The organism is Mucilaginibacter flavus (genome assembly GCF_030409315.1).
GTDB lineage: Bacteria > Bacteroidota > Bacteroidia > Sphingobacteriales > Sphingobacteriaceae > Mucilaginibacter > Mucilaginibacter flavus.
This window is the reverse complement of sequence record NZ_JAUFPS010000021.1, coordinates 57672-106955: the sequence shown is the minus strand read 5'-3', so window position 1 is coordinate 106955 and position 49284 is coordinate 57672. Positions and strand designations below refer to the sequence as shown.

At 43.2% G+C, this 49284-nt stretch carries 31 protein-coding genes (1 of these 31 cut by a window edge); 13 read left to right on the top strand and 18 right to left on the bottom strand.

Annotated elements, in window-relative coordinates; genetic code table 11:
- Window positions 1-466: 466 nt before the first annotated feature.
- The 6 genes from QWZ17_RS07720 to QWZ17_RS07695 form a co-directional block, all read right to left on the bottom strand.
- Window positions 467-1726: a glycoside hydrolase family 99 protein gene (locus QWZ17_RS07720; protein WP_290304527.1), complete on the bottom strand. Its 1260-nt coding sequence runs from the start codon at window positions 1724-1726 to the stop codon at window positions 467-469.
- A 37-nt stretch (window positions 1727-1763) separates the two neighbouring features.
- Window positions 1764-4013, bottom strand: a complete 2250-nt coding sequence (locus QWZ17_RS07715) for a GH92 family glycosyl hydrolase (protein ID WP_290304526.1) — start codon at window positions 4011-4013, stop codon at window positions 1764-1766.
- Window positions 4014-4291: 278 nt separating this feature from the next.
- Entirely contained in the window at window positions 4292-6853 is a 2562-nt protein-coding gene (locus QWZ17_RS07710; protein ID WP_290304525.1) for a Kelch repeat-containing protein, read from the bottom strand.
- A 301-nt stretch (window positions 6854-7154) separates the two neighbouring features.
- Entirely contained in the window at window positions 7155-9296 is a 2142-nt protein-coding gene (locus tag QWZ17_RS07705; RefSeq protein ID WP_290304523.1) for a DUF5703 domain-containing protein, read from the bottom strand.
- 192 nt (window positions 9297-9488) lie between these two features.
- A complete protein-coding gene (locus tag QWZ17_RS07700) occupies window positions 9489-11828 on the bottom strand; it encodes a GH92 family glycosyl hydrolase (RefSeq protein WP_290304522.1) in 2340 nt (779 codons plus the stop codon).
- Window positions 11829-11934: 106 nt separating this feature from the next.
- Complete coding sequence (locus QWZ17_RS07695; protein WP_290304521.1) at window positions 11935-13875, bottom strand: sialate O-acetylesterase; 1941 nt, start codon at window positions 13873-13875, stop codon at window positions 11935-11937.
- A gap of 153 nt (window positions 13876-14028) precedes the next feature.
- Between QWZ17_RS07695 and QWZ17_RS07690 the strand changes: the two genes are divergently transcribed.
- Both QWZ17_RS07690 and QWZ17_RS07685 read left to right on the top strand, forming a co-directional pair.
- A complete protein-coding gene (locus QWZ17_RS07690; RefSeq protein ID WP_290304520.1) occupies window positions 14029-15066 on the top strand; it encodes a LacI family DNA-binding transcriptional regulator in 1038 nt (345 codons plus the stop codon).
- An 11-nt stretch (window positions 15067-15077) separates the two neighbouring features.
- A complete protein-coding gene (locus QWZ17_RS07685; protein ID WP_290304519.1) occupies window positions 15078-15824 on the top strand; it encodes an SDR family NAD(P)-dependent oxidoreductase in 747 nt (248 codons plus the stop codon).
- 150 nt (window positions 15825-15974) lie between these two features.
- On the opposite strand, the gene QWZ17_RS07680 is transcribed toward QWZ17_RS07685, so the two are convergent.
- The 10 genes from QWZ17_RS07680 to QWZ17_RS07635 form a co-directional block, all read right to left on the bottom strand.
- Window positions 15975-18830 carry a glycosyl hydrolase 115 family protein gene (locus QWZ17_RS07680; RefSeq protein ID WP_290304518.1) on the bottom strand — a complete coding sequence of 952 codons (2856 nt, stop codon included), beginning with the start codon at window positions 18828-18830 and terminating at the stop codon, window positions 15975-15977.
- A gap of 17 nt (window positions 18831-18847) precedes the next feature.
- The gene (locus QWZ17_RS07675; RefSeq protein WP_290304517.1) at window positions 18848-19945 is read right to left on the bottom strand and encodes an endo-1,4-beta-xylanase; all 1098 of its coding nucleotides are present in this window, start codon (window positions 19943-19945) and stop codon (window positions 18848-18850) included.
- A gap of 28 nt (window positions 19946-19973) precedes the next feature.
- The gene (locus QWZ17_RS07670) at window positions 19974-21083 is read right to left on the bottom strand and encodes a glycoside hydrolase family 43 protein (protein WP_290304516.1); all 1110 of its coding nucleotides are present in this window, start codon (window positions 21081-21083) and stop codon (window positions 19974-19976) included.
- Between the two features lie 344 nt (window positions 21084-21427).
- Window positions 21428-22231: a polysaccharide deacetylase family protein gene (locus QWZ17_RS07665; RefSeq protein WP_290304515.1), complete on the bottom strand. Its 804-nt coding sequence runs from the start codon at window positions 22229-22231 to the stop codon at window positions 21428-21430.
- A gap of 17 nt (window positions 22232-22248) precedes the next feature.
- Window positions 22249-23763, bottom strand: coding sequence for a glucuronyl esterase domain-containing protein (locus QWZ17_RS07660; RefSeq protein ID WP_290304514.1), 1515 nt, complete (start codon window positions 23761-23763; stop codon window positions 22249-22251).
- Between the two features lie 12 nt (window positions 23764-23775).
- Window positions 23776-24381 (bottom strand): GNAT family N-acetyltransferase, encoded by a 606-nt coding sequence (locus QWZ17_RS07655; RefSeq protein WP_290304512.1) that lies wholly within the window; start codon window positions 24379-24381, stop codon window positions 23776-23778.
- Window positions 24382-24412: 31 nt separating this feature from the next.
- On the bottom strand, window positions 24413-26086 hold the full coding sequence (locus QWZ17_RS07650; protein ID WP_290304511.1) for an endo-1,4-beta-xylanase: 1674 nt from the start codon (window positions 26084-26086) through the stop codon (window positions 24413-24415).
- A 121-nt stretch (window positions 26087-26207) separates the two neighbouring features.
- Window positions 26208-27365 carry an IPT/TIG domain-containing protein gene (locus QWZ17_RS07645; protein WP_290304510.1) on the bottom strand — a complete coding sequence of 386 codons (1158 nt, stop codon included), beginning with the start codon at window positions 27363-27365 and terminating at the stop codon, window positions 26208-26210.
- A gap of 13 nt (window positions 27366-27378) precedes the next feature.
- Complete coding sequence (locus tag QWZ17_RS07640; RefSeq protein ID WP_290304509.1) at window positions 27379-29046, bottom strand: RagB/SusD family nutrient uptake outer membrane protein; 1668 nt, start codon at window positions 29044-29046, stop codon at window positions 27379-27381.
- Between the two features lie 13 nt (window positions 29047-29059).
- Complete coding sequence (locus tag QWZ17_RS07635) at window positions 29060-32218, bottom strand: SusC/RagA family TonB-linked outer membrane protein (protein ID WP_290304508.1); 3159 nt, start codon at window positions 32216-32218, stop codon at window positions 29060-29062.
- Between the two features lie 2281 nt (window positions 32219-34499).
- Between QWZ17_RS07635 and QWZ17_RS07630 the strand changes: the two genes are divergently transcribed.
- The 3 genes from QWZ17_RS07630 to QWZ17_RS07620 all read left to right on the top strand — a co-directional run bounded on the left by QWZ17_RS07630 (window position 34500) and on the right by QWZ17_RS07620 (window position 36703).
- Window positions 34500-34970 (top strand): sensor histidine kinase, encoded by a 471-nt coding sequence (locus tag QWZ17_RS07630; RefSeq protein ID WP_290304507.1) that lies wholly within the window; start codon window positions 34500-34502, stop codon window positions 34968-34970.
- A 276-nt stretch (window positions 34971-35246) separates the two neighbouring features.
- On the top strand, window positions 35247-36002 hold the full coding sequence (locus tag QWZ17_RS07625) for an SDR family oxidoreductase (RefSeq protein WP_290304506.1): 756 nt from the start codon (window positions 35247-35249) through the stop codon (window positions 36000-36002).
- A gap of 116 nt (window positions 36003-36118) precedes the next feature.
- Window positions 36119-36703: a TetR/AcrR family transcriptional regulator gene (locus tag QWZ17_RS07620; protein WP_290304505.1), complete on the top strand. Its 585-nt coding sequence runs from the start codon at window positions 36119-36121 to the stop codon at window positions 36701-36703.
- A gap of 4 nt (window positions 36704-36707) precedes the next feature.
- On the opposite strand, the gene QWZ17_RS07615 is transcribed toward QWZ17_RS07620, so the two are convergent.
- Entirely contained in the window at window positions 36708-37253 is a 546-nt protein-coding gene (locus QWZ17_RS07615) for a hypothetical protein (RefSeq protein ID WP_290304504.1), read from the bottom strand.
- 303 nt (window positions 37254-37556) lie between these two features.
- Between QWZ17_RS07615 and QWZ17_RS07610 the strand changes: the two genes are divergently transcribed.
- Together QWZ17_RS07610 and QWZ17_RS07605 are read left to right on the top strand one after the other, a co-directional pair.
- On the top strand, window positions 37557-39056 hold the full coding sequence (locus QWZ17_RS07610) for a malate:quinone oxidoreductase (RefSeq protein WP_290304503.1): 1500 nt from the start codon (window positions 37557-37559) through the stop codon (window positions 39054-39056).
- A 126-nt stretch (window positions 39057-39182) separates the two neighbouring features.
- On the top strand, window positions 39183-39728 hold the full coding sequence (locus QWZ17_RS07605) for an REP-associated tyrosine transposase (RefSeq protein WP_290304502.1): 546 nt from the start codon (window positions 39183-39185) through the stop codon (window positions 39726-39728).
- A 212-nt stretch (window positions 39729-39940) separates the two neighbouring features.
- On the opposite strand, the gene QWZ17_RS07600 is transcribed toward QWZ17_RS07605, so the two are convergent.
- A complete protein-coding gene (locus tag QWZ17_RS07600) occupies window positions 39941-42544 on the bottom strand; it encodes a M1 family metallopeptidase (protein ID WP_290304501.1) in 2604 nt (867 codons plus the stop codon).
- A 272-nt stretch (window positions 42545-42816) separates the two neighbouring features.
- Between QWZ17_RS07600 and QWZ17_RS07595 the strand changes: the two genes are divergently transcribed.
- The 6 genes from QWZ17_RS07595 to rseP form a co-directional block, all read left to right on the top strand.
- Window positions 42817-43767 carry a glycosyltransferase family 2 protein gene (locus QWZ17_RS07595; RefSeq protein WP_290304500.1) on the top strand — a complete coding sequence of 317 codons (951 nt, stop codon included), beginning with the start codon at window positions 42817-42819 and terminating at the stop codon, window positions 43765-43767.
- Window positions 43768-43914: 147 nt separating this feature from the next.
- Window positions 43915-44883: a glycosyltransferase family 2 protein gene (locus tag QWZ17_RS07590; RefSeq protein WP_290304499.1), complete on the top strand. Its 969-nt coding sequence runs from the start codon at window positions 43915-43917 to the stop codon at window positions 44881-44883.
- Between the two features lie 6 nt (window positions 44884-44889).
- Window positions 44890-45663: a glycerophosphoryl diester phosphodiesterase membrane domain-containing protein gene (locus QWZ17_RS07585; RefSeq protein WP_290304498.1), complete on the top strand. Its 774-nt coding sequence runs from the start codon at window positions 44890-44892 to the stop codon at window positions 45661-45663.
- 3 nt (window positions 45664-45666) lie between these two features.
- Window positions 45667-47166, top strand: coding sequence for a GH3 auxin-responsive promoter family protein (locus tag QWZ17_RS07580; protein WP_290304497.1), 1500 nt, complete (start codon window positions 45667-45669; stop codon window positions 47164-47166).
- Between the two features lie 118 nt (window positions 47167-47284).
- A complete protein-coding gene (locus QWZ17_RS07575) occupies window positions 47285-48472 on the top strand; it encodes a 1-deoxy-D-xylulose-5-phosphate reductoisomerase (RefSeq protein ID WP_290304496.1) in 1188 nt (395 codons plus the stop codon).
- Between the two features lie 16 nt (window positions 48473-48488).
- On the top strand, window positions 48489-49284 hold the 5' portion of the coding sequence (gene rseP / locus QWZ17_RS07570; RefSeq protein ID WP_290304495.1) for an RIP metalloprotease RseP. It continues 536 nt past the right edge of the window; only the first 796 of its 1332 coding nucleotides appear in the window; its start codon is at window positions 48489-48491; its stop codon lies beyond the right edge, outside the window.

Genomic DNA, 49284 nt, shown 5'->3' with positions numbered 1-49284 from the left:
ACCTGTGAAGCTAAACGCTCCTTCCTTGTCTTTTGTCCTTTCATTTTTGTTTACTTAGTGTAAACCTATTTCAGGACAAGACAATCTGCTATGCCTGTAGTCTCCGACTACAGTATTTTTTAAGCAAGGGCAATAATCCTGTAGTCGGAGACTACAGGCATAGTAGTACGAAGTCAGAGACTTCGTACAGCGGGCGGGACCTCACAGCTATTCGACTTCCACTGTTGATCGAAGTCTCCAGACTTCGATCTGCTATGCTTATAGTCTCTGACTACAGCAGCTTTTTAATCAAGCGTATACAAACCTGTAGCAGAGACTACGGGCATAGTAGTCCAAAGTCCGAGACTTCGCACAGCGTCGTTCTTAAAATAAATGTGCCCGTATCTCACCCCGGGCACACGGTTATCAATATTTTGATAACATCAACTAAACCTCTTAGAGAGGGTATTTTAAAAATCTTCAGTTTTTATTTATGATTTACCGGCAAAGGCACATCCTCAGTAAAAGGTACCTGCTTCCTGAGCATTTTGGTGGCGTACCCTGTTAGGTATAAATAATAATCATTAGGAATACCAACTTCATAACTTACAAAGGTGCTTAAGCCTACCGGCGGGTTTTTGGAAGCTTTCAGGATGGCGGTGCCTTCATCAACCTCATCAAACATGGCTACATAGAGCATGCCTGCACCACTTTTAATGGCTCCTGTAATCTGTTTCCAGTAAAAATGACCTCTGTTACGAGGGATCTGGTTTTGCGGCGCACGTGGGTTCATGTTATGCCAGCTAAAACCGGGGAACACGGTGGGCACATAATCCACCTTATTAGCTTTACACCAGGCAATGTCATCAACTATCCGCGGCTGGAATTTGGGGTAACTGTCTTCATTAAACCGCCCTACAAACCATGGGTGAACAATATCTACCTTGCGGAGCAAGTCATGCAAACGCGGGTCTTTTTCGGTGTCGTTACCAAAATCACGCCAGTAGGTTGGCACGCCTAATAAAACAGCGCAACCGCCATATATGGGGTCATTTTTAAAAAAGTTGATGATCCGTTCAGCTTCGCCAAGGCCGTATTTGCGTCCATCGTTAAAGCCCACACCCCAAACGGCCACCAGGGGTTTACCATAATGATAAAGCCAGGTCTGGTTGTTGCCCCTATTGGTCAATTTCAGGCTATCTATCAAATGTTTCCAATCCTTAATCACCAACGAATCACCACCGGCCTGCATGCCCGAAAGATCATACATTACCGAAATTGCCCGGTGATATTTTTCAGAATATTTAAGCGCGTTACCCAGTACCACATCGTTATGATTACGTCCCCTGCCCCGTTGTACATCGCCAATAAAACGCTGTACAAATACACCATCAATACCGTACTGCTGCATCCACTTAAAATGCGTTTCAACTGATGAAGAATCATAGGAGCTGTACAGGTAGGCATCCGTACCATCGGCATGTTTAAATGGCGATACGTAGTTTTTTTTATACTCGCTTACATCCGGCCAGATATCTATATTAGTATAACCCGGCTCAAATTTACCGTGCGATACATAATGGTTCCACCCGCGACCGGCACCATCCCCCGGGGCATTAAACCAGCCCTGGTAACCGGCCATTACCAACCCTTTATAACTTTTAAAAGCCGATGTTTTGCTATGCTTTTGAGCGTACCCAACGGCGCATACCAATAGCAGCAAGATGCTAAAAACTTGTTTTTTCATCAGGATATATCTTTTATGTTTTAATTATTGGATTAACTCAAATGCCCCAGCTTTTATTAGGTTTAGGTCCCATTTGTAACTCAAGCAAGCCACCTGCAACAAGCTGTTCATGCGTAAACCAAGGCTTGTTTAATACCTTACCGTTAAACTTAGCGCTTTGGATATATTTATTAACTACCGAACAATTATTGGCCAATAGTTTAAACTGTTTACCGTTTGGCAAATTGATAGTCACTTTACTAAATACCGGACTGCCTATGGTGTAAACCGGCTTGCCTGGTGTTATTGGATAAAAACCCATAGAGGAGAACACCACAAAAGCCGACATACCGCCGCCGTCTTCATCGCCCGGTATACCGAAAATGCTATCCTTGTACCATACATCTAATAAAAACCTCACCCGCTTCTGGGTTTTCCATGGCGCGCCAGCGTAGTTATACAGGTACGGGATATGGAAGCTTGGCTCGTTACCCATGGAGTACTGCCCCACAAGCCCGGTTGCATCGGGGAACTTAGCCCAAAACTGGTATTTGCTTCTATCTAAACCTTCACGAAATAACTGATCAAGCTTAGCCTGGAAAGCATCATTACCGCCCATTAAACCAATGAGGCCGGGAATATCGTGCTGCACCTGCCATAGATAGGTCCAACCGTTATTTTCGTCGTAATAATCGCGCCCGCCAAGTCCGCCATCAAATTTAGGATCGATATTGATCCAGTTACCATCCTTGTCTTTGGGGATAAACATCTTTTTATCATTGTTCCACAGGTTTTTATAGTTAAGGGCGCGTTTGGCAAATAAGGTCTGATCGTCGGTTTTCTTCAACTCGGCAGCCAGCTGCCCCACAGCCCAATCGTCATAACTACCGCCGAGGGTAACGGCTACGGCCTGCCTTTTTTCAAAAGAGTGTACCAGGCTTACGGTTTCCTTTTCGCCTTTTGGCAGGGCTGGGAAATAACCCTTATCATAGTAAAAATCGTCCAATTCGCATTTAGGTCCGTTTTCCCATGGCAACATGGTGGCCTGGGTGGCATTTTTATGAATACCCTCGTAGGCTTTTTGAATATCAAAACCGCGGATGCCTTTACGGTAATCATCCAAAAACATTACGGTGGAGTGAAAACCGTTCATACAAGGATTATCGCCAAACAAAACCGGGAAGGTTGGCATCCAACCACTTTGCTGATACATGGTTACATAGGAGTTCAACATATCTGATTCCATAGTAGGGTTCAATATCGACCGCAACGGGTGAAGGGCCAGGTAAGTATCCCAAACCCAATCATCTACATAAAAGGGGCGGTTGCTGTCATGAACCTTTTTATCGTAACCGCTATAATAATGCCCATCCTCATTGATGTTCACCATCCGCTCGTTACAGCGGTACAAAGCAGTATAAAACGACCGGCGTTGCGCTTCGGTACCGCCGGCTATTTCAATTTGGTTAACTACTTTGGCCCACGCGGCTTTTGCAGTTGTTGTTAATGTATTAAAATCAACGCCCGTAAATTCGTCTTTAAAGTTTTGTTTGGCTTGTTGCTCGCTTACGTATGATATGGCATATTTAAACTCAACCACATCGGGCGTACCGGCGCCAAAGGTTATATATGATTTTGCTTCCTTACCCGTTATGGCTGCATCTTTGATCAGCTTGTCATCTTTTACAATACCAGCAGTTCCTTTGGCGTTGAAACGACCGTAAACATAAATTTTGATATCGCCATTGTAGGTTTCCATGCCACTGAGTTCATTGCCATTGGTAAAGCTAAAACTGGCATCGCCATCGTTATAAACATCAAACAAAATGCTTTTAGCAACACTTTTAGCCGGGAAAGTAAATTTAAAAATCCCCACCTTTTTGCCGGGCGCAAACTCCACGGTGATATCCTTATCAATTAAATAAGTAGAATAATACCATGGACGGGTAACTTCCAGGTCATGATCGTAAGGCATCTTCTCATCCCACGATGCAGGGCTTAGCGTTTTAGTATCAGGCTTTATGGCAAAAACCTCACCCAGGCGGTGGGATACCATATTGAGCGGAAAGCTGGAAATCTGGTCGTCAATATAATCGGCCCGCTTGGGGTACATCCTAATCATTTGGTTGGGCAGGTGCATGGTTGGCCGGGTTGGTTCCAGCAATTGCCCCACGTTACCAATACGTGGATCAATGTATTTTAAATTGCCATCGGTTTGGGTTTGCGCGTTGCACAGGGTAATTGTGGTAACGCTTAACAAAGCACCAAAAACAACCGGTTTTAATAGCCGGGTAAATAAGATATCCATTTGTTGAATTTATAATCGGTTTATAGGTTCAAATTTGCCGCTAAACCTTAATGAACTATTAATATTTTATTAATTGCACCGGAAAATTAAAGATTGTATGGGATTAATTGAGATTTAAATGAAATAGACGCTCAAATAAGCGCGCCTTTTGTCCCTTAGGATCTCTCGATCAGAGGACTCTGAGGGAGTCGATTATCGAAATCATCATACACCCCCGTTAAACAAACGCGCACAGGGTCCTTTTTCAAAGAGACCCTGTGTGGACGGGAAAGGTAGATTTATTCAAGAATCGAATGAAAATCGCGCTCAAAAGCTTCACCGTAAATGGCTTTATACTCTTTATTAAAGCTTTCGAAAGTATTTTTGGCCAGCGAATGTTTGCCGATGTGGGCAAGGGCTTTGCATTTTAAAATCATGGCTTCCTCATTTACCGGGTCGAAATAGAAGATATCATTGGCCAGTTTGATTAAAAATTCAGGATCATCGGCAATGGGCACCGACGCTGCGAATTGAATATAGGAATCGATGATCTCGTTGGATACTTCGGATTTAAATGTATCCAGCCATTCGTATTCAATGTTTGATAAAAAGTTGCCCCGCTGCGTGATGCGCGTAAGCTGAACGATTTTTTGTTTATTAAGCTTGGTTTTGTTAGATACAATATTGAGGTAGTTATGGTAATCAACCATGATATGGCTATAATCAATCTCAATTTTCCAATAGCCCGTATCTTTTGATAACTGGCAGTGCCCTATTTTATCTAAAAGCGTTTTAAGCTTGGCAATATTTACAGACCGGTTGTTGCGGGCACTTTTTTCCGATTTATCAAACCAAAGTATTTCATTCAGTTTTTCGGAGCTTACCCCCCTATCCAATTTTACCGAATACAGCAAAATCACCAAAAACAGCTCTTTTAACAAGGGCGTAAAATACCTGGTGATCTCGTTGCCCTCGGGCGTAAACAGCTGCAGATCGCCAAATAAAAATATGGAGTTTTTGCAGTGGCTTTTGGTATAGTCATCTTCAAATACCAGAGCTTCATCCTCTGGCAATTGTTCTGTTGTTGGCAATGGCCTAACGGGTTTGAGTTGATGTTGTGGTTCGTTGATAACTACTTGTTTTTTACGCTTAACCACTATAATATAACCTATTGCAATCAGCCCCAATACGCAACCTACAACAAACCACCAAAAAAAACCAGCGTGACTTACTTCTATAACCCGCTCGTCTAACGGTTCGGGCGGACTTAACAGCGAATATATTTTTATCCGCGTCCTGTCTTCCTCCCTAAATAAAGTAACGGCCAAAAATTTGCCGCTGTGGGGTAAAAAGTACAGATCAGAAAAGGAATGAATATCATGAAACAAAAACGGAATGGTATCGCCTACCAGCTGATATTTTGCTTTATCCAGTGAACCACGGATCAGTTGCAGGTTAGAGTTAAATTTATGCTGAGGAAATATCAACCCATAATAGGAGCGTTCTTTTTCATTGATAACCAACGAATTTGAGAACACAAAATCTTCGTTCTTTACATCGATAGTGAACAGCTTTTTAAAGGATTTATCCTTAACCGAGAACCGCATCATATCATACAAATTACGCGGATTTACAATTTGCTGGCCCGATGCGCTGCCATAACCACCAATTACATAAGCAGTATCACCGGCGGCGCTTGTACCCAAACCGGCCAGGTAACGCGGCGTAAAAGTATCGCCCTTAACTTTTACCTTTTGCCAGGTATTGGTAACTACGTTGTAGCGTTTAACACTGTCTTTATAAATTAACTGCCCATAGCCGCCAATGGTATAAACCGAACTATCGGCCTTGCTGAAAAACTTATTGAGGTGACCATTATTGGTAGCCAGGTTTTTAAAGCCCTTGTTCCATCGGTTGGTTTTAAAATCATAGGTACCGATGGCCATCTGGTCGATATACAGGTAGTACAGTTTATCGGCATTATAAACCATCTGATCGCCGGGCACCATCATTTGCTTACCCGAGCTGTAAGCAGTACTCGTAATTTGCGGTGTTTTATTAACAGCGTAGGTATATAGCGAATCCTGGTTTATAATTAAAACCCGCTCATTAGCGGCATCAAAAGCAATGCTGGCATCACCCGGAATGGTAAACTCTTTTTCCATTTGCCAGTTGCGGTGGCGCGATTTGATCCATAGCGGATTGGTGATGGTGCCGTTGTTTTGGTTAACGGTTTCATTGGCTATGTTGCCCTCCCACTCGTTAAGCGGCCAGTTGCCAAGCAGTGTTCCGTTTTGAGATACATTTACCTCCCGAAGTTTCAAAGGCGGCAAATCGGTAGTTTGAAACTGCCGGTAAGCGTTTGCACCAAAAAGCAGTTTATAATTGCTGCATGGCTTTAGGGCAAGTCCCGTTTCGCTATAAGCATCCTTCCCCGAAAAAACGGTGAGCTTATCATTCTTATAGTCGATAAGCAGCCTTAGTTTGTTCCAATGATCAAACAATAGCTTATCATCAATATTAAAGCATATTTTTGAAAGGCGTTCGCCGATAATGATTTTAAAGTGTTTGGTATTGGCCTGGTTATCATAAACAAGGTCGATATTTTGTTTATCGTCGCCAACAAGCCGCAATATGTAACCAAAATAAATAACATGATTGGGCATAAAAGAAAGATCGAAGGATACATCGAGGTTATCTTTTGGCCTTACGTTGTTTACGCTTAAATCAAGCGTGGTGCGTTTATCCTGCACCACCTCATGACTATAAAACCCTAACCCGTACGACTGCGCATTTGCAGGCAACAGGAAAAGGATATTTAATAAAATAACCGTTATTATACCCGATAAAAAAAATCTCATGTTGATAAGTACCTGCTAAGCATTGCAACTTAAGTACCCGCGCTGTAATTTATAATTGGTACCGGCGTGTTTAGCCACCGACAGGCTAAAATACAATAAATACAGTACACATTTAAAAGATTTGCAGCATAATGTCTTTAACAACGCGATTAAATAGCGTCAAATTAGCAGATACTAATTTAACAACTGGTAATATTAATTTATCATCAATATTTACCAATTGTTAATCATTATTGGAGGCAATAGGCATAAAAACGCCAATTGAGTTTGTAAAAAGCTACCCTATGATTAATTGCGACGGTTATTTACTCAATACAACTACATCGGCCATGCGGGTTGCAGGTGTAACTTTTATATCAGTAAGTTTTCCATTTACCACCTTGCCTTGCACGGTGGTGTTAAAAGGCGAGTTGAGTTTAAAATCGGCATTCCACCCGGTTGGCCAGGCGGGTAGCAGCATAATTTTTTTACCGTCAACCTGTATCAGCATTTGCTGCAGACCGTTTTCACCATTGCCGCCGTTATCTTCATCGGGCATATAGTCATTGCCCTTATCCCAAAAAGCAGGGAATTTAAGAGTGGGGTCTTTACGGGTAAACGCAAAACTTACGTATTCTTTTGCTACATCAGCATCCCCTATCATAGCTGCCTGTATAGGATCTTGCACCCAACAGCCTTTTGCGCGTTGCTTGCGGCTATTGAAGGTATTAACAGCTACATCCAAATCAGGTTTACCCAAACCATAAAGCCTGAACGGATATATGGAATACAATTCGGGGTTTTCGCTATTGTTTGATTGGATGGTTTGCGGACCGGTATAGGGCAGTAATATGGTTTTGTTTTTATCCGTTACCGTGGGCAACGGAGGTAATTCATTGTAAAAACGTTGCCATTGAGAGCGGGATTTTTCATCAACAAGGTTTACCGGCAAATTAATCATCCGGCTAAGTATAGCATGCAGCCCGGCAATATCTGGCGCGGGGTTATGTACCTTCCAAAACATTTCAATGGCATTATCCGGATCGAGCAGGAGCTTGCCGGTGCTATCGCGTTTAAAATGCTCGTCGAAAAACTGCAAGCCGGCTGAGGCTATGGGAAGCAAGGTTTTTTTAGCGAAGTTAGCGTCGCCGGTATACTCGTAATAATCAAGCATCATCATGCTTAACTCCAGTATAGGGGTAAAATAGTGGGCTGTGTAGTTAGCCTTGGCATCCGGACCAACGTAATTTACCCCACCCCAAAAAGGCGATGTTTCGGCAAAGTAGGCCCCTCCATGATGATAATATTCCTGTACCTGGGCAGTGTTTGCCGGCAAAATTTTGGCATACATATTAAATAGCGGCAGCATCATATCAAAATCGCCGGCCATCAACCTTGGCCAATACATGGCCCTGGTATTTTGAAACCAATACTGGCCGCCCCAAGCCCTGAAATCAGCATTAACGTTACGTGCCGGGTTATCCACCACAAAAATAGACCCGTTGAATTTTACAGGGTACGCCCCCCTGCCAGCACAGGCAGTAACAAAACGCTGTAACAGATAACCTTGGGTAGTTTTATAAGCTAAACTATCGCCGGTAACAAATACATGGCTACGGTCCCAGAATTGCCGCCACCATTCATTATGAGCAATACGGCTATCATCCAGCTTTATTTTTTGAATTTGGTTGATTTGCGCTTCCAGTTTATTTAACCATTGACTGCCATTGGCGGCAATGCCCGTTAATGGGTATATAGAAATCAATTGCGCGTTTGTTGCCTTTGCAGATTGCAATGTATTATCATCCTTGTTAATAAATCCATCACCCTTAATAACAGCGCCGAAGGTTAGGTTAGCCAAATGCGCGTCGGCATTGGCCGCGTTGTGATGATACCAGGCTATACGATTTTTTTGTGCACCTAAAACAGTATCTGTGATACCCGCACGCCAGTTTTCGAGCCTAACATTAACTGTGGATGGCGAGGCGCTTTTAGTTTCTACCCTGACTACCGGGTGATTGGCATCAACCCATACCCGCATATCAACACGGTTATTCCCCATTCCTTCCCGGATGGAAATTTCGCCGGTACCGAGCCTGAGTATTTGTCTGAAAACGGCATCTTTGGCCAGCGGGTTGGGGTTTACTGATATCCTTACTTCACCAAGTTTCGAAAGTACCCCGCCTTGATTCATCCATTCGTCGGCCTGCGGATCACTGCTCCAGGCATCAGTTTTACTGATGTAGAAAACCAGGTCGCCATTTTTTTCAACCCATACATTAAGTCCGATGTCGCCATTACCCAAGGGCATAGATTGAGCCGAGCCGGGACCGGGCGTACTCCAGCTTACATTGTATTTATTAAGAGCAGTGTCTGTAAAGAATGTTTTTTGTTTTGTAGACGCGTGTAAGGCTGTCACGCAAAAAAATAGCAACAGGCCGGATAAGAAGGTTCTTTTGTTCATTTTGGTTTAAATAGGTAGGGCCAGGCAAGATACAACATCACCCCCCGGTTTATCAATACTGCAAATAAATTGTTACAGGCTTAATAAACCATTAAAAAAGGATTAATCTTTACATGCCTGCCATACATGATCACCGTTTTTTTGGCACCAATAACATAATTAATCGCCATTTTTTGTAATTCCCTTTGCCTGCTACATGCCTTTAGGCTGATAAATTGGCTTATTTGCCCATAGGTGATCGGGCTTATCCTGCAAATAAATTTCGAGCTTGCCGCCCGCCATAATGTGGTTATAGCGAATAAAATTATTGGGCATTGTTTTGCCATTCAATTTTACCTGGTGGATATACATCGACTTTGGACCGGATTTATGACAGGTGATTTCAAATTTGCTGTTGTTTTGCAGATTGATGACAGCCTTATCAAACAATGGCGAACAAAGCAGGTACTCGCCGGATACGGGATTTACCGGGTAAAAACCCAACGAGGCAAATACATACCAAGCCGACATTTGACCGGCATCATCGTTACCGCCTAAGCCGCCCGGGCCATCACTATATTCGGCAGCCAATATATTACGCACATCAGCCTGGGTTTTCCATGGCGATGGCGAATAATTGTACATAAACGGAATCTGATGCCCCGGTTCGTTACCATGCCAATACTCCCCTTTTATAAAAAGACTATCTAAAGCATGCTCCAGCTTGTCCGCACCTCCCATTAATTTAACCAGGCCGGTTACATCATGCGGAACATAAAATGTGTATTGGCGGGGAGTACCCTCGGTAATATAAGTGGCCTTTTTATCCGGATCAAAGTTTGATATCCAACTGCCATCTGCATGTTTTCCCCTCATGAAACCTGCGGACGCGTCGAAAACATTGGCATAGTATTTTGCTCTTTTGGTAAGTGTGGTATAATCGGAGTACTTTTTCAGACTTTTTGCAAATTGCGCAAGGGCGTAGTCGTCATAAGCATACTCTATGGTACGGCTTACCTGCTCCATTTTATGAAAAGCATCTGATACGCTATCCTCCAACGGGATGTATTTGTACTTGAGGTAACTATCCAACGCGCGCCGTCCTTTGCCTTCTACATAATCGGCCCTGTTGACCGGTAACTCAAAGGCGTTATGCCTTAGGAGTTGGTAGGCTTCGTTAGCATCAAAGTTGGTAATACCTTTCAAATAGGCCGAACTGATAACCGATGTGGTATGATCGCCAATCATTTCAGATGTGTAGCTATTCCAACAAGGGAAAATTGGCATCCAGCCGCCTTGCTTGCCCTTTAAGATAAGTGATTTTGCCAGGTTGTTAACCAACGGTGGATTTAAAATTTCAAATAGCGGTATCTCGGCCCGGTAAATATCCCACATCGAGAAATCATCATAATAATTACCCTTATCCAATATTTCGGTTTGATAGTTACCGGCAAACCGGGGATACCTGCCATCAACATCATTAAACAAGCGAGGCTGCTGCATGGTATGATATAACGCTGTATAAAAAACACGCTTATCCTGTTCGCTACCTGTTGTTACCCTAACTTGGCCCAAGGCCTTTTCCCACACTGCTTTATTAATTGCTACCGTTTGCTCAAAGTTAAACCCCGGCATTTCGGCATCCAGGTTTTTACGGGCACCTTCCAAACTGGTAAAAGAAGTACCTATACGGATGGTTAGCTTCTCGCCTTTATCCATTTTAAAACCAACATAAGCACCTATCAGGCTTCCGTTTTTAATACTGTCTGCATTAAAAATCTTATCGCCGGCAAATGTGCCCCTGTTATCTAAACTTCTTTCAAACCTGATGACAAAAAACCCGCTGAAACCGGCACTTTTACCCCAGCCCTGGTAAATGCGATGGGCGGGATTATAACCGTAAACCTCGCCGGTTTTGTTATCCACTTTAACAAATCCTTCGTGATAATCGCTGTTGGGCGTTATTAACAGGTAAAGGCTATCGGCCTTATCCACGGTAAATTGCATCATGGCGCAACGCGCGGTGGAGGTTACCGCCGCGTTAACCTGATATTTTTGCATTTTAAGCTGATATAGATAGGGAGACGAAAACTCTTCATTATGATTAAATTGTGCGCCATAATTACTGGTTTTTAACCGGCCGGTAATTGGCATAATTGTAAAACTGCCGTAATCCTGCGTACATGAGCCGCTTAGCCAATGAGAACCGCGCAGGCCTGTAAACATATTATCTTTGTAATAATATGGTGGTACACATTTGGTTTCGTCGCTTTCTGTTTGCGGCGTCCATTGTGTCATGGCAAATGGAGCGGTAACGGCCGGTATTGTATTGGCAAAACGGGTATCGGCAACCAGGCCATGCTTTAACGCCGATGACGTAGTTGCAGCAGCGGTGCCGGCCATAGGTTGCACATACTTTACCAAATTCTGCGCAAGCGCTGGCTGCAGGCTCAACATCGTCATAATGCCGGCTATATAATTTCGTATTTTTAGTACCACTATCATTTTAGGCTGTTTAAGCCCCAAAACTACACCCTCCTTGGTTTTTTGCAAATAGTAAGGAGGTAAATCGTCTCGAAATTTCAAATAAAATTGGAGTACTTACACAGCCGGGGTGAAAATGTTTTGGCAATATCTTATCCTGATTTTCCAGAAAGTATTACGGCTTATCTGTTCTGAAAGGTGATGCGGGTAAACCTTCCTTGTTATACAAATTTGCGCCTTCGGGGTTATCGGCCCAGGCGTACCTTACATAAAGCGGCGCGGTTATTTTATCGGCCCAAACCCAAACCTTATCGCCAGTGATGATCGCATGCGCCCATACAAATTTTTTATCGGCCCCTGCAATAGCAAATTGGGCAAGTTCGTCGCCATCGTTAGTTGTAAGCCCTGTGCCAACATTATTAAAAGTAAGTTCAATCTTATTACCATTAATACTTGCCGATTTATAGATTGGCCCGGTTGGTACTACACCCTGCTCGCCATAAGCCACGTGTTCCGCGGCTAAAGCAAGCCTGCCGCCCACTGTTTTTTTATCAAGCGGATGGATATCATTCCATTCGCCTGCATCAATGGTTACTGCCATGCCCGTTGCAGGTACCGCGAGGGCTTGAAGCTGCCCTTCGCGCAAGGTTGCCCATTCGCTTTCTGCCGGCAGGTATCGCACCTCGTTAAAATTGGGCAACTGGGCAAAAATGAAAGGGATATTGCCGGCATTCCAGTGTTTACGCCAATCGGCAATAAGCGCCGTCAGCAATTTTCCGTATACAGATGCTTTACCGGTATTACTTTCGCCCTGGTACCAAACTATACCTTTAATAGTATAGGGAGTTGCCGGGGCCACCATGGTGTTAAAAAGTCCCGTAGGTTCATTTTGTGCCGAAAAAGTATTAACTGTTTCAACAGGTTCAAACGCCTGCCCTACTTTATACTGCCAATCGCCACGAAGATCAATAGCATCATCCCCTATTTGTAAACGATAACTTTTATCAGGAACAAAGCCGCCTTTACCGGCAAAATTAATTACCCGTACCATAATTATATTTTTACCCGGTTTTAATATTCCGGCCTGCACGGTATACCTACGTGGCGGATATTGATAGCTGATACCCCCCACAAGCCGGCCATTTACGTAGGTTTGATCGGCATCTACAATACGGCCGACAAAAAGTTTAGCCACTTTCCCGCTTACAGACTCGGGAAGGTTAATTTCTTTTCTAAACCACACTACGCCATGCAGGTCTTTAATTCCCTGATCTTCCCAATAGCCGGGGAGCCAGAAATGATGCCAATGACGGGGCGCATAAGTGGTATCAAACCAGGGTTGGGTTTCACTTAAGCCTTTGTCTGTACCATAAGCGGCAGTGTTAAACGGATCAGCGGCCGGGGCGTGTTTCCTGGTAACGCTATCTATGAAAGCTGCGTTGCCAAATTGCGCCATGCGTTTATCAAATGGCGCGATGCCTTTAAGGCCTTCCCTGCTAATCCAGGCTTCAATGGGCGTGCCACCTACGCTTGAGTTGATGATACCAATAGGAACACGATACTTTTGATACAGCCTCTTTGCAAAAAACCACGATGTAGCACCAAAGCTTAAAATGTTTTTGGTATCTGTTTTTAGCCACTTACCTGCGGGTAAATCCTGGTGCAGCCCGCTAACATCGGCAACTGTTGGCACAAAAAAGTTTCTTATTTCGGGGTAGTTGGCTACGGCTATTTCATCGGGGTATTTCTCTTTTACCCTTTCCATAGGTAAAACCATATTGGATTGCCCGGCGCAAAACCAAACATCACCTACTAAAACATCGTGAAGCACGATGTGGTTATCGGCGGTGAGGTCCATAACATAAGGACCGCCAGCCTTAAGCGGTGGTAAAATTACCTTCCACACACTATCTTTACCGGTAACGGTATGGTATACCCGGTTTTGAAACCTGATGGCTATTTTTTCGCCCACGTTTGCCCATCCCCAGATATTTACGCTGGTATTTCGCTGTAACACCATACCATCGGCAACCAGCTGCGGAAGCCGCATTTTTGCACAGGCGGGTACCACCACAAATACACCGCAAATGAATAACAATATTTTCACCAACTTCATACCTATAATACAGGCGATTACACAGCTAAAATTCAAAATGTAATCGATTGCCTAAAAGTAGTTTTTTTCGGCAAATAAGTTTTATATTTATCGATTGATTCGCGTTAATTTTTAAAGCGGTTAAAAGTGGCGATCATTACCGCAGTTTAGCTAATGGACAAAGGGCAAAAAGAAGTAACCATATATGATATTGCAGAAAAACTCAACATTTCTGCGGCAACGGTAAGCCGTGGACTTACCAACCATCCCCGCGTTAGTAAAAGCACCCGCAAATCGATATTGAAAGCGGCCGACGAAATGGGCTACAGATCTAACTCAATAGCCAGCAATCTGCGTAGTAAAAAAAGCAATGTGATAGGCGTTATTGTGCCCAGGCTTAACAGTAGTTTTATGTCGGACCTGATTGCCGGTGTAGAAAAAGCGGTTAACAATAATAACTACAGCCTTTTCATCAGTCAATCCTTAGAAACCATGCAGAAAGAGGTTACCAACGCCAGGGCAATGTTGAATAACCGGGTGGATGGTTTACTGGTTTCGCTGGCTTATGATACTACTGATATTGAGCACTTTGAACCTTTTTTAAAAAGAAATATACCCGTAATATTTGTTGACAGGGTATTTGAACATGCATCGTGCCCGCAAATTTTTATCGATAATACCAAAGCCGCATATGAAATAACCAGTCATTTGATTGCCGAAGGCTGCAAAAACATTGTTCATCTTACCGCCAGCTTACTAAGAAACGTATACACTGATAGGCTTAGCGGCTACAAAAAAGCATTAGCAGAAAACGGGCTACAGTTTAATGAAAGTTCGGTAATTATTGGCGACCTGAGCAGCCAGGCAGGTATTGACGCGGCTACACAGATACTAAAAATGGAAAAATTGCCCGATGCTGTATTTGCGGCAAATGATATCTGCGCGGTTAGCTGTATGATAGAATTACAAAAACATGGCATCCGGATTCCGGAAGATATTGCTTTTGCCGGGTTTAATAATGATCCGACTGCCTGCGTGGTGCAGCCCAACCTTACCACGGTAAATTATAAAGGTTACGAAATGGGCGAAGTAGCCGCAAAATTGCTCATCAACCACCTGGTTGATAAAAGCGACCTGCAACAAACCCATAGTTTGATCCTGAGGTCGGAATTGATTATCAGGGAATCATCTTTACGAAGTAAAAAATCTTAGTGGCATATTAAATGAAACCAGGAAGCAAACTTGCCATTATCACCGGCGGAGGTTCGGGATTGGGCCTGGCCACAGCCAAAAAATTCACCGAAAATGGTATCCGTACTATTATTATAGGGCGCGATCAGCATAAATTACACACCGCCGCCGAATCGCTTGGCGCACTTTGCAGTTATAAAGTTTATGATTTGGGTAAACTTGAAGGTATACCTGCATTAATAGATGAAATAGTTACGGAATACGGCACACCGGATATTTTGGTGAATAACGCCGGCATTAACCAGAAGAAAGCTTTTACCGAGGTTACCGATGCCGACTTTCAGCAAATTATACAAACCAATCTTTCGGCGGTGTTTGCGATTAGCAGGCAGACGGTGAAATATATGCAGGAAGCGGGAAACGGCAGCATTGTAAACATCAGCTCAATGGCTTCACAATATGGTATCCCGTTTGTGATTGCCTATACGGCTACAAAATCGGCCATTGAAGGGATGACCAGGGCCATGGCTACAGAACTTTCTCCCCTCGGTATCAGGGTAAATTGCGTTGCGCCGGGTTTTATTGCAACGGATATGTCGGCAAAAGCGCTTGATAATGATCCCAACCGCAAAAACAAAGTACTATCAAGAACGCCCATGGGGAAACTTGGCGAACCATTGGATGTAGCCGAAGCTATTTTTTACCTTGCATCCGATGCTTCAAAATACACCACCGGGGTGATTCTGCCAGTTGACGGGGGGAACTCTATTGGTTTTTAGGCGCTTAAAGGATAACGTTTGACACTATTTGTTAAATGTAGAGACGCAATATTTTGCGTCTCCAGCTATAAAGAGCGGTTTTACAAGAGGAAATGCAAATTGGATTTGCACGCGGGAGACACAAAATATTGCGTCTCCTACAAAAACGCCTCAATGCTCCTCCGGCCCCAAATAACTATCCTTTAGCCCGCCGCTATCAATCACCACTTTTTGTAATACCACGCCGGCATCAACCATCCAATATTTTAAAACATGGGTACCGGGCTTGTTGATCACATGCGTGGTTTGCAGCTTTTTAATATTGTTGGCTACACTGTTCCCCCACTCGCCACTGCCAGGTGTTTCGTTTTTGTTGATGTTGACCAATTGTGGCGCATCATCATCTATTGATACGGCGTAATACAAACCTTTTTTCGCTTTAAAATCGAGCGTTGGCGAAATATACATGATCACGTTTATGCGGCCGGTATCTTTTAAACTGATCTGATATTCGAGGTGTGGGCTATTATTACCAGGCTGATATGCAGCGGCGGTAACCGGGATAGGGCAAACGCCCGATAAAGTGCGTCCATAATCGGGAATTTCCTGCCAGTTTACCTGCTTATCGGCTACGGCACGGGTATAATGTGCCGCTTCAATAGCAATATACCCGCCGATATCACGGAACTTATGATCTTTTAAATGCTCATTATCAATATTAACATCCACAACCAATTTACCGGCATCAGTACTAACCGTAACAGGTATTTGTGAAATGTCGGCTGGCGCTTTAGCCCAATCTATATTGATCATAACCCGTTCCTGTTCTGTAACCATGCCTGCCGCCGAACTGAATTGAACATAAGCAACGGGCGATTGAAGCTGATATTTAAATGCCGTTTTACCACGGTTAAATATTTCTATATAATGCCCTTTACTATTCCATGGATAAAACCGGGGCAAAGATGTTAAGTGCTGTCCGGGCAGATAAACTTCCGGCGAACCTTCCACAGTAACACCAACGTTGGCACTTTCGGCCAGTGAGATCGTTTTAGCAGGCGGCATTTTATCAACTTCCGGCTGTTGCCAATAGGTATAGCCAATATGGGTTTGATCCATCATGTGGTGCCATTTACTATTAGATAAGGTATCATTATAATAGCGCGAGATTTGTTTATCCCTTTCAAAAAGCTGCTGAATCCGTTTAGCAGTTGAATTGCTTGCCGCTCTGCCCTGCTCCGCATATAATTTATTTCGGGCGGCTGCAAAATACAGTTCATACAAATTGGCGCAAGCCGTTACCGGGTGCAAAACCAGCTGGTAATAAGCATCTTTATAGCTTGCAGGTATTTTTGTATACAAATCTTTAGCATCATTTTTTAGCCCAACATAATCGGTAGTTACCCGCTCAAATTCGTTGTAGTTAACCAGGCTATAGGTATTTTGATCCAACAACTCCGGTTTACGGCGACTGTTAAAACGGGTGTATTGCGTGAGTATCTTTGCTATTTTACCCGCGTTTTCCGATCCAAATTGTTGCGCTGCCCAGGCTTTGGCATAATCCGGCAATCGTGTGGCCGGCCATTTATCGGGAGCCCAGGCATAATCCATAAAAAAACTGATGGGGTATTCCATTGGTTTTATATCGCCAACATTTACTACCCATACCTGCCGGGCGTTATATTCATAGGCCAGGTGCATTTGTTCCCAGGTCGCGGCAATTTCATTGGTGTTAAGCCATTTGTAATTTCGGGGATCACCTACATAATCAAAATGAAAATAAATACCGTAGCCGCCTTTTCTGGGTTTGGCCCCTAAAGCAGGTAATTTGCGGATGTTGCCCCAGTTATCATCGCATAACAGCAGGGTAACATCATCGGGTACCCGCATACCCTTATCGTAATAATCCTGAACCTCTTTATATAGCGCCCACATTTGCGGCGTTTGTGAAGCAGCTTTCCCGGTAACCTGGCTGATGATCTCCCGCTGATCGTGCACTATGTTTTCCAACAGGGCTATGTTACTTTCTTCGGCCATGGGCATATCGCCATCGCCCCGCATGCCAACGGTTACAATGGTTTCTTTGTTACCCATGTTAATGATGCCTTGTTTCCAAAACTCCTGCAACACTGTTTTATTGGTTTGGTAATTCCATGCGCCGGTGCCATAACGTTTCCACTCTTGCTGCGCCCTATCCATAGGTTCGTGGTGCGATGTGCCCATCACTATGCCATACTCATCGGCCAAAACCGGATTGAGTTTATCATCATCATTAAACGCATTACCCCACATGGCCGGCCATAAATAATTCCCTTTTAGGCGAAGAATAAGTTCAAATACTTTTTCATAAACCTGATGATTTACGCCTCCAAACTTTTCCTTAGCCCAGCCCTGAAACGCGGGCGCTTCATCATTAATAAAAATGCCCCGGTATCTTACGGCCGGTTCTCCATCTGTAAAGTTGCCGGGAATTACATAAATGTTTTTTTGATGTTTTACCGGCACATCTGCCCACCAATACCAGGGTGAAACGCCTATTTGTGCCGATAGATCATAAATGCCATAAATAGTTCCCCGCTTATCGCTGCCTGCAATAACCAATGCCTGTGCCACTCCGGGGAAGGGATTTTTAATAACCAGGGTTAAGTGCGCTTCCCATTTACCTTTTATCGCAGTGGCGTCCAGCTTTCCTTCGGCAATCAGCCGGTCTATTTTTGAGTTTTTGCCGATAGTGCCTATCAATACCATTTGCTTATCGCCCTTAAAATTGGTGCTGATTTTGCCCGGTGCCGATTGGGTCACAGCAGCAATGTCGGTTATTAAGTTTGCCGCCGCCCTTTTCACACCAGCATATTCATCTGTATCCAGATATAATATCACTTGTTTCCCTGGCACAGCAAGCGGAAAAAAGCCCGACCCCGCTACTGCCGAGACATATCTTCTCTGTCCCGGTGACTGGCCATAAGTACTGTAGTTTAGCAGTATTAAGGAAACCAGAAATATTAAAAGGGCTCTATATAGCTTCATGTTAATCAGCAATTGCATTAAAAACGGGTAACTTCCCAATAGGCTTTTTTAGGGTGATTTTGCTGGTCAAATAACAGCGGGTAGTTTTTTCGCCCTCTTACCGGGTACTCGTCAAGCCAGGTATGTTTATCAGAGATATTCCAGAAAGTAACGCCGGTAATTACATCCTTATATTTCCTGAATACTTCAAAAACCATGCGATATTGATCTGCCTGTTTCTGATCGAGCAACGGCGTAAACTCAGCAGATTCGCCGGCATGCAACGCGCGCGATTGTTTTTCCCAGGGATATACAGACATATCCAACTCGGTGATCTGCACTTTAAGTCCAAGCGATGCGAATTTTTCAATCGTAGCGATAAGTTCCTTTTGCGATGGCTCATATAACGACCAATGTGCCTGTAATCCTACCCCTCCGATAGGTATTTTTGCATCCACCAGTTTTTTTAACAGCCGGTATATCCTTTCCCTTTTTTCGGGCCGTTCGGTATTGTAATCGTTATAAAAAAGTACGGCGTTTGGGTCGGCCTCATGCGCGTATTTAAAGGCCTCGTAAATATAGTCTTCGCCGCATATTTTATACCAGGTGGAGTTTCGGAGAAACTTGGTGCTGTCGTCGTCCACCGCTTCGTTCACCACATCCCAGGCATATATTTTGCCTTTGTACCGGCCCACTACTGTCTGTATATGATCTTTCAGCCTTTTTAGCAAAATTTCCTTGCTTACCCGTTTACCGTCTTCACCGATAAACATCCACGCTGGGGTTTGTTCATGCCAGCAAAGGTTATGCCCACGAACTTTTAAGCCATTCGCCCCGGCAAAAGCTACTATCGCGTCGGCGTTATCCCAGTAATACCTGTTTTCCTGCGGATGGATGGGTCCCATCTTCATCGCGTTTTCGGGCGTGAGGCTATTGAACTGTTGCAGAATGAGCGCCCTCAAAGCCGTATCTTTTAACGATGCCGGCGATACGGCCACGCCGATAGGAAAATAAGACTGGTAATAATCTTTCAACCCTTTTCCCTGTGACGAGCTTTGCGCATCTGCTTGTAACGACGTCAACAAACCGGAAACTGTTGCAACAATCAACGCCTGCTTCTTTATCTTTTTAAACATTAATTTAGTTTTTTATTAAAAAATCCCCCTACAAAAAAGGGTCAATTTCTACAATTGAGCCATCGATGTTGTGCTGCAATGGCACTACTTTAACGTTACGGAGATAGGTTTTGCCCGATAGTTCGGTATCGTGGTAAAATATGTACCACTTGCCTTTAATTTCTACTATAGAGTGATGTGTAGTCCAGCCTTGTACGGGTTTCATGATCACACCCTTGTAAGTGAACGGACCAAGCGGATTATCGCCAATGGCATAGCAAAGCAAATGCGTATCGCCTGTTGAATATGTAAAATAGTATTTACCGTTGTACTTGTGCATCCATGAACCTTCAAAAAAACGACGGTTCTTATCGCCGGTTAACAGAGGTTTGCCCACGCTATCAACAATAACCACATCTTTTACTTTACCGTCAAAATGTTTCATATCGGCTGTCAGTAAAGCAACCTTGCAGGAAATTGCCGGGGCATTATCCTGTTTCAAATCAGTTTTTGATCCGTTGGCATCGTAATGACCGCTTACCCAACGCTGTAACTGACCGCCCCAGATGCCGCCAAAATACATATAAGTTTTTCCGTCAGTATCGGTAAACACAGCAGGATCGATACTGAAACTACCCTCAATTGGTGCAGGTTCTGCCTTGAAAGGTCCGGCTGGATTTGCTGACGTAGCCACCCCAATTCTGAACACGTCCTTTTTATCCTTTACCGGGAAATACAGGTAATACGTGCCATTTTTAAAAGCCGCGTCGGGCGCCCAAAGCTGCCGGCCAGCCCAGGGAATATCTTTGATATCAAAATCAACACCATGATCGGTAACCTTACCGCCAATACTATCCATTGAAAGGATATGATAATCCCGCATGGCAAAATGATCGCCGTTATCGTTTTCAGGGATGCCGGTATTGATATCATGAGAAGGATAGATATAAATTTTCCCGTTAAAAACGTGCGCCGAAGGATCGGCGGTATAAATTGAACTGATCAGCGGTTTGCTTAAAAACTTTACTTGCTTTGTTTTACCGCTTTTAACAGTATCCGTATCTGCCTGCTTTACGTTTGCTTTACACCCGTTTAAAACGTATAAGGCCAGCATAATAAAGCAGCACGATTTTGAAAAATTCGTTTGAGTTTTCATCATTTTATGGTTGTTAAATAATTTTTTTCGATGAGGCGCGGCTTTGAGCAACTACACCTGCTTATAGTTTATTTGGTATTGAATACAATTACGCAATCGATTGCAATATAATAAAATTTGATTTAATTAACATCTTGTATCTTTTTTATACAGGGAAATCGCTTTTAAAAACTTATCACCTGATTTTGGCTAAAGCCACTATGTTATAATTCCATTTTCCGCCCCATAAATGGGACGGCAATGAATTGACGCCTCAATCAGAATTTGATTTCATTGCCGTTTGGCTTTAGCCAACGGTTTACATACAAATACCAGGTGGCTTTAGCCAAAACTTCAATCTTGCACTTTTAAAAGCGATTTTCCTGGTTTTTTATATAACGCGCCACATCAACCATTGGCGCAACCCAAATTGCTTTTTCATTGGCCTTTAAATAATGTAATAGTTTGCTGTGCGCATCAAGGCTTACATTGATATTATGCCCACCACCTACGCCATGAAACAAAAAAACAAGCAGGGTATGCGATTGCCTCGCCTTTTCAACCAAATCAATCATATAACCCACAGATTGCCCATTAATCATAAAGCAATCTACATTATCGGGGTTAACTTGTTTAGCTGTTTGCAATTCCGCATTTACGCCGCGGGCGGCTATAAAATCTTTCTTTAGCTCGTCATAAAAGCGTTGATTACCAATTTGCAGGTCGCCGCAAGGGTAAGCAAATGTCCTTTCGGTTTTGCCATCAATGGCGTTGAGCAGGGTATTGGTTGTCCTGATCTCTTTTACAGCCCGTTCAACGGTATACTTACTCAAATCTGTTTCGGCAGTAACAAAGCCTCTGCCGGGTAAACTGCCATCGCAAGGGTGATACAGGGAGTGGTTGCCCAATTCGTTACCGCGGGCGGCTAATTTTCGCCATTCATTCATCCGGTTAGCAACAACCGGCGATGAACCGATAATATAGAATGTAGCCTTCAGTTTCAGAGAATCCAACACCGGAGCCACATTATCCAGATCGACATCTATCGCATCATCATAAGTTAAAACCACCGCGCATTCTTTATTATTCCAGGGCCGCGCGGCAGTTTGCGCTTTTAGCGTAACCGTTCCTGTAAGCGCAAGTAATAACACCAGTAAATTCTTACACTTCATATGTTAATTGAGTTTGATTATGGTTTGGATTTATCATGGATGAATTTATTAGCCCAGGCGATAAAGTATTTTACGTTGGGCGCATCAGTATGGCCGCCATCATGCTGCCGCCATGCAAGCTCGCCATTGAGCAAACCGGTATTTACGGGTGGCATTTTTTCTGTTTTATAATCATTAGATACGCCAAGATCTTTTGCCCCGAGTAATTTAAAAACCGGGCCGGCAGCTACCGTGGCCATATAACTCCCCTGCTGATCCAGCCAACGGGCATCGCCTTGCTCGGGGATTCCATAACTGATAAAAGTTAGTCGCGGTGCACACAAAGCAATCAATTCGTGTGCATCAACGGGAATATCTTTCGCTGTTTTAGCGCCAAAGCTTGCTTCCGCAGCACCGTATTTCATAAAATTACCGGCCATCCAATAATATTCGCCGCCGGTAAGGCTTTCAACAGCTTCGCCAAAATTGCGGCGGTGCAGCTTGGCACCACCTTCGCCCGATGAGCCGATCAAGCCCATGGCAAAACGCTGCTCAAAAGCAAGGGTAACCAGGGCTGCCTTGCCATAACGGGATACGCCTTCAATCCCCACGTGCTTAGCATCAACAGCAGGTACGGTCTCCAGATAATCTAAAGCCCTTGCCGCGCCCCATGACCAGGCACGCAAAGCACCCCAATCATCCGGTTTGCGGGGCTGGCCTTTATTAACCAGGCCGATGATTCCCTTGGTTAATCCTTCGGCATTATCGGCCTGTATAGATGCCGGATCAATAAGCACGTACCCCCAACCGGCGGCAATGAGTTGCATGGCCGTAGGCGGATCGCCTTTGACAACCGGAAAACCAGCGGCGCCAAAAGGTGATTGCTCTGGCACGGGGTTATAAGCCGGGTATTGTTCAAAAATATTTTTCAGTTCGGGGTGATCTTTTACCAGCAAGTCTTTAATAGCGCTATTGATTTTTTCCAGGTCGGCAGCCGGTGGCTGGGCAGGTGCGGGCAATACGCTACGGGCAAACATCATCAACACCGGTACCGGCCCTTTAGCATTTGCAGGGAGCACCAGCGTCATTTCAATATTTACGTTGAGTAAAGGGAAGCCTGTGTTATCTACATGGCCAACCAGTTGCCTGGCAATCACCGGGTAAAAGCCAACGCGCTCTTTATCGGTAACTTTAGTAGTCCAGATTACCTTTGGCACTTTAGCCGGTATACGCCCGTAAACCTCGCGTTCCATATCCTCCGCAATCTCCGGCCGGCGTTGTCGCCACCATGCCTCGGGCGTGGTCACTTTTTTTCCATCCTTTAGGGTAAGCGCATCGGGAAGGTTGGTATAAGGGTTGGCCAGTGCCTCGTCGTAATTGGCGTGATTGGGCGCTGCTTCATCGCCACTGGGACCATTGCGCAGGGTTTTAATCCCCAACTGTTTCATCATATTTTGATGATCCTCATCCGCAGTAAAATTAACCGGCGCTGTGCTTTGAGCTCTTGCTGTTACTGCCGCAGCAATTAAAAGAACAAAAATTATAGGCTTCATTTCTTCTTTGATTTAAGGTTTTTTGTTGTGATTCAGATTGGTTAGCGCTTGCTGGCTAAAGCTTCGTTTGAGCAGGAAAGTTACGTTTTTTAAGCCTTGATCATCAAGCACATCGTAGCCTTCAAAGCCAAATTTTTCCAGCCAGTCTAAGTTTTTTAAAGTAGCGGTTTGGGCATAAACTATCCTGTTTTTTGCTGCCGCTTTTTCTAATATTCTCCCCAACAAACCGCTTCCTGTTCCCCTCCGTTGAAATAATGGATCAACACAAATCCAACGGATGTAGGTTATTTTGTAAATGGATTTCAACCGGCCTCCCCTGCTAACATGATGCCATGCTTCGCTAAGAACGGCCCTGCCGGTCTCAGAAAATATCAGCTTAAATAATATCGGTATTGCCTTCGCCCTCAATGCTGATATCCCGGGCTGCATAATAAGCGCGCAAGCACGGCGATTGCCAGATAGCCATATTTCGCCCATATTAAAATACAAGTCGAACAGCTGCGATAACAAAAGATCCCGTTGTTTTTTATTTTTAAACTGATAATCGCTCAGCCCATCGCCGGCCTGTTCAAGCAAGCTAACCACTAAATCCTTGTCCCCGGCCACGGCTTTAATCATTGTTTAATAGCTTAATATGTTCTCCATCAATTTAAATACCTTTTAAAGCTTCTAAAAAGCCATAATAAGCTGCCTTTTTTGATAAATTTTGATTGAACAAAAGCGGATAATCCGGCGCCGACGGGATATTGAGCCAGCTTTCATTATCGGTAAGTCCCCAAACCGTAATCCCAAAACGCTGTGCTTTAGGCACATTTTTCAGGTACGATTGTACAACGTATTTATACATGGCAGCCTGCGCCGCTAATTGAGCTGATGTGGGACTAAACGACGCGGTTTTGCTGCTATTCATCGTAACGTCTAATTCTGAAACCCGGACCATTAATCCGGTTGCGGCCAGCTTTACAAATTCATTATCAATGCTTGCCTGGGTAGTTTGCAGGTTGATGTGCATTTGTGTGCCAATGCCGTCAATTTGAGCGCCCTTCGCTTTTAGCTCCTTCACATAGCCTATCAAGGAATCGAGCTTAAAATTATACTCCAGGTTATATTCGTTGATGAACAGCAAGGCACTTGCATCGGTCGCTTTGGCATATTGGAAAGCCTTAAGGGCAAAAGCCCGGCCCAGGTAATGCGCCCACAGAAACTGATTACCAGTATTGGCGGCGGGTATAGTGTAATTGGCGCTATCCCGAAGCGCGCCGTTTCCGTCAGACATGGGCTCGTTTACTACGTCCCAGGCCTTAATCTTACCTTTGTAACGTTTAACAGTGGTAGTAATAAAAGTTTTAAGCGCGGTATCAATAACGGCCGCGGTTTGCGCCTTTGTTGGGGCCACGTAGGTGCCTGTCGCAGGATCAACTACGGTAACATTGTCAATAACATAAACGCCGGCATCGGGGAAATTGAAACGTAATATGGGCGAGGTTTCATTAATAGTCACATTCCAGGTATAAGTAGCCCAACCGGGGTTGGTTTTAAGATCTGTTTGCTGATAGCCCGTGTTCTGCATTACCATACGCACCGTGCCCGTTCCCGACGATTTGATAGATGCACTTACCTGGTAAGTTTTACCAGCTGTAACGCTAAATGCGGTACCGATTGACTGGATATCATAGGCGTTGGCTCCCGGTGTGTTAACGGTTACCTGCATGGCTCTTGAACCACCATCGTTATCATCGGCAACCGCGCTGAATGATCCGGTCGCTGTGCCGCCGGCAAGGTTAGTCCAACCCGTAAATGTAGATCCTGCCCCTGCTTCAAAATCGCCGTAACTGAGCAGGTTTGCCGGCTTTGGCGCACCGGTAACCGGTTTATTTAATGCTGATATTAGTCCGTTTAAATAAACGGCGTTTTGCTGCGAATACCAGCAAAGCGTATGGCCAAATACATTAAGGCCGTTATTGGTACAAATGGCCAATAATGCATCGGCGGTTGTATAATCGAAACTGCCGTCGTTTTTAACGATGGAAGCGTTTTTTAATTCATTACCAAAGGTTACGTAATTGGCCTCGCGCTTTACAGCGGCCAAATACGTGGGGTTGGATGACATGGTACCATAAAGCACGGCGAAACCCATGTTTGGAAAAGCCGCTCCGGCATTACCTATAAGGGTGCCGGTAGTATCGGGCTTAGTCGCGATATTTTTTACCGTATCCGTTGGGGTATTTGTGAGCGGTACGGCGTCTTTTTTACAGGAAGATACAGTTAAACCAAAAGCTGTAAAAATAGCTAATGCCACCTGCGCAAGTACTTTGTTATTCATTAAACGGTAGTATTAAAAGTACAATTGATTATTTAATCAGCATTTTAAATGGGCGAGTAAAAAACAAGCGCTGCCCTCGCGGCAACGCTTGTATCCAAAATCAACGGTATAAACCAGGTTACTAAATAAACCCGATATCATCCACATAAATGGTGTCTGTGCCACCATAGCTTTGAATCACTATTTCTGATATAGTGGCGGGATTTCCTAATGAGCTTAACGGAATAGTAAAGTCGCCATACGCGCCTGGCGTAATAGTTACCAGGCTGCCTGTACCGTATGATCCGTTTATAACCACTTGCAATCTCGCGCCGGCTGCAACACCCGCGCCGCCATATACCGAAAACTTAAGACTGGTAAAACCAAGTTTTTTAACATCCAACACCGTAGCACCACCATAGCCCAATTGTAAAGCGCCATAGGAATTGGTGTATTGCACAGAAATATCGGCAGTACCGCGTTTAGGATGTGTGGCATCTTTATAGTTACGGATACTGTTATAACCATCATAGCCGCCACTACCCTGGCCGCCCCAGCCTGTTGCCAGCACATCATCATAAACGGTATACTTAAAGCCGAATGATGCCGCGGATTTGGCCGTACCGCCCGGTGTAGTTACAAAAATATGTGCCGATGCAACGCCCGCAGGTACTTTCACCTGGATGGAAGTAGGCGTAGGCGTTCCTACAATCTGGGCAGGGATATCATCAAACTTAACGCCTGAAACAGAGTTGAAAATAGTTCCGGTAATGGTAACAATATCCCCCTCACCGCCGAACAATGGCGAAAAACTGCTTATAACCGCGGGCGGCTGCGCTATGCTGAAATTAAAATCGACTTTACCATATTTGGTTACAACCGTTAGTTTATTACTTGCCGTAGGGCCAAAAGGCACTTGTACTGTAGAGGTATTAGAAGGAATACTTACAATAATGCTGTTATCTGTAACCAGCGCCGGGTTAAAATACACCGCCACGCCATTAAACGATACCGAGGAAGCTGTAAGCAAGTTAGTTCCAAGGATTGCATACTGCGTGCCTAAGCGCCCTTCGGTAGCAGTAGAATCAAACGGAACAACCCTGTGATCGTCATAAGTCTGGCTCGAATCAAGATTAACACGGTGAACTACATCTTTGATGGTATCTGATTTGCTTAAATAGCGTACCCGGGTAACGGTAGGTAAACCTTTACCACCGGCTGCATCCTTTTTGCAGGATGCAGTACCTAACATTGCCAATACAGGCAGCAGCAGGTATAAAATTCTAAAATTTCTTTTCATCGTTTTTAAGTTTTTATTTGAACACGTATGGTACAGGAGGATCGGCAAGTTTAGGATCGGCGGCAATCTCTGTTGCCGGGATCGGGAAAACCAGGTTGGCATCTGTTACGGTTAAAAACTGGTTTCCGTAACGTACAGGCGGGTTGCTGTTATCAGACGTACCCCTATCCTGCTGCTTCATGTACGCGATGGCTTTAGGGTGACTTGTTTTATCAAAGCCATCCAGGCGCATCAGGTCAAAAAAGAAATCGTCTTCAAATGCAAACTCGCGCCGGCGTTCGTCCAAAATATCATCTTTAATGAGCGTGGTTGGCACATTCCCGTTAGGAGTCGCGCCGTATTTACCAATATTGGCATTAGGCACAGTGTACCAGCGCTTAATGGAAAGCAGGTTACCTAAACCGGCACGTTTACGAATAGTATTGATAGCCGCCAATGCAGCAGGATCTGTACTGGTAGTTGCACCGGCCATAATAGCTTCTGCGTCAATCAAATACATATCCGAATAACGTAACAAGTAGGTATTATTAGCAGATGCCTGCCTGCCGCCTACGCCGCCGTTATCTGCCGGCGAGCCTACCACGTATTTTTTAACCTGGGCGTGAGTGCCCTGGCTACTGGCATCGGCCGGTAAAGTGTAACCGCCATTAGCCTGGTTAATTTCGGGGTATTTATCGCCGGGGAGCATAATGGTTGCTTTACGGCGCAAATCGGCCGGGTCGTACTCGTCCTGGAGGTCAAATGTCGGTCCGGCTTGTCCGTAGCCATCACCGGTACCGGTAATTACGCTATTGAAGGCCACCGCGGCCTGGAATGGATTGCCCAAACCATATTGCCCGCTGGTAGCCCATTGCAGGGCAATCATCGATTCTTCGTTATTGTTGTTGGCGGTAAGGAATAAATCGGCAAATGCTTTGCCCTGTACATCTATGCCGTAGAGTTTAAACTCGCCGCTTTGAATCACCTTCTCTGCCTCTGCCCTGGCATTGGTATAATCCTGCATATACAGATACACTTTTGCCAGCATGCCCGAGGCCGAGCCACTTGAAACACGGGCATTGGCCGATCCTGTACCACTCCTCACATTGGTTTTCAAGTTGGCTTCGGCAAACTTCAAATCATTTACAATAAATTTGTAAACATCAGCAACCGGGTTTCTGGGCACCTGGTAGTTGGTTACATAATCTGATGTGTTTTCAATGATAGGCACCGGGCCAAAAACCCGCACCAAATGAAAATACGCCAGCGCGCGCCATAAATGCGCTTCGCCAAGGGCATTATTTACAATGGATTTATCAACAGATGCAGGCACCTTTGATGGCAGGTTATTGATAATACCGTTGGCCTGCGCTACTTCAATATACAACGAGTTCCATGCTGCCGCGATTTCAAAATTGGTACCGGTAACGGTATAATCCTGAAAGTTGATGATATCGCTGGAGTAGGTACGCGCGTTACCGCTGCTTAAATCGGCAATTGACCAGCCTGCTTTACCGCTCCAGCCAAACCACGGGGCGCTGTACAACACGTTGGTACTGGCCGCCACCTGATCGGCAGTTTGATAAAAATTATCAACCGTGATCTGGCTTTTAGGCGCGCGGCTAAAATAATCCTTTTTGCAGCTTGTCGCCATAACACTGGTTATAGCAGCTATTCCTATAAAATATTTAGTTTTTTTCATTTGATTTTATCAGTTAAAACTCAGCGTTTACGCCAAACGTAATGGTACGTGCCTGGGGATACCTGCCCAGATCAACACCTGTTAAAAACACATTTTGATTGTTTGAACCTATTTCCGGATCAAGGCCTTTGTATGGTGTAAACACATACAGGTTTTGCCCGCTGGCATATACCCTTAACCGCGAAAGTTTGATTTTACTAACAAGTGACGCAGGCAGGTTATAACCCAATGTTACGTTTTGCACCCTCAGGAATGAGCCGCTTTCAATAAATCGATCTGAGTTGTACAGATTAGGGTTATCGCCGGCAGATGGCCTTGGAATGTTTGACGTAGGGTTGGCCGGCGTCCAGAAATTAGCTACCGATGCCAGCTGATTTTGGTACAGGCTACCTAAACTGGCAATCTGGTAATTCAATACGTTAAATATTTTGGCACCGTATGATCCGTTCAGGAAAATACTCATATCAAAGCCTTTGTAATTAAAGGTATTGGTAATGCCGTAGGTAAATTTAGGATTAGGGTTACCAAGATCGGTTTGGTCATTAATATCGATTTTACCATCGTGGTTTACATCCTCATACTGAACATCACCTAACCATGTGCCTCCGGAAGAATTGCTTACAGGCCTTGGCGCGAATTGCGGCGGCGCGTTTCTTAACTGCGCGTCGGTTTTAAAGATGCCTATCGCTTTGTAGCCGTAAAATTCGCCAACCGCTGTACCGGGTTGGGTACGGGTTACCGGCAAATTCAGGAAGCTGGTGGTTACGTTTGCACTGATGTATGGTGTACCGTTGTATAACGAAATCACCTTATTGGTGTAATGGCTAAAAATTACCGTGGTGTTCCACTTAAAGCTACCAGATACAATGTTTTTACTGGTAAGTGAAAACTCGAAACCTTTGGCTGATAATTTACCACCGTTTTCAAACGGCGCGCTGATTACGCCTGTACCAGAGTACTCTGCAGTTTGGCCAAGCAAAAAGGCTGGTAATGAAGCCTGGAACAGGAAGTTTTTGGCGCTTTTGTCAAAGTAATCAAAACTACCGTCAACCCTGTTGCCAAAAAGGCTAAAGTCAACACCGGCATCAAACTGTAAAGCAGTTTCCCAGGTAAGATTTGGGTTTGGAACCTTATCAATAGCGAAACCCGTTCCCAAACCGGTTTTAACAGAGTTAAGCGCCGAGCCATAACGGTAAGCAGGGATATTTTGGTTACCGGTTTCGCCGTAGCTTGCACGAATCTTAATATTATCGGCTACCTGTTTCACGCTTGCCATAAAGGCCTCGTCGGATAACCGCCATGAAACCGCGAATGATGGAAAATAACCGGTTTGATGACCTTGCGCAAATTTGGATGACCTATCTGCCCGGTAGGTAGCGGTTAAGCTGTATTTATTATCAAACGTATAAATGGCACGCGCAAAAGCCGACTCTAAAATATCATTGTTGCCAATGTATTCATCGATAGTTGCGGTTGAAGCTGTACCTAAACCTAATGCAGGTAAATCGTTCGATAAGAAACCGTTAACACCCGCGCTATTGCTATGATAAACCGAATTGATTAACTCATGAGCTGCCAAAACGGTTAAGTTATGTTTTTTAGCAAAGGTGTGGTTGTAGGTAAGATACTCTTTCCATCCCCAATAGGTTGAATTGGTATAATACTCCTGCAAGGTGGCTGTAGGGTTGGTATACAGCGGACCGTAATTATAAGTTGGTGTAAAGAAATTAGCGGCTGTATAATTGACATCGCCCCCTACTTCTGAATGTAATGTCAAGTCTTTAAAGAAACGCAAATCGGCATATAAACTACCGTTAAAATTATCACGCGCCAGGTTATTGGTGATAGATAAAGCCTGTGCAACCGGGTTAATCTGCGCGCCAATTTGCCCGGCCTGCGGACCGGCAAAAGAACCGTCGGCATTATAAATAGCCTGATCTGGCGCGCTCAATAAAGCGGTATAAATAATCCCCGTGTTGTTGCTTAATGATGTATTTTGAAAGCTACGGGCAGCAGAAAGGTTTGTACCTACCCTAAACCACTCCTTAACCTGCGAGTTTACGTTGGCACGAATGGTATACCTGTCGAAATCATTGCCCAATACCGTACCTTTTTGCTTTACATACCCGGCAGAAATATAGTAGTCATTACCATCTTTTGCTCCTGAAAAAGATAACTGGTGGCTTTGGGTGGGCGCGGTTCTGAAAATCGCTTTTTGCCAGTTGGTTCCTTCGGGCAGTAAATCGGGATTGGCAAACTCCCCCCTCCTGTTTTGGCCGCTATTGTCGGCAAGGGCATTTTCAAGGGCGGCGTATTGTTTCAGGTTCATCATCGGCAAAAACTTGCCTTGTTGCTGAAAACCGTAATCGCCCGTATAGCCAATTTTCATGGAACCACTTTTGCCACGTTTGGTGGTAATGATGATTACACCGTTTGAACCCCTGCTACCATAAATAGCTGTTGCCGACGCATCTTTTAATACATCGATGCTTTCAATATCGGCAGGGTTTAAAAAAGTAAGCGGACTTGGCGCGTTTTCACCGTTATTGGCTGCTATTCCTTGAGAACGGCCACTGGTTGATTGGTTGGTAGCATCCCCAGAAATTGCAACACCATCTATTACATAAAGAGGCTCGTTTGAAAGACTCAGTGATGTAATACCACGGATATGCACTGAAGTAGAGCTACCCGGTCCACCGGCGTTTTGCGTAATAGTTACGCCCGAAGCTTTACCCTGTAATAACTGATCGACACTTACCTGCGGGATATCGGCAATATCTTTGGCCGTAACAGAAGATATAGCGCCGTTTACATCCTGTCTTTTTTGGGTACCGTAGCCTATAACCACCACATCAGATAGTGCCGTTGCTGTTGATTGCAGGCTTAAGTTGATTACCTGCCTATCGCCAACTACAATCTCTTTGGTTTGCATCCCGATGAAGGAGAATACCAGTATTTTGCCACCAGCCGGCATGGCGATACTGTAATTACCGTTAACATCAGATACGGTGCTTCTGTTGGTTCCTTTTACCAGGATAGATACACCGGGAAGTGTAATTCCTTTTTCATCGGTAACGGTACCTTTTATTGGTGTTCCCTGGTTTTGAGCGCTGACTGCGGCACTTATAAACAAGGACATGAATAGCAGTACTATTCGTAAATATTTTGCCATAATGGTTTATTTGATTGGTTTATAATTTATTGGTTTGTTGTTTTTATGCTTCCGAACCCCGTGTTCTTCATCTGAAAATGCCATGCATTTCCCCACCGATCCGAGTGCTGCCATGCCTGATTGATAATCAGTGTGGCTAAAAAATTAATTTGATAAAATGATCGTCCTCCTTCCTTAAAAGCCGTTTAATTATAAAAGCCACAAGCAGAATAAGTAACTAAAATCACTTCGCAATCGATTGTGAAAAATATCGGTCTTATCCCGCTCTTTCCTGTTCTATCAGGGATTGCAAAAAGTAAATCAGGTGTTATCTGGTATAATTGGTATTACAGCGATAAAATTAGAAACAAAAAATCAATAATACAATCGATTGCACAAATTTTGCATACTTATTAAAAATACATTAAAGTAATCTATTTCAAAAAGGCCTTTTTATTATACAATAAAGGCCTTTTTGTACCTAATAAATACATTATTGATAAATTATCGATTGCATTAATGTTACAAAAAAGTTACATGATCTTTATTTAACATGAGTTCCTGGCATCTCAAAAATGACAAATAACGCTTGTACACCAGAGGCTCGCGAGCGGCCAGTACAGCAAGATATCTGTACTTACTCATATTGTTGAGGGTGGCAAATAATTATTACTCGTCCATACTGTTTATCGTTTAAAACAACGACCAACCTTATGCATCATGCCCCCGATCCCGCTACAGATTTAGGTTCATTGATTTAGCTAATGCAAACGTTTTTTTACATGACCACATCGCATACCATTAATGTTTTCAGTCAATTTATGTAATAACATCTCACTAAAACATGAGCCATACAACAAAGTATATTACATACAAATATTTTATATCCAAATATTTGACATATTTATATAAACAATAACTTCCGATTGTTTTTTCACCTTTAAAACCTATCCAGATTGCTTACGGAATTTTTATCTGTATGAATAAATAGTTATGATAGTTATGCCTTATGGCTCGACATTGACATCAAACGGTAAATAATCACGCATATTGAAGCCTGGCTGGCGATATCTATTTAGCGGGAGGCATCACTTAAATGAAAAGAGAGATAAAAAAACAACGGTTAGCTGAAATTAAAAAGTACTCTTTCCTCTTTTTATAACAGCAGACTGTATTGAAACTTCTTGTAGTAACTCCTTACACTATCAAACCAAAAACAAGAGTAACAGCTTTTTATATTCAAGAGATAGTTAAAGAAAATAGGTGGATTCAAAAAATGAGAATATAGTATAATGGCCAGCTAAGCCTGGAATCCGCAAAGCCCTAAATGCTTCCCTTTAAAAAATGGCTCTTATCGCCAAGTACTATGCGGGCTGATAAAATTGCAGTCCTGATTTTATAACATTAAGTACAAACAAACTGAAGGTAAGCAACCTATCGTTTTTTAATTATTTAGCACGCAAATGTTTTTTAACCATGACCAGGTAATTATGAATGCCCATTATTGCGTAATAAAATGGTGCACTCAATGATGAATTCGACACATTCAATAAGGATTTTCATTGGGTATGCAACGAGCGATAATAGCAGGAATAATATCGCATTAAAAACTTCAAATTCTTATTTTACTATATTGATAATGAAATATTTAAAACAAATCATTAAAGAAATAGACTAACGACATATCATCAAGAAACGAACCAGACAGCCCCTGCCTGTTTTAGATAAAGATGAATATTTTGTGTCGGCTGGTCAGTAAGGATACTTTATCAAGGCCCGCTTTTACCATTGCAAACATCATTAGTAGCCCCCTCCTACTGCCTTGGGTTTCGAGTAATACAAATACTCGACTTTATATTATTAACACCTTAAATCGCCTAAAACAGGTAAATAACGCCACAACAAATAAAGGCAGCCCCCCGTATCGTAAAACAAACCTAAACCGCGCTACTCACTTTATACAATATTGTTACCCGGTTTTCAAAATACTTTTCAATTTCGGTTATGCCGGTTTTAGTTTTCGGCTATGGTGAATAACCCATAAGCTATTAATTTGCTTCAGCCAATAAACCAACAACTACCGGCTATACTCTCAAAACGAGTAAATTACCTATTGGTTTAAAATTAATTGTCAGGAACACATAAATTGCGTAATAATACGCATCTAATAATGAATGGTTTATATTAGATTTGTATCAGCATTTTATCATACCGTTACATTACCTACATAATTAAGCGCCCACTAAATACGCGGACTTCATTGCTTGCGAAAAACAATATTTTAATTATACTTGATACAATTATGCTTAATACCCCTAAAACCCAGGCCGAAGGATTTCGGAGCACCGATGCGTTGTTTAACATTAATAACAGCATCCGTAACTGTTTAAGCCTTATTCAAAATGAGACTGGCAACCGCAGGATAATATGCCTGTTTGATCCGCCAATTAAACTCATTCATGGCGACGAGGAAAAAATTAGCCAGGTAATCATCCACCTGGTAAAAAACGCCATCAAATACTCGCCCGAATCAAAAAAAATAGAAGTACGTACCAGCGCCGAAAACGGCAAGGTTAAAGTAAGTGTAAGCGACCATGGCATTGGCATACCAGGCCAGCTAATAAAAGGTTTATTTGAATACAGCAAGCAGGATAATCCACAGGAAACCGGCCTTAAAACAGCCGCACAGATCATAGCAAGCCACCACGGCCAAATAGGCGCCGAAAGCTACGTTGATGTAGGCAGCACCTTTTGGTTCACCCTACCGGGGTAATTCAGTTTGCAGTAGGCAGTAAGCAGTTTGCAGTAAAATTAAAGCAGTTATCAGTTTGCAGGTATGTAAACAGGTAACTGCTTTTTATTTTATCACAAATTAGCTGGTAACTGGCAACTGCACACCGCTAACTGCACACTGGCAACTGCAAACGCACGCCCTTTTGTAAACCCAATGTCATGATCATGGAAATTGAAAGATTTATTTTGAAATGATCGTTTCAAAATAACTATCTTTGAGCCATCAAACAAAAACAACAACATTAAAAATAAAACAATGAGCAATTTAACAAACAAAGTAGCCGTAATTACAGGGGGTAACAGCGGTATTGGTTATGCAACAGCAAAAGAATTTGCAGCAAAAGGAGCCCAGGTAGTAATTACCGGCCGTAATGCAGAAGCGGTTAGCAAAGCAGCCGAAGAATTAGGCGTAACAGGTATTGTATCTGACCAGGCAAAATTGAACCAGATAGATAATTTAGTAGCCGAGGTTAAAGATCAATACGGTAAAGTTGATATCCTGTTTTTGAACGCGGGTATAGCCTTGTTTAACTCTGCAGAAGCTATGACCGAAGACCAATACGATACCATGATGAACCTGAATGTCAAAGGCGTGTTCTTCACCGTTCAAAAATTCATCCCTATCCTTAATGATGGTGCCTCCATAATATTCAACGGATCTGTAAATGCCGCCTTAGGTGCGCCAGACAGCAGTGTATATGCAGCAAGCAAAGCAGCGCTTTTATCATTTACTAAAGTATTGGCACGTGAGCTTGCCCCACGCAAAATACGCGTTAACACTGTCTCTCCCGGCCCGGTTGCTACACCGCTTTATGGCAAACTTGGTTTAACCGATGAGCAGGTTGCAGGTTTCGGAAATATCTTAAACCAAAGAATTTTATTAAACCGTTTTGGCCAATCAGAAGAAATTGCCAATACTGTAAGGTTCTTAGCTTCAGACGATGCCTCATTTATAACCGGTACCGAACTTGTGGCTGATGGTGGTTTAACTGTAAATGCCCTAATCTATTAATCGGCAATAAATTTAAGTTTTTTTATACCGATTCGGAACGAATGTTTCAAATCGGTAACTTTGTATTTCTTATTTTATGACGGGCAAACTGCCCGCTCAAAACTGGAAATTTAAACATGGCAAGGAAAAAGGAATTTGACGAAGACGAACTGCTCAATAAAGCGGTGGCACTGTTTTGGGATAAGGGATACCATGCCACATCGGCCCAGGATTTGGTAGATGGGCTGGGGATCAACCGCTCAAGCCTTTATAATACTTATACAGATAAGCGAACGCTGTTTACCAAATCGTTAAGGCAGTACCAAGCAAAAAATACCGGGGCGGTACTTTCTATGCTAAAAAACGTAGTTAATGCCCAAGAGGCCATTACTCAATTGCTGTATGCGGTAATTAAGGAAAGCGAAGAAGATGAACTTGCCAAAGGTTGCTTTATGGTGAACACGGCCATTGAACTATCAAGTCATGATAAAGAGATTGGCTCCCTTGTAGCCGAAAATGCCAAAAGTGTGGAAGATGCTTTTGCCCGCACCATTGAAAAAGGCCAGCAAGATGGCCAGTTTACCAAAGCCAAAAGCGCGAAAGCACTGGCACATTTTGTATTTAGCACCATCAGCGGTTTAAGAGTATCGGCCCGGTCGGGCGTTGATAAGCAAACTTTGGAAGATATTGTTGAAGTAGCGTTATCGGCCCTAAAAGCTTAATATTCTATTTATCAGATGCAACGCCCCAATAACAGCTGCTCCGGATTTTCTTCAACAAATCTGGTGTAATGCTTGATACCGCATGCTCCAGTTTGTTTTGACTGTTAATAAGATACATAGTACCATTTGTATTGTTATAAACATAAGAGCAAAGCTTTTTATCCTCTCCCTCCTCTATCCGTTTCACATCAACCCGTACCCCGTTAGTTTTATTGCTGGTATCCGGCGTTAAAGCCGGATCTGACGCCTTTACCCAGTTAACGGTAAAGTTGATATCCTGTGGCAACAGGTTTATTGTGCTTTCCCTATAACTTTTACTTTCCTGGATAATTTGCAACAGGCATTTTACACAAGGATCACCAACAGTAGCGCTGCCATAATTTTTTTGAGGGTTATTAATCACACTATCTTTTTTTTCGGCAACCTGAACCGTGGTTTTGGTAGTATCTTTTGATACGGACGATGGTTTCTTTTCGGGCTGACTACATGCTGTAGTAACAATAGCTATGACAAGTATTAATATATTTTTTGGGGATCTTAGCAGACTCATGGGTTGTTTTAAAATTGGTGTCTAATATATACAGCCCAATGTTTATTTTGTGTTAACATATTATCAATACAGTTTGGGTAAATTGTACAAAAACTTGCTTATCTAAATTTAAACGTGGTTTTTATTGCATTTTTTTAATCAGTGGCGACAAATCTTCCTTAAAAATTCCTTAAAATTGTCTGTTTTATTTTTCCCTCATCTAAAGCTGCAAAACAGCCTTAGATTTGCATAACATTTTTTATAGAACCGGGTTATACCGGTGTAATTTAATTTCGGTTACCTTTTACAAGGTATCATACTAAGATGACTAATAGCGATAAAGTTTCAGGTTCGGCAGTTGATGTGGTTTTAATAGGCGCGGGTATCATGAGCGCTACATTGGGAGTAATGCTTAAGGAGCTGCAACCCGATTTAACGATCGAGATTTTTGAACGCCTGGATGTCATCGCCTCAGAAAGTTCGGCACCGATGAACAATGCAGGTACCGGTCACTCTGCTTTTTGCGAATTAAATTACACGCCCGAGCTACCAGATGGTACTGTAGAGATCAAAAAAGCCATCAAAATTGCCGAGCAGTTTGAGATCAGCAAAGAATTCTGGACTTATCTTATCGATCAAAAATATTTCGCTTCGCCGCAAAGCTTTATCCGCAAGGTACCGCATATGAGTTTTGTTTGGGGTGCCGATAATGTGAACTACCTAAAAAAACGCCAGCAGGCCCTTACTAAACATCACTTTTTTAAAGGGATGGAATACAGCGAAGATAAGGCGCAAATAAAAAAATGGATTCCCTTGGTAATGGAAGGCCGCGATGAAAATGAAAAGGTATCGGCCACATTTATGGATCTGGGTACCGATGTAAACTTTGGCAGCCTCACCAGCGGATTATTAGATAAATTAAAACAGCAACCCGGCGTTAACTTGCACATCAATCATGATGTAACCAATATTAAACGCAGCAAGGACCGCAGCTGGCAGATAACGGTAAAAGATAAAACCGGCGGCAGCAGCAGAAAAGTAAATGCAAAGTTCGTTTTTGTTGGTGCCGGAGGCGGTGCTTTACCATTATTGCAAAAATCGGGCATACAGGAAAGCAAAGGCTTTGGCGGTTTCCCGGTAAGCGGGCAATGGCTGGTTTGTAACAATCCCGAAGTTGTTAAACAACACGAAGCCAAAGTTTATGGTAAAGCGTCGGTAGGTTCGCCCCCTATGTCGGTACCTCACCTGGATACCCGTATGATTGATGGCAAACGCGAGTTACTGTTTGGCCCTTACGCCGGTTTCTCCACCCGTTTTTTAAAGAAAGGCTCATTGTTTGACCTGTTTGGGTCAATCAAGCTAAATAATATATTGCCCCTGCTTGCCGTAGGGCGCGATAACTGGCCATTAACCAAATACCTTATAAGTCAGGTAATGCAATCACCTGCCGATAGGCTTAAAGCCCTGCAGGAGTACATGCCTACCGCCAAAGCTGAAGACTGGCAACTGGATATTGCCGGCCAGCGCGTACAGGTAATTAAAAAAGATCCAAAACATACCGGCGTACTTGAATTTGGTACCGAAGTGGTAACATCTGCTGATGGAACAATCTCGGCATTATTAGGTGCCTCACCTGGTGCTTCAACATCTGTACCTATTATGATTCACCTGATTGAACGCTGCTTTAAAGATCACGTAAAATCAACCGGCTGGCAGGCCAAGCTAAAACTGATGATCCCATCGTATGGGCAATCGCTTGCTAACGATACAGCTTTAAGCGAGGCTACAAGGGAGCGGACCAGTAAGGCATTGGGACTGGTGTAGTTTATTCGCTACAGCAAGGCTCTGCCTTGTGGTCATCACGCAAAGTCTAAAACCGAAAGTTCTAATCGCCCTTGTGTTAACCATGCAAAGTCCCAAGCTAAAAATCCTAATATAATAGCTTAAGCTATGAGCCGTAATTATAAGTTCAAAAACCAGGAAGGCTTATATTTTGTTAGTTTTGCCACTGTCTTTTGGGTAGATATTTTTGTACGATTGGAGTATTTTGATTGCTTAGTACAAAATCTAAATTATTGTATAGCAAATAAAGGAATGGAAGTTTACGCGTGGTGTATAATGCCCAGCCACGTACACCTGGTATTTAAATCGACCATCCAAAAACCTGAAGATTTAATAAGAGACTTTAAATCATTCACATCCAAAGCCCTAATACGGCTGATAAGAGAAAACAACCAGGAAAGCAGAAAGGAATGGTTATCAAACTCTTTCAAAAAAGCGGCAAAAGCTAACAGTAATAATTCAGAAAATCAATTTTGGCAACAGCACAATAACCCCATTCAATTGTGGAGTGCCGTGGTTATTCAGCAAAAAATAGATTACACGCACAATAACCCGGTCATTGCCGGATTTGTGGAATATGATTATGAATATTTATATAGTAGTGCAAGAGACTATGCAGGACGTAAAGGGTTTGTGAATGTGATCATTACTTAGCGACAAGTAACGTACCTTGCATTTGAACCACAAGGCAGAGCCTTGCGGTAGCGCTGAACAAACGAGCATTGGGTTGTTGTAAAACCTCTTTCACTACCTCAAGGCTCTGCCTTGTGGTCCTCACGCTTAGTATACAACTAACAAATCACCTCACTTATTTCGATTTGCAAACGACCCACAAGGCAAAGCCTTGCGGTAGCGTTACGCCTTATTTACTGAAACGATACCGCCGGCATGTTACTATTCACCGCTGTCTCTTTCACCTTAAAATCGGCAGGGTGACCTAATATTACTGCCTTCATTAGGAAAGGAATTTTAATACCCCCATTTATCCCCTCATAGTTTCCCCATTCGACAGTCGAATCAGCTGGACCATCAATAATCTGCTTTACCTTTAATCCTGTTTTTTGGCTGTAAAAGTTTCTGATTATCGCGCCTTCGGCAATGTTAATGTCAACCTCATAAGCCATTTCGCCATTAACTACTTTAAAAGTAGAATCAAGCATCATTACATTAGGGTTCTTTTCGTAATCCAATTCAGGGAAAGGTTTACTTTTTTCTTTTAATAACTTTTTAGCCACATCATCTAAAGGCATGTCATGATTTACCTGTTGAACATTGATATTATCGCCATTAACCAAAATGTGCGTTAACACCATGTTATTGTATGATGGCACGGTAACCTGCTGGTAAAACATCCCAGGGGTACGGTACCTACTCACCATTTGTACATCTGAACCCTGTACGCTCGCGGTCAACGATATCTGCAAATCTTTGATATTTTTTAACTTATCAGTCCCGCCAATAGCATCAAGGTAATTTTTAATTACTGTTGCGGCAGTAATCCCTTTGGGTACAGGCAAGCCGCTGAACGAATTGTTTTCGGGATTCACATCCGGCAGTTTGTGATCGGGATCAATAGTTGCCAGGATTATTTTCGAGGTAGATTTATAAGGAAATGTCCAGGTACCGCCACGCTGCCAAATCTCGGCTGGTAGTTTTACAATTCCTGTTTTGCCATTTTCTTCTTTTATGCTGATGGTAACCGGCAGGGCCATTTCTTCCAGGTTTTCAATGGTGATGAGCGCCCCTTTTGATTCATCGCCGTCCTGGTAACTGATGCCCGTTATGGCCTGATCAAGCTTCCATGTGGTAAAAAACCACTCGTTCCAAAACCAGCTCAGATCCTCACCGGCGGCGTTATCCATGGTATGGAAAAAATCCCATGGCGTTGGGTGTTTAAAAGCCCAGCGTTTAATATACGTACGGAAAGCATAGTCAAAACGCTCTTCGCCCAAAATCTGTTCACGTAAAATGGTAAGCCCTAATGATGGCTTTTCATAAGCCGCCACACCTAAAAAGCTTTCCTGTATCACATCAGGAATGGTCATTATAGGCTCGGCATCGGCACTAAATAATCCCGAAGCCGCTTTTTGCTCGTCAACAGGCGTAAAATACTCGCCTTTATTAAATACACGGGTATCTACATCATTTAAAAACGTGTTAAAACCCTCGTCCATCCAGCCATATTTACGCTCGTTTGAACCTACAATCATTGGGAACCAGTTGTGGCCAAACTCGTGATTGGTAACATCCCAAAGACTGCCTGTTTTATTTTCAGACCCGCAGAAAACTATACCGGGATACTCCATCCCTCCTACAGTACCGGCCACATTAGTAGCTACGGGATAGGTGTATTCAAACCACTGGTTTGAGTATAGTTCAATAGCACCCTTCACATATTCGGTCGACCGGCTCCAGGCATCGTTGCCTTTAGCCTCGGCCGGGTAAACCGATTGCGCCAAAGCTTTTTTACCGCTTGGCAGGTTAATGCGCGCCGCATCCCATATAAAAGCCTTTGATGCTGCCCATGCCACATCGCGCGCGTTTTTACAGGCAAAGTGCCAGGTAAGGTTTGCCTTGGCCGGGTGGTCTGTCCCTTTCAAAACATCCGCCTCATCTCTTATCATTACCGTTTTATCGCTTTTTGCTGCCACGGCTAATTTAGCTATGGTAGCTGACGTATAAACCTCGGCGGGGTTCAGCAACTCGCCCGATGCTGTAATAACCAGGCTTGATGGCGCGGTAATGGTATAATCAAAATTGCCATACTCCAGGTAAAACTCGCCTGCGCCAAGATAGGGCAGCGTGTTCCAGCCGGTTACATCGTCATAAACTTCCATGCGTGGGTACCATTGGGCAATTTCATAAATCCAGCCATTTTTAGTTAGCTGGCGGCCCATCCTATCGGTACCATATTTGGGTACTTCAAAACCGTATTCAATTTTAATTTGGAGCTTCCCCCCTGCCGCTTTGAGCGAATCTTTTAATTTGATCTGCAAACGGGTATCTGTGACCAGGTAATCTGCCTTTTGGGTTTTACCGTTTTTAATAACATAAATGGCCTTTATTTCATCCCCTTTGGTATATGTCCTGTTAGCAAAACGGCCTCCGGTAACTGCCGTGGCGGCTTCGGCGCGCGAATCTTCGCGGTAAATGTTCTGATCGTCCTGCAGCCACAAAAAAGTAAGCGCATCCGGGCTGTTATTGGTATAGGTTATTACCGCCGTACCATCAATATGGTGTTTTACGGTATCCAACGTAACATCAATTTTATAATCGGCCCGGTTTTGCCAGTATTTTGAGCCTGGCGCGCCGCCCGCGTTTCTGAAATCATTGCCTTTTTCGGGGTAAAAAAGCGGACTAAATACTTTATGCTGATCGTATTTGGGCCCTTGCTGGTCGGCTGTTTGAGCGTAACCGGCAATGGCATCACCACACAACAAAACAATTAAAAGCGTTTTATAAAATTTCATGAAGAAGGTATTTATAGCGACAGGCAAGTTAATACAATAATTTCAACTGCTTTTAACGTAATACAGGAGTTACATAGTATGGTTTCATATCTGTTTAACAATAATTAACAGTTGCGTATTCGGTAATACTGTTATATGCCATTCACTAAAACATTCACAAACAGCTTAAATTTCCACCTATCAAAATCGGTACATAAACCATTCCCTATTTTTTATATTTTTGCGGTTGATTGCAGGTGAAGTTTTTTAGCCGGGCAGCACATTCCTTTTAGATGGATATATCAGTTGTAGTACCACTTTATGACGAAATAGAATCATTACCCGAGCTTACCTCATGGATAAGCCGTGTGATGGACGAAAACCACTTTACTTACGAAGTTATTTTGGTTGACGATGGCAGTAAGGACGGCTCGTGGGAGATGATCCGTAAATTAAGCCAGAACACCCCCTTTATCAAAGGCATTAAATTCAGGCGTAATTATGGTAAATCGGCCGCTTTAAATACGGGCTTTGCAGCAACCAAAGGGAACGTGGTTATAACTATGGACGCCGATTTGCAGGATAGTCCGGATGAGATACCGGAACTGTACCGCCGTATTGTTGAAGAAAAATACGACTTAATTTCGGGCTGGAAGGCTAAACGTTACGACCCGCTTAGTAAAACCATACCTACCAAGTTATTTAATGCCGCCACCCGCAAAATGAGCGGTATTGATAACCTGCACGATTTTAACTGCGGTTTAAAGGCTTACCGAAGCGCGGTTGTTAAAAATATAGAGATATATGGCGAAATGCACCGTTACATCCCGGTGCTGGCCAAATGGGCGGGCTTTAGCAAAATTGGCGAACAGGTAGTTGAACACCGCGCCCGAAAATACGGCAAAACCAAATTTGGCATGAGTCGTTTTGTGAATGGTTTCCTGGATTTACTTTCGATATTCTTTGTAGGCAAATTTGGCAAACGCCCCATGCACTTTTTTGGCACCATGGGTACGCTAAGTTTTTTTGCGGGATTGGTAATTGCCATATGGCTTACCAGCGAAAAGTTGTACAACCTGGCACATAATTTACCGGTACGCCAACCAACGGATAATCCCTGGTTTTACGGCGCAATGGTTGCCATAATATTGGGCTCTCAATTATTTTTGACCGGTTTTGTTGCCGAACTGGTTTCGCGTAGTTCCACAGATCGTAATAATTACCAGGTAGAAGAGACTATTTGATGTGCAAATTTCAAATGTGCAAATATGCAGATGAGAAATTGATTGATAAGGTGAAATAGTAACGAAATTGGGAGAAAAATCTAAAAATTATAGGATATGCAAATTCATCTGCACATCTGAAATCTAAAATCTGCACATCTAAAAAGAATGTTTTTTTCCATCATCATACCTTTATATAACCGGCCGCAGGAAATTAAAGAACTGCTGGATACGCTGGTGCTGCAAACCTATCGCAATTTTGAGGTATTGGTGATTGAGGATGGCTCTGTTAACGATGCCGAACAGATTGTTGCCTCGTTTATGGATAAGCTAAACCTGCGTTACTTTAAAAAAGTTAATGAAGGCCAGGGCTTTACCCGCAACTTTGGTTTCCAACATGCCAAAGGCGATTACTTTATCATATTTGATTCGGATTGTTTGATCCCGGCAAATTACCTGGAGATTGTCAACAACGCTCTCGCTGTAAATTATCTTGATGCCTATGGCGGACCAGATGGCGCACATGCTTCATTTACACCCACACAAAAGGCCATAAGTTACAGCATGACCTCCCCTTTTACAACCGGCGGTATCCGCGGCAATAAAAAAGGCATCGGCCAGTTTCACCCACGCAGTTTTAATATGGGGGTATCAAGACAGGTAGTTGAAAAGGTGGGCGGCTTTATTATTACCCGCCTGGGCGAGGATATTGAATACAGTATCCGCATCCATACCGCGGGCTTCAAAATAGGACTAATCGCCGATGCTATTGTTTATCATAAACGCCGCACCAATTTTGTGCAGTTTTTTAAGCAGCTGCATTTTTTTGGCAGGGCGCGTATCAACATTTCTAAATTTTTTCCCCAGGAACTAAAGGCTGTACACTTCTTCCCGGCGGTATTTACTGTTGGAGTTATTTTGGCAATTATATTTAACCTACTACAATGGCAAGTTGCTCTTTTGGCGAATGTTATACTGTTAGTTTTTATTTTGTTGATATTTTTTCATGCCTGGTGGAAAAATAAATCTTTAAAAATCGCATTTTTGAGCATTGTTGCTGCTTTTACCCAACTTACGGCCTACGGAATAGGATTTATGCAGGATTTTTGGAAGCGGATAATTTTAAACAGATCATAATAACCTATGTACCACGCCTTTTCTGTTGCAGAAACCATTAAAACTGCATGGCATGTATTGAAAAGAAACTTTGTTCCACTGGTGGTGTACTCGGTTATCTCTTTGTTTATTTATGAGATAGTGGACTTTTTTAAGGCATTTATTCTGATAGAAGACGATGTCCTAACGCAATTTATCTTCATATTCGTCCAGCTAATTGTTCAATGTTATATTGGTTTAAGCTTTTATAAACTGATTTTAACCCTAATGGATAGGGAGTATTACGAGTTTGAATTTAAGGATATTCTACCCTCGTTTAAAATGACCTTTAATTTTGTAGTTATTGGTTTATTGACAGGAATTTTAGTTGCCGTTTTGGTGTTCTTTTATGTGTTAGCTCAACGTAACTTAGGCCTTGAAAGCCTTTTTGAAGTTATTGAACTGCTTTTAATCCTTTACATTAGCTTACGTAGCATTTTTTGTATTTGCTTTATAGTTGATGATGATTCATCGCCAATTGAATCCCTTAAGCAAAGCTTCGAAATAACTAAAGATAATTTCTTTAAAACACTGGGTATCTTCCTTATTATCATAGCTATCCTCGTTACGGCCTTAATTCCCGTTTTTTTATTGATCAATTTAACAGGGCTCGATTCAAAAGGAGGCTTCGTGTTCCGCCTGGCGTTTTATTGTTGGTTTATTTTAACTTTTCCTTTCATACAGGTTATCATCATGGTTACTTACCGCAAATTGGTTTACAGCCATAAAGATGTGGATGATGATATTGCCGAAACCAATTAACAAATGGGGTTAAAAGCTGCATTGAGCAAAGTGTTTGCTGCCCTGGTAAACAGGGAGCTTAACTACCTGCGTAAAAACGCTGTCAGCCTGCAACAGCAAACGTTTAGCAGCCTTGTTTACCAGGCCAAAAACACAGCCTTTGGTAAAGCGCACCGTTTTCAAGAGATCAATAACTACGAGGATTTTAAAAGGAACGTACCAATTCACGACTATGAAGACCTTAGGCCTTACATAGACAGGGTTGTAAATGGCGAAGAAAACGTGTTATGGCCGGGCAAACCCGCTTATCTTGCCAAAACATCGGGTACCACATCGGGCGTAAAATATATCCCCATCTCAAAAGAAAGCATGCCGCAGCATATCAAGGCAGCCCGAAACGCATTGTTAAGCTATATTCACGAGACCGGCAATGCCGATTTTGTAGATGGCAAAATGATATTTTTACAAGGCAGCCCTATACTAAGCGAAAAGAATGGTGTATCTGTTGGTCGCCTATCGGGTATTGTGGCTCACCATGTACCGGCTTACTTGCAAAAAAACCGCTTACCAAGCTATCAAATTAATTGTATTGAAGATTGGGAGCAAAAGGTTGATGCCATTGTTGACGAAACCTACAACCAGGATATGCGCCTCATATCGGGCATACCTCCCTGGTGCCAGATGTATTTCGACAGGTTATCGGCTAAAGCGGGCGGTAAAAAGATCAATGATATTTTCCCTAATTTCAAACTCTACGTACATGGAGGCGTAAACTATGAGCCTTACCGCGCCCGTATGGAAGAAAGTATTGGCTTCGATATCGATTCTATCGAAACTTATCCCGCATCTGAGGGCTTCATCGCTTTCCAGGATTCACAAAAAGAAAAGGGACTGTTATTGCTGGTCAATTCGGGGATATTTTATGAGTTTATCCCATCCGAAGAATATTTTAATACCAATCCTACCCGCATCAATATTAAAGATGTAGAGCTGAATAAAAATTACGCTCTCATTATGAATACAAGTGCCGGTTTGTGGGGATATAGTTTAGGCGACACGATTAAATTCGTATCCAAAAATCCGTATAAAATTGTGGTGACCGGTCGCATTAAGCATTACATATCGGCTTTTGGCGAACATGTAATTGGCGAAGAGGTTGAACACGCCCTAATGAGCGTTGCCAAAGCAGAAGGTATTGATGTAATTGAGTTTACCGTAGCGCCACAGGTTAACCCGCAGGCAGGCCAATTACCTTACCATGAATGGTTTGTGGAATTTGGCACAGCGCCGGCCGATTTACAGGCTTTTGCCATAAAAGTGGATGAAGCCCTTCAAAAGAAAAATATTTACTATTTTGACCTCATTGAAGGTAACATTTTGCAACCTTTGATCATCCAAAGCCTGAAAAAAGACGCGTTCATCAATTACATGCGATCAGAAGGTAAACTTGGCGGGCAAAACAAAGTACCACGGCTATCAAACGACAGGAAGATAGCTGATGGATTGAAGGAATATATTAGTTAAAAAACAAAAAAGGGTGTCATGCTGAGCCCGTTGAAGCATAGCGGATAAAGGCCTCTGCGCACATCCTTCGACAAGCTCAGGATGACAGGCCCTCGTTTCTAAGTAAAAGATATTATAATTGAGTAATCAGATAAAAAACGTAGCCATTTTAGGCTCAACAGGTAGTATTGGTACCCAAACACTCGATGTTATTAAAGGTAACAGCAACCTGTTCAGGGCATTTTTATTGACCGCGCACTCCAACGCCGATTTGCTGATTAGCCAGGCTATTGAGTTTGTACCCGAGTATGCCATCATTTGCGATACCGGCAAATACCTCCAGGTTAAGGAGGCTTTGGCGCACTTACCCATCCAGGTACTGGCTGGCCACCAATCAATTATTGACTCCATTACTCATCCCGACATTGCAGTTGTACTTACCGCCATGGTTGGCTTTGCGGGTTTAGAGCCTACCATTGCCGCAATTAAGGCCGGTAAGGACATCGCGTTAGCAAACAAAGAAACCCTTGTTGTTGCCGGTGAAATAGTGACCGCTTTAGCCAAACAGCATGATGTAAAGATACTTCCTGTTGATTCAGAGCATTCGGCCATATTCCAATGCCTGGCCGGCGAAGAAAACAACCCGGTTGAAAAACTAATCATCACCGCATCCGGCGGCCCATTCCGTGGGCGCAATGTTGATTTTTTGGCTAATGTAACCCGCGAGGATGCCCTAAAACATCCCAACTGGGTAATGGGTGCCAAAATCACTATTGATTCGGCCTCGCTCATGAATAAAGGCCTGGAAGTGATAGAAGCCAAATGGCTGTTTGATGTGGATGCCGATCAGATTGAAGTAATTGTTCATCCACAATCTATCATCCACTCGATGGTGCAGTTTAAGGATGGATCAATTAAAGCGCAGATGGGCTTACCAGATATGAAGCTGCCTATCCAATACGCGCTTACTTATCCTGATAGGATTCAAAACGATTTTAAACGGTTCGACTTTACAGCTTATCCAAACCTTACGTTTGAAAAACCGGATGTGGATACTTTCCGTAATCTTAATTTAGCGTACATGGCGTTAAAGCAGGGAGGTAATATGCCCTGTATTATCAATGCCGCTAATGAAATAGCTGTTGCCGGCTTTTTAAATAACAAAATAGGCTTTTTAGCCATGAGCAATCTTATAGAAGAGTGCATGCAGCAGATAGCTTTTATTGAAAAGCCCACGCTAAACGACTATTTGAATACTGACAAAGAAACACGCATCTTTGCGCAAAATTTTATACAAACACTGCCGTTAAAGGCGATACACTACTAATAGATAAATATAACGAATGAGTATAGTGATAATGGTAGGTCAGTTGATACTGGGCCTTTCAATTTTAATAATCCTGCATGAGTTGGGGCACTTTTTGGCAGCCCGCGCGTTTGGGATCAAAGTAGAGAAATTTTACCTGTTTTTTGATGCATGGAATGTAAGCCTGTTTAAATTCACTTACAAAGATGTTGAATACGGCATCGGCTGGTTGCCATTAGGCGGCTACGTAAAAATTGCCGGCATGATAGATGAATCAATGGATACCGATCAAATGGCAGGTCCGCCGCAACCTTGGGAGTTTCGTTCAAAACCGGCCTGGCAGCGTTTAATTGTGATGCTTGGCGGTGTTACTGTTAACATTATCCTGGGCATCCTTATATTTTGGATATTAACCATTAAAATGGGCGAAAGCTATATCCCTAATGCAAGTGCAAAATACGGTATTGTACCGGGTGCGGTAGGTAAAAAAATCGGTTTGCTGCCTGGCGATAAAATAACAGCCATTAACGGCAAATCATTTGAGCGTTTTGACGATTTAACCAGCCCTAAAGTATTGCTTGAAAACACCGTTTTCACCGTTCAGCGCGATGCCAAAACTTTAGAGGTACCGGTGCCACGTACTATTTTGAACGAAATATCCGACCACGATATTGAAAGCTTTATAAGCCGCGTACCCCGCATGAAATTTGTGGTCGACTCGATACCAGCTTCGGGTAATGCCAAAAACACAGGGTTAAAACGAGGCGATAGTATTGTTGCCATTAATGGCAATCGTACAGCTTACTGGGACGAGCTGCAAACTCAACTCCAGG

Bases quoted from the DNA above. Each gene is read 5' to 3' on its own strand.
- QWZ17_RS07595 (WP_290304500.1), top strand. From the start codon at position 42,817: ATGGATATATCAGTTGTAGTACCACTTTATGACGAAATAGAATCATTA.
- QWZ17_RS07630 (WP_290304507.1), top strand. From the start codon at position 34,500: ATGCTTAATACCCCTAAAACCCAGGCCGAAGGATTTCGGAGCACCGAT.
- QWZ17_RS07650 (WP_290304511.1), bottom strand. From the start codon at position 26,086: ATGAATAACAAAGTACTTGCGCAGGTGGCATTAGCTATTTTTACAGCT.
- QWZ17_RS07680 (WP_290304518.1), bottom strand. From the start codon at position 18,830: ATGAAGCTATATAGAGCCCTTTTAATATTTCTGGTTTCCTTAATACTG.
- QWZ17_RS07625 (WP_290304506.1), top strand. From the start codon at position 35,247: ATGAGCAATTTAACAAACAAAGTAGCCGTAATTACAGGGGGTAACAGC.
- QWZ17_RS07690 (WP_290304520.1), top strand. From the start codon at position 14,029: ATGGACAAAGGGCAAAAAGAAGTAACCATATATGATATTGCAGAAAAA.
- QWZ17_RS07665 (WP_290304515.1), bottom strand. From the start codon at position 22,231: ATGAAGTGTAAGAATTTACTGGTGTTATTACTTGCGCTTACAGGAACG.
- QWZ17_RS07610 (WP_290304503.1), top strand. From the start codon at position 37,557: ATGACTAATAGCGATAAAGTTTCAGGTTCGGCAGTTGATGTGGTTTTA.
- QWZ17_RS07695 (WP_290304521.1), bottom strand. From the start codon at position 13,875: ATGAAGTTGGTGAAAATATTGTTATTCATTTGCGGTGTATTTGTGGTG.
- QWZ17_RS07660 (WP_290304514.1), bottom strand. From the start codon at position 23,763: ATGAAGCCTATAATTTTTGTTCTTTTAATTGCTGCGGCAGTAACAGCA.
- QWZ17_RS07640 (WP_290304509.1), bottom strand. From the start codon at position 29,046: ATGAAAAAAACTAAATATTTTATAGGAATAGCTGCTATAACCAGTGTT.
- QWZ17_RS07655 (WP_290304512.1), bottom strand. From the start codon at position 24,381: ATGATTAAAGCCGTGGCCGGGGACAAGGATTTAGTGGTTAGCTTGCTT.
- QWZ17_RS07590 (WP_290304499.1), top strand. From the start codon at position 43,915: ATGTTTTTTTCCATCATCATACCTTTATATAACCGGCCGCAGGAAATT.
- QWZ17_RS07705 (WP_290304523.1), bottom strand. From the start codon at position 9,296: ATGAACAAAAGAACCTTCTTATCCGGCCTGTTGCTATTTTTTTGCGTG.
- QWZ17_RS07670 (WP_290304516.1), bottom strand. From the start codon at position 21,083: ATGATGAAAACTCAAACGAATTTTTCAAAATCGTGCTGCTTTATTATG.
- QWZ17_RS07635 (WP_290304508.1), bottom strand. From the start codon at position 32,218: ATGGCAAAATATTTACGAATAGTACTGCTATTCATGTCCTTGTTTATA.
- QWZ17_RS07685 (WP_290304519.1), top strand. From the start codon at position 15,078: ATGAAACCAGGAAGCAAACTTGCCATTATCACCGGCGGAGGTTCGGGA.
- QWZ17_RS07715 (WP_290304526.1), bottom strand. From the start codon at position 4,013: ATGGATATCTTATTTACCCGGCTATTAAAACCGGTTGTTTTTGGTGCT.
- QWZ17_RS07580 (WP_290304497.1), top strand. From the start codon at position 45,667: ATGGGGTTAAAAGCTGCATTGAGCAAAGTGTTTGCTGCCCTGGTAAAC.
- QWZ17_RS07720 (WP_290304527.1), bottom strand. From the start codon at position 1,726: ATGAAAAAACAAGTTTTTAGCATCTTGCTGCTATTGGTATGCGCCGTT.
- QWZ17_RS07605 (WP_290304502.1), top strand. From the start codon at position 39,183: ATGAGCCGTAATTATAAGTTCAAAAACCAGGAAGGCTTATATTTTGTT.
- QWZ17_RS07615 (WP_290304504.1), bottom strand. From the start codon at position 37,253: ATGAGTCTGCTAAGATCCCCAAAAAATATATTAATACTTGTCATAGCT.
- QWZ17_RS07585 (WP_290304498.1), top strand. From the start codon at position 44,890: ATGTACCACGCCTTTTCTGTTGCAGAAACCATTAAAACTGCATGGCAT.
- QWZ17_RS07645 (WP_290304510.1), bottom strand. From the start codon at position 27,365: ATGAAAAGAAATTTTAGAATTTTATACCTGCTGCTGCCTGTATTGGCA.
- QWZ17_RS07710 (WP_290304525.1), bottom strand. From the start codon at position 6,853: ATGAGATTTTTTTTATCGGGTATAATAACGGTTATTTTATTAAATATC.
- QWZ17_RS07600 (WP_290304501.1), bottom strand. From the start codon at position 42,544: ATGAAATTTTATAAAACGCTTTTAATTGTTTTGTTGTGTGGTGATGCC.
- QWZ17_RS07620 (WP_290304505.1), top strand. From the start codon at position 36,119: ATGGCAAGGAAAAAGGAATTTGACGAAGACGAACTGCTCAATAAAGCG.
- QWZ17_RS07675 (WP_290304517.1), bottom strand. From the start codon at position 19,945: ATGTTTAAAAAGATAAAGAAGCAGGCGTTGATTGTTGCAACAGTTTCC.